Origin of the sequence: Microbacterium sp. K24 (assembly GCF_004794465.1) — a bacterium.
Taxonomy (GTDB): domain Bacteria; phylum Actinomycetota; class Actinomycetes; order Actinomycetales; family Microbacteriaceae; genus Microbacterium.
Genome location: NZ_SSDJ01000132.1, coordinates 1 through 42,085 on the forward strand (window position 1 = coordinate 1; position 42,085 = coordinate 42,085).

42 protein-coding genes and 1 tRNA gene are annotated in these 42,085 nt (G+C 69.2%); 17 read left to right on the forward strand and 26 right to left on the reverse strand.

The annotated features are described in order from the left end of the window. The 6 genes from DW306_RS13530 to DW306_RS13555 all read right to left on the reverse strand — a co-directional run. A partial coding sequence (locus DW306_RS13530) for a HutD family protein (RefSeq protein WP_136056121.1) occupies nt 1-536 on the reverse strand: 536 nt, incomplete at its 3' end. A 10-nt stretch (nt 537-546) separates the two neighbouring features. Next, nucleotides 547-888: a P-II family nitrogen regulator gene (locus DW306_RS13535; protein WP_136056122.1), complete on the reverse strand. Its 342-nt coding sequence runs from the start codon at nt 886-888 to the stop codon at nt 547-549. A gap of 28 nt (nt 889-916) precedes the next feature. Then, nucleotides 917-2,188, reverse strand: coding sequence for an ammonium transporter (locus DW306_RS13540; RefSeq protein ID WP_136056123.1), 1,272 nt, complete (start codon nt 2,186-2,188; stop codon nt 917-919). Nucleotides 2,189-2,213: 25 nt separating this feature from the next. Next, nucleotides 2,214-3,440, reverse strand: a complete 1,227-nt coding sequence (locus DW306_RS13545; protein ID WP_136056124.1) for an allantoate amidohydrolase — start codon at nt 3,438-3,440, stop codon at nt 2,214-2,216. 1 nt (nt 3,441) lies between these two features. Continuing rightward, the gene (locus tag DW306_RS13550) at nt 3,442-4,635 is read right to left on the reverse strand and encodes an FAD-dependent oxidoreductase (RefSeq protein WP_136056125.1); all 1,194 of its coding nucleotides are present in this window, start codon (nt 4,633-4,635) and stop codon (nt 3,442-3,444) included. A gap of 3 nt (nt 4,636-4,638) precedes the next feature. Beyond that, a complete protein-coding gene (locus DW306_RS13555) occupies nt 4,639-5,793 on the reverse strand; it encodes a tyramine oxidase subunit B (protein WP_136056126.1) in 1,155 nt (384 codons plus the stop codon). Between the two features lie 148 nt (nt 5,794-5,941). Between DW306_RS13555 and DW306_RS13560 the strand changes: the two genes are divergently transcribed. Beyond that, nucleotides 5,942-6,850 (forward strand): LysR substrate-binding domain-containing protein, encoded by a 909-nt coding sequence (locus tag DW306_RS13560; RefSeq protein WP_136056127.1) that lies wholly within the window; start codon nt 5,942-5,944, stop codon nt 6,848-6,850. A gap of 21 nt (nt 6,851-6,871) precedes the next feature. Here the strand turns inward: DW306_RS13560 and DW306_RS13565 are convergent, their stop codons facing one another. The 11 genes from DW306_RS13565 to DW306_RS13615 form a co-directional block, all read right to left on the reverse strand. Beyond that, nucleotides 6,872-9,043 (reverse strand): N,N-dimethylformamidase beta subunit family domain-containing protein, encoded by a 2,172-nt coding sequence (locus DW306_RS13565; protein ID WP_136056128.1) that lies wholly within the window; start codon nt 9,041-9,043, stop codon nt 6,872-6,874. 43 nt (nt 9,044-9,086) lie between these two features. Then, nucleotides 9,087-10,103: a substrate-binding domain-containing protein gene (locus DW306_RS13570; RefSeq protein ID WP_136056129.1), complete on the reverse strand. Its 1,017-nt coding sequence runs from the start codon at nt 10,101-10,103 to the stop codon at nt 9,087-9,089. Between the two features lie 80 nt (nt 10,104-10,183). Beyond that, entirely contained in the window at nt 10,184-11,227 is a 1,044-nt protein-coding gene (locus DW306_RS13575; RefSeq protein WP_136056130.1) for an ABC transporter permease, read from the reverse strand. After that, complete coding sequence (locus DW306_RS13580) at nt 11,224-12,060, reverse strand: ATP-binding cassette domain-containing protein (protein WP_136056131.1); 837 nt, start codon at nt 12,058-12,060, stop codon at nt 11,224-11,226. The genes DW306_RS13575 and DW306_RS13580 overlap by 4 nt, the downstream gene beginning before the upstream one ends. Before the next feature lie 39 nt (nt 12,061-12,099). After that, nucleotides 12,100-12,867, reverse strand: coding sequence for an SDR family oxidoreductase (locus tag DW306_RS13585; RefSeq protein WP_136056132.1), 768 nt, complete (start codon nt 12,865-12,867; stop codon nt 12,100-12,102). A 34-nt stretch (nt 12,868-12,901) separates the two neighbouring features. After that, nucleotides 12,902-13,708, reverse strand: a complete 807-nt coding sequence (locus DW306_RS13590; protein ID WP_168429332.1) for a sugar phosphate isomerase/epimerase family protein — start codon at nt 13,706-13,708, stop codon at nt 12,902-12,904. Nucleotides 13,709-13,742: 34 nt separating this feature from the next. After that, a complete protein-coding gene (locus tag DW306_RS13595) occupies nt 13,743-15,200 on the reverse strand; it encodes an FGGY family carbohydrate kinase (protein ID WP_136056134.1) in 1,458 nt (485 codons plus the stop codon). A gap of 2 nt (nt 15,201-15,202) precedes the next feature. Continuing rightward, on the reverse strand, nt 15,203-15,700 hold the full coding sequence (locus tag DW306_RS13600; protein ID WP_168429333.1) for a secondary thiamine-phosphate synthase enzyme YjbQ: 498 nt from the start codon (nt 15,698-15,700) through the stop codon (nt 15,203-15,205). 50 nt (nt 15,701-15,750) lie between these two features. Further along, nucleotides 15,751-16,656, reverse strand: coding sequence for a carbohydrate ABC transporter permease (locus tag DW306_RS13605; protein ID WP_136056136.1), 906 nt, complete (start codon nt 16,654-16,656; stop codon nt 15,751-15,753). Continuing rightward, a complete protein-coding gene (locus tag DW306_RS13610) occupies nt 16,653-17,612 on the reverse strand; it encodes a sugar ABC transporter permease (protein ID WP_136056137.1) in 960 nt (319 codons plus the stop codon). Before DW306_RS13610 ends, DW306_RS13605 begins: the two co-directional genes overlap by 4 nt. Nucleotides 17,613-17,614: 2 nt before the next feature. Continuing rightward, complete coding sequence (locus DW306_RS13615; protein ID WP_136056138.1) at nt 17,615-19,063, reverse strand: extracellular solute-binding protein; 1,449 nt, start codon at nt 19,061-19,063, stop codon at nt 17,615-17,617. Nucleotides 19,064-19,247: 184 nt separating this feature from the next. Here DW306_RS13615 and DW306_RS13620 point away from each other — a divergent pair, with 184 nt between their 5' ends. Beyond that, entirely contained in the window at nt 19,248-20,033 is a 786-nt protein-coding gene (locus tag DW306_RS13620; RefSeq protein ID WP_136056139.1) for a DeoR/GlpR family DNA-binding transcription regulator, read from the forward strand. Further along, entirely contained in the window at nt 20,030-20,773 is a 744-nt protein-coding gene (locus tag DW306_RS13625; protein ID WP_136056140.1) for a triose-phosphate isomerase, read from the forward strand. Before DW306_RS13620 ends, DW306_RS13625 begins: the two co-directional genes overlap by 4 nt. Here DW306_RS13625 and DW306_RS13630 read toward each other — a convergent pair whose 3' ends face one another. The 3 genes from DW306_RS13630 to DW306_RS13640 form a co-directional block, all read right to left on the reverse strand. Next, nucleotides 20,774-21,793 (reverse strand): aldo/keto reductase, encoded by a 1,020-nt coding sequence (locus DW306_RS13630; RefSeq protein WP_240747198.1) that lies wholly within the window; start codon nt 21,791-21,793, stop codon nt 20,774-20,776. Between the two features lie 56 nt (nt 21,794-21,849). Next, complete coding sequence (locus tag DW306_RS13635) at nt 21,850-22,650, reverse strand: siderophore-interacting protein (protein ID WP_136056141.1); 801 nt, start codon at nt 22,648-22,650, stop codon at nt 21,850-21,852. A gap of 76 nt (nt 22,651-22,726) precedes the next feature. Then, the gene (locus tag DW306_RS13640) at nt 22,727-23,434 is read right to left on the reverse strand and encodes a GntR family transcriptional regulator (RefSeq protein WP_136056142.1); all 708 of its coding nucleotides are present in this window, start codon (nt 23,432-23,434) and stop codon (nt 22,727-22,729) included. A 185-nt stretch (nt 23,435-23,619) separates the two neighbouring features. On the opposite strand from DW306_RS13640, the gene DW306_RS13645 reads away from it, so the two are divergent. From DW306_RS13645 to DW306_RS13670, 6 genes are read left to right on the forward strand one after another with little or no spacing between them, the layout of a single operon-like run. Next, on the forward strand, nt 23,620-24,963 hold the full coding sequence (locus DW306_RS13645) for a sugar ABC transporter substrate-binding protein (RefSeq protein ID WP_168429334.1): 1,344 nt from the start codon (nt 23,620-23,622) through the stop codon (nt 24,961-24,963). A gap of 32 nt (nt 24,964-24,995) precedes the next feature. Beyond that, nucleotides 24,996-25,964 (forward strand): sugar ABC transporter permease, encoded by a 969-nt coding sequence (locus tag DW306_RS13650; RefSeq protein ID WP_136056144.1) that lies wholly within the window; start codon nt 24,996-24,998, stop codon nt 25,962-25,964. Continuing rightward, on the forward strand, nt 25,961-26,794 hold the full coding sequence (locus tag DW306_RS13655) for a carbohydrate ABC transporter permease (RefSeq protein ID WP_136056145.1): 834 nt from the start codon (nt 25,961-25,963) through the stop codon (nt 26,792-26,794). The genes DW306_RS13650 and DW306_RS13655 overlap by 4 nt, the downstream gene beginning before the upstream one ends. Next, entirely contained in the window at nt 26,791-27,693 is a 903-nt protein-coding gene (locus DW306_RS13660) for a BadF/BadG/BcrA/BcrD ATPase family protein (protein WP_168429335.1), read from the forward strand. Before DW306_RS13655 ends, DW306_RS13660 begins: the two co-directional genes overlap by 4 nt. 2 nt (nt 27,694-27,695) lie before the next feature. Then, nucleotides 27,696-28,388 carry a putative N-acetylmannosamine-6-phosphate 2-epimerase gene (locus DW306_RS13665; protein ID WP_136056147.1) on the forward strand — a complete coding sequence of 231 codons (693 nt, stop codon included), beginning with the start codon at nt 27,696-27,698 and terminating at the stop codon, nt 28,386-28,388. Beyond that, nucleotides 28,385-29,404, forward strand: coding sequence for a Gfo/Idh/MocA family oxidoreductase (locus tag DW306_RS13670; protein WP_136056148.1), 1,020 nt, complete (start codon nt 28,385-28,387; stop codon nt 29,402-29,404). The genes DW306_RS13665 and DW306_RS13670 overlap by 4 nt, the downstream gene beginning before the upstream one ends. A 53-nt stretch (nt 29,405-29,457) precedes the next feature. Here DW306_RS13670 and DW306_RS13675 read toward each other — a convergent pair whose 3' ends face one another. The 3 genes from DW306_RS13675 to DW306_RS13685 all read right to left on the reverse strand — a co-directional run bounded on the left by DW306_RS13675 (nt 29,458) and on the right by DW306_RS13685 (nt 30,945). After that, nucleotides 29,458-29,925, reverse strand: coding sequence for a heme-degrading domain-containing protein (locus tag DW306_RS13675; protein WP_136056149.1), 468 nt, complete (start codon nt 29,923-29,925; stop codon nt 29,458-29,460). Nucleotides 29,926-29,965: 40 nt separating this feature from the next. Further along, entirely contained in the window at nt 29,966-30,697 is a 732-nt protein-coding gene (locus DW306_RS13680) for an alpha/beta hydrolase (protein WP_136056150.1), read from the reverse strand. A gap of 165 nt (nt 30,698-30,862) precedes the next feature. Beyond that, a tRNA-Leu gene (locus DW306_RS13685) sits at nt 30,863-30,945 on the reverse strand. A gap of 144 nt (nt 30,946-31,089) precedes the next feature. Between DW306_RS13685 and DW306_RS13690 the strand changes: the two genes are divergently transcribed. The 7 genes from DW306_RS13690 to pknB are packed head-to-tail and all read left to right on the forward strand — an operon-like array spanning nt 31,090 to nt 39,960. Then, the gene (locus DW306_RS13690; RefSeq protein WP_136056151.1) at nt 31,090-31,818 is read left to right on the forward strand and encodes a DUF3662 and FHA domain-containing protein; all 729 of its coding nucleotides are present in this window, start codon (nt 31,090-31,092) and stop codon (nt 31,816-31,818) included. Continuing rightward, nucleotides 31,815-32,339, forward strand: coding sequence for an FHA domain-containing protein (locus DW306_RS13695; protein WP_136056152.1), 525 nt, complete (start codon nt 31,815-31,817; stop codon nt 32,337-32,339). The genes DW306_RS13690 and DW306_RS13695 overlap by 4 nt, the downstream gene beginning before the upstream one ends. Nucleotides 32,340-32,346: 7 nt before the next feature. Beyond that, on the forward strand, nt 32,347-33,651 hold the full coding sequence (locus DW306_RS13700) for a PP2C family serine/threonine-protein phosphatase (RefSeq protein ID WP_136056153.1): 1,305 nt from the start codon (nt 32,347-32,349) through the stop codon (nt 33,649-33,651). Beyond that, nucleotides 33,648-35,033, forward strand: coding sequence for an FtsW/RodA/SpoVE family cell cycle protein (locus tag DW306_RS13705; protein ID WP_136056154.1), 1,386 nt, complete (start codon nt 33,648-33,650; stop codon nt 35,031-35,033). Before DW306_RS13700 ends, DW306_RS13705 begins: the two co-directional genes overlap by 4 nt. A gap of 1 nt (nt 35,034) precedes the next feature. After that, nucleotides 35,035-36,489, forward strand: coding sequence for a penicillin-binding transpeptidase domain-containing protein (locus DW306_RS13710; RefSeq protein ID WP_136056155.1), 1,455 nt, complete (start codon nt 35,035-35,037; stop codon nt 36,487-36,489). Continuing rightward, on the forward strand, nt 36,486-38,225 hold the full coding sequence (locus tag DW306_RS13715) for a serine/threonine-protein kinase (protein ID WP_240747199.1): 1,740 nt from the start codon (nt 36,486-36,488) through the stop codon (nt 38,223-38,225). The genes DW306_RS13710 and DW306_RS13715 overlap by 4 nt, the downstream gene beginning before the upstream one ends. Before the next feature lie 43 nt (nt 38,226-38,268). After that, nucleotides 38,269-39,960 (forward strand): Stk1 family PASTA domain-containing Ser/Thr kinase, encoded by a 1,692-nt coding sequence (gene pknB / locus DW306_RS13720; protein WP_136056156.1) that lies wholly within the window; start codon nt 38,269-38,271, stop codon nt 39,958-39,960. Nucleotides 39,961-39,964: 4 nt separating this feature from the next. On the opposite strand, the gene DW306_RS13725 is transcribed toward pknB, so the two are convergent. The 3 genes from DW306_RS13725 to DW306_RS13735 are packed head-to-tail and all read right to left on the reverse strand — an operon-like array spanning nt 39,965 to nt 41,572. Beyond that, on the reverse strand, nt 39,965-40,597 hold the full coding sequence (locus tag DW306_RS13725; RefSeq protein ID WP_136056157.1) for a gamma-glutamyl-gamma-aminobutyrate hydrolase family protein: 633 nt from the start codon (nt 40,595-40,597) through the stop codon (nt 39,965-39,967). Next, nucleotides 40,594-40,749: a DUF4175 domain-containing protein gene (locus DW306_RS13730; RefSeq protein ID WP_136056158.1), complete on the reverse strand. Its 156-nt coding sequence runs from the start codon at nt 40,747-40,749 to the stop codon at nt 40,594-40,596. Before DW306_RS13730 ends, DW306_RS13725 begins: the two co-directional genes overlap by 4 nt. A 28-nt stretch (nt 40,750-40,777) precedes the next feature. Further along, entirely contained in the window at nt 40,778-41,572 is a 795-nt protein-coding gene (locus tag DW306_RS13735; RefSeq protein WP_136056159.1) for a class E sortase, read from the reverse strand. A gap of 78 nt (nt 41,573-41,650) precedes the next feature. Between DW306_RS13735 and DW306_RS13740 the strand changes: the two genes are divergently transcribed. Then, nucleotides 41,651-41,890, forward strand: a complete 240-nt coding sequence (locus DW306_RS13740; protein WP_136056160.1) for a cell division protein CrgA — start codon at nt 41,651-41,653, stop codon at nt 41,888-41,890. Nucleotides 41,891-42,085 lie beyond the last annotated feature (195 nt).

Below are 42,085 nucleotides of genomic sequence, written 5' to 3' on the forward strand. Positions count from 1 at the left end.
CCGGCCACGCGCAGCAGCGCGATGGCCGCGTCCGTGGCCGCGAGGTCCACGGTCTCGAGCGAGCGCACCACGCTCCCCGGCGGCAGCGTCTCGGACCGGCGACGCACCTCGCCGCCGAGCACGACGAGGGCGTCGGCGACGACGTCGACATCGATCCGACCGTCCACGTGCCGGATCTCCCAGCGCATCCGTCCGGTCGACCGACGCGTCATGAAGTTCACGACCGTCGCCCGATCACCCGCGGTATCGGCGACGACGTGATCCTCGCCCCGGAAGGCCAGGCCCGTGTGCATCGGGACCGACCGCTCCGCTCCGTCGATCTCGAGCGTCACGCCGCCGGGGCTGAGCGGGATGAGCACCCGGTCCGCTCCGAGGAACGGCGAGAACGGCATCCGTCCCTCGATCTCGGCGAGGCTGATGCGCCAGGCCGGTCGGGCCGCGAGCACCCGCGTGACTCCGAGGCCGTTGGCCCATGGTTCGGGTTCGACATCGGCCGGTCGGACGATCTCGAGGTCGGCGCGCGTGCGGTGCAGCATGATGTTCTTCTCAGCGGATGGCGGTGGGACCGGTCTCGCCGGTGCGGACGCGGATGACCTGGAGCACGTCGGTGACCCAGATCTTGCCGTCGCCGATCGCCCCGGTGCGGGCGGCCTCCTGTATGGCGTCGAGCGCGGCCTCGAGCACCTCGTCGTTGACGACGGTCTCGATGTAGATCTTCGGAAGGAAGTCGACCTTGATCCGCTGCGAGCGATAGACCTCGACCTTGCCGGTCTGCGTACCGTGCCCCTTCGCATCGAGGATCGTCATGCCGGCGACGCCGATCTCGGCGAGCGCGGTCTTGACGGGTTCGAGGGCACTGGGCTGCACGACGGCGGTGATGAGCTTCATGATGTTGTCCTTTCTCGGTGGGCGGCGCTCAGGAGCGCACGTCGTCCAGGTCGTAGGCCGTCTCGGCGTGGAGGGTGGTGTCGAGGCCGGTGACCTCGGTGCCGTCGGCGACGCGCAGCCCGACCGTGACCTTCAGCACCCACGAGATGAGCGCGGTCACGATGAAGGTGTAGACGAACACCGCGATGATCGCGATGGCCTGCGTGCCGAGGAGCGCCCAGTCCCCGCCGAAGAAGATGCCCGTGGCTCCGGCCGGCGAGGCGGGGTCGGCGAGGAAGCCGATCGCGAGCGTGCCGAAGATGCCGGGGAACATGTGGATCGCGACGGCGTCGAGCGCGTCGTCGTAGCCGAGGCGCTCCTTGAGGCTCAGTGCCGCGAACGCGACGACGCCGGCGAGGAGGCCGATGATGATCGCGCCGACCGGCGAGACGGAGTTGGCCGCGGGCGTGATGCCGACGAGTCCGCCGAGAACACCCGAGATCGCGCCCAGCGAGGTCGCCGCCTTGCGGACGATCCGCTCGACGATCAACCAGCCGAGCAGTCCGGCGCATGCGGCGATGAGGGTGTTCGTGACGGCCACACCGGCGCTGTCGTTGATGCCGCCGGACGATCCGCCGTTGAAGCCGTACCAGCCGACGAGCAGGAGCCCGCCGCCGACGATCGCGATCGGCAGGTTGCCGGGGCGACCCACGTGCGGGAAGTCGCGGCGCTTGCCGAGGAAGAAGGCGAGCACGAGCGCCGCGACGCCCGCGTTCATGTGCACGGCCGTGCCACCGGCGAAGTCGATCGCGTGCAGCTGGTTGGCGATCCAGCCGCCGACGGTCGAGCCGTCGGCCGAGTCGAACGCGAACACCCAGTGCGCGACCGGGAAGTAGACGAGGGTCGCCCAGAGGCCGCTGAAGATCAGCCAGGTCGAGAACTTCATGCGGCCTTCGACCGCGCCGCCGATGATGCCGACCGTGAGCCCGGCGAAGATCAGCTGGAACACGGCGATGAGGATCGCGGGCACGGTGCCCTCCGGCGTCTCGGCGCCGAGGAGCGACTGGATGCCGAACAGGCCGGTCGGGTCGCCGATGATGCCGGCGCCGCCCACGGAGTTCCCGAGGGTCAGGCCGTAGCCGTACAGCACCCAGAGCACGGCCGTGACGGCGAAGCCGCCGAACACGATCATCATCGTGTTGAGGATGTTCTTCGTGCGGGACAGACCGCCGTAGTACAGGGCGAGTCCGGGCAGCATGAGGGTGACGGCGACCGTGGCGGTCAGCATCCATCCCGTGTTCACCTGCGAGGTGATGTCCATGTCGATCTCCTTTCGGGGAGGGGGTCTAGTGCGTGAGGAGGTTCTCGAGCAGGTCGGCGAGCGCGTCCACGCCGGCGGCCACGTCTTCCGCTCCTGCGGTCTCGGCGGGGGTGTGCGAGGCGCCCGTGGGGTTGCGGACGAAGAGCATCCCGGTGGGGATGACAGCGGCGAGAACGCCGGCGTCGTGCCCGGCTCCCGTGTCGAGCACGGGGGCATCGGGGAGCACTGCCTGCATGCGGTCGCGCAGGGCGGGATCGAACGAGACGGTCGGCGAGAACGACTGCTCGGTGACGGTGACGGTGCAGCCCTCGGCATCCGCCGCGCGCTCGGTGCCCGCGGTGACCTCGCTGACGATGCGCCGCACGGCCTCTTCCGAGTGGTGCCGCACGTCCATCCAGAGGTCGACCGACGAGGCGATCACGTTCGTGCCGCCGGGCGTCACGGTGATGCGGCCGACGGTCCCGCGGGCGTCGTCCACCACGAGCGTGTGCACGCGCAGACTGCGGATCGTCTCGGCCGCCACGACGACCGGGTCCTGGCGATCCGCCATCCGCGTGGCTCCGGCGTGGTCGCCTCGACCCTCGATCCGCACGTGCCAGCGGCCGTGCGCGATGATCGCCCCCGCCAGCGCGACGGGTCGGCCGAGATCGATGAGTCCTCTGCCCTGCTCGACGTGCAGCTCGACGAACGCCGCGATGCCGGTCAGGCGGTCGGCATCGGCTCCGATGGTCGACGGATCGAATCCGGCAGCGGATGCCACATCGGCGAACGACCGTCCCGTCTCGTCCGTCAGCGCACGCACGCGATCCGGCTCGACCGCCCCGGCGAGAAGGCGGGAACCCAGGCAGGCGATGCCGAACCGCGATCCCTCCTCCTCCGGGAACACGGCCACGGCCAGCGGCCGCCCCGGTGCGATGCCGCGGTCGCGCAGCACGTCGACCGCGGCGAGCGCACTCGCGACTCCGAGAGGTCCGTCGAAGTTGCCCCCGCCGGGCACCGAGTCGAGGTGCGATCCGGTCACGATTGCACCGCTCCGGTCATCGGCATCCGGCACGTCCCACCAGGCCCAGAGGATGCCGTTGCCGTCGGTCTCGACGGTCAGGCCGCGCGCCGTGGCGTGGTTCTCGAACCAGCCGCGCAGCTCGAGCTCTGCCGGCGAGAAGACCGGGCGCGAGTATCCCCCGCGGTGCTGATCGACGCCGATTCCCTCGATCTCGGCCAGCAGCGCGTTCGCGTCGGCGTGCGTCGTCATGTCACACCCCCGCGAATCGCTGGCCGGCCGCGCGGAAGCGCTCGCCCGCGTGCTGGGATCCGACGACGAGGTCGAGCACGAGCTCGCCGAGCAGCGGAGCGAACTTGGCTCCTTGCCCCGAACAGGGCGAGAGGATCGTGATCCCCTCGACCCGGTCGATGATCATGTCGTCGCGCGGCACGTTGGTGAACAGGCAGGTCGTCTCGGCGTACGGCGTCGCGAAGAGACCCGGAGAGAAGTGCTCGACGAAGCCGATGACGCGCTTCCGGTTGGCGGGATCGATCCGTCCGTCCTGGTCGCGCGCCGACGGGATCACGCGGCCGCCGTTGTACTCGGCGACCTTCTGCCCGCGGAACTGCGCATCGCGTCCGCCGGGGAGGCTGTAGGCCTGCATGTCGCGTCCCTTGTAGATGAAGGTCGGCCACGAGGTCTCCCCGCCGACCGGCGTCTCGCCGCAGTCGCGCACGTCGCGGTAGAGGAAGTGGAACGCGTTCTCCTGGCGCACCTCGAACTGCGGCAGGGCGTCGACGAAATCCGACGGCAGATCGAGTTCGCCGAGGAGCGCGGGAAGCCAGCCGCCCGCCGCGATGATCACCTGTTCGGCGTGCACCGTGTCGCCCGTCGACGAGGTGACGAGATAGCCCGCGGATGCCCGACGCACGGACGCGACCTCCCACCGCGTGCGCACCCGGGCACCCGCGACGCGGGCGAGGTCGATCATCGCCTCGACCGACGCCTCGGCGTCGATCACGCCGGCTCCCGGGTGCCAGAGCACCTCGCTGTCGAAGTTCAGCTGCGACCAGCGCGCCTTCGCATCTCCGGCCGTCAGCAGCTCGTGCTCGACGCCCTGGCTCTCGAGCACCCCCGCGAGTCGACGCGGGTCGCGCACGACACCGCAGTCGAGGGAACCGCTGGGGATCACGAGCCGCTCGCCGGTCGCGGCTTCCAGCTCGTCCCAGCCGCGCTTCGCCTGCACGACGAGGTCGACGAAGAACGGGTCGAGGTAGGCGTAGCGGAAGATGCGGGCCGACCCGTGCGAACTGCCCAGAGCGGATGCCGGTTCGTCGCGCTCGAGCACGATCACGTCTTCGCCCGACTGCGCCAGTCGCCAGGCGGCCGCCGCACCGCTCAGCCCGGCGCCGATGACCGCGAACCTCGCGGACTCGTGCACTGCCTGTCCGTCCGTCGTGCTCATGGCTCAGGCCAGGTCCGGGGCGTTCCAGAGGTTGAGCTTCGTGCCGATGCCCAGCTCGACCGCGTTCTCGTAGACGGTCTTCGCCCAGGCGACGTCTTCCACACCCATGCCGCCCACGCTGAACAGCACCGGCTGCTCGTCGAACTCGCGCCCGGGCACGGTGCCCTCGAACACGTCGCCGATGTTCACGACCCGCGACTCGTCGAGCTCGCCCGCCTCGATCAGGTCCTGCCAGTAGAGGCCGATCATGCCGAACGCGGTCTCGTGCGAGGGCGCCGGGTACTCCTCGGCCCACGCCTCGTAGATCTTCTTGGCGTCGGCGATGAGCCGCGCCTTGCCGGAGAGCGTGTACTCCTTGTCCATCCGCAGGTTCGCCGGCAGGCTCAGGAACGCACCGGGCTTGATCCAGTCGCCGTCGATGTAGGGGTAGTTCTCCGAGCCGACGAGTCCGGTCACGGCCTCCGAGACGATGTCGGAGTCGCGCACGGCGGCCTCGACGGTCTCGGCGATCTCGATCGTCGTGAACTGCGGGTAGTGCTCGCGCACGTAGTCGGCGAACGCCTCCGACGTCGAGCGGCGGCGGCCGTTGATGCGGATCGTGTCGAGCGAGGGGCGGGCGGCGGTCATGGCGTGCAGCGCGCTCTTGTTCATCGCGCCGGGGCCGATGATGCCGAGGGACTTCGCGTTCACGGGTGCGAGCTTCTTGGCGGCGGCGCCGGGCACCGCGGCCGTGCGGTACGCGCTCTCGAGGTTGCCCGACATGATCGCGAACGGAGCACCCGTCTCCTTGTCGTTCAGCACGATGAGGTGGATGGAGCGCGGCAGACCCTGCTCGCGGTTGTCGATGTTCGACCCGTACCACTTGACCCCCGCTGTGTCGAAGCGGCCGCCGAGGTAGCCGGGCATCGCCATGAAGCGGCGGTCGGCGGCATCCAGCGGCATGGTCGGGAACGGCGAGGATGCCGGGAAGCCGACCTGCGCACCGTGCGAGTTCGCCGAGTTGCCGGCCATGCGGTAGTCGCCCTTGGCGACGAGGATCAGGACCTCCTCCATGACCTCCATGCAGCGCTCCATGTCTTTCACGCCGGCGGCGATGACCTCGGGCTCGCTCAGGTAGAGCATGTCGATCCGGGTGCGGGTGGCGGTGTCTGCAGTCATGGTCGGGTCCTCCGTGTCGGGTGCGTCGAGACCAGTTGAACGGCGCAAGCAATCCCAGGTCAAATACGATTTCTGACACCGATTGATAGCGTTTCGCTCGCAATGCGCCCGTAACGGAGCGGTAATACGGAGCACGTATCGTGACCGCATGGAACTCCGTCAGCTGCGCTATTTCCTGGCGGTGGCGGACGAGCTCCACTTCGGTCGAGCGGCCCAGAAGCTGCACATGTCGCAGCCGCCGCTCAGCGTGCAGGTCGGCCGTCTCGAACGCGAGGTCGGCACACCCCTGTTCGAGCGCAGCACCCGCCGGGTCTCGTTGACGCCCGCCGGCCGGCACCTGCAGGAGCGCGCGCGGAGGATCATCGACGAGGTCGACGCCGTCCGTGCCGAGATGCGCGACTACGTCGACGGACTCGCCGGACACCTGACGGCCGGCTTCGTCAGCTCCGCGAACTACACCGTGCTCCCGGAGGTGGTGCAGCTCTTCCGCGCTCGTCGTCCGAACGTGAATCTCACCCTCGTGCCGCTGACCTCGGGCGAGCAGTTCGACCGCCTGCGGGAGGGGTCGATCGACATCGGGATCGTGCGCGACGAGATCCCGCGGCCCGGGCGCTCGTCACCCGTCCTGACCACCGAGGTCGTCTTCGAGGAGCGGCTGGTGGCCTGCCTGCCGATCGCGCACCCGCTCGCCGGACGCGACGAGGTGACGGCGGCGGAGATCATCCAGGTGCCGATGATCGCCTACCCCCGCTCGCTCATGCCCGGCTACGTCGACCGGGTCAGCGACGTGCTGGGAACCGCGGGGACGCCCCGCATCATCGAAGAGGTCGTGCACCAGGAGACCGCGCTCGGCTTCGTCGCCGCGGGCCTCGGCACGAGCATCCTTCCCGAATCCGTGCGGCAGCTGGTGCCGCCGTCGATCGCCGTCGTGCCCCTCGCCGGGTCGCCGGTCACGCGGCTGCTGGCGGCGTACCCGGTCAAAGAGGACGAGAGCGCGGTCGTGGCGGCGTTCATCGCCTGCCTGCAGGATGCCGCGGGGGCACTCGCCGTGCGGTGAGCGTCGGTCGTCGACCTCGGGTCAGCTCGCCCTTCGCGCGCGGGAGAGCATCTCGCCGATCACGTTGGTCATCACCGTCGAGACGTTGTTGCGGTACCCGTTATGCGACAGCGCGCCCGTGAAGCAGATCGAGCCGACGCTGAACACCGCCCCGCCGCCCGGCTTCTCGAGCCACGTCATATCGGACCGCACGTCCGGCGACTCGGTGCCGCCGAGACCGGCGCGCGAGGCCATGACGTCTTCGCCCGCGAGCAGGTAGAAGTCGCTGTGCCCGGTCGATGTCGCGAGCACCACGGTCTCGGGCGGGCTTCCGCGTTCGGGATCGAAACGGTCGATCTCATCCCCCGACGAGCCGTTCATGATGAGACCGAAATCGCCGATGACCTCATCGTCCACGCCCGCGAAGACGAAGCCGAGTTCGGCGGGGAGAGCGGCCGATCGCCGATAGCCTGGAGCCTTCGAATCCCAGCCCTGCGCAGTCATGCCGATGCCGGTGAGGCCGTTCGGCCATCGGCCGCGCTGACGCCACATCCCGCCCGGCTCCCCCGTCGTGCTGTGGAAGCCCTGGCCCGGCCCGCCTTCGGACGGGCGGGTGCCGACCGGTCCGCGTCGGATCTCCAGCAGATGAGGTCGCTCGGCATCCTGACTGGTCACCCAGTAGAAGCCGTTCCCACCGAGGTACATGAGGGATCCGCCGTCGTCGAGATGCGCTTCCAGGGCGTCCAGCATCCGCCCGCTGACGTACTCCGGGTGGCTGCCGGTGATGACGACGTCGTAGGCGGCGAGCAGCGCGGCTCCGTCGCGGTGGAGGTCGTGATCGGTGAGGACGTCGAAGGGCTGCCCTTTCTCCATCAGCCAGTCGACGAGGTACAGATCCGCGCTCAGATGGCGCGGGGCGTCCTGCAGCCAGGCACGGTAGTCGGGACGGAGGTTCGGGATGGGGCGCAGATGCGTCGAGTACGAGCACGTGCTGCCGTCGGAGTGCACGTCGTACATGCTCAGACCCCACTCCGGATGCTCCGCGAGCTCGAGGTCGCGGTGACCCGGGTGGATCGGATGATCGCTCATCTGATCGCCCTCGAAGTCGAGCCGGGTCACCATCCGCTCGTTCCCGTACGCGATGTAGGTGAACGTGGGCAGCAGGACGGCGATGCGGGCACGCGGACCCGACGCGGAGGGGCGTACGGCGAAGGGCACGTGATCGACCTGCGCTCCCGCGCGCAGCTCGACGGCATAGACGCCCGAGTCGAGGTCGTCCGGCACGGTGAAGCTCAGGCTCACAGGCCAGCCGGCGTCGTCGAGGTCGTCGTCGTGGAAGTGGATGGCGCCGTACTGCTCCGGCACCTTCGTGAAGTCCACCTCCTCGTGGCGCCACAGGGCTCCGGTGGCGGCGCGCAGAGGCGCGTTGATCACGACGCCGTGGTACTCGTGCCCGCCGACGTCGACGCACCGCGCGCTGCCCATCTCGCGCTCGAGCCGCCAGTCGGCGACCGCTGTCCGCGACCCGTCGGCGGCACGGCTGTGGATCTGCGGATGCTCGATCTTGCCGTTGAAGACCCGATCCGGCGCCCACTGGGTCCCGACACGTGGACAGCTCACGGCGGCGATCACCGCCGACGCGGCGGACGAGCCTGCCGAGATCGGCACCTCGTCCGTCGCTCCGCTCCACATCTCCCGACGTGCACGGAGTTCGGTGCATCGCGCCACCAGCAGATCGTCGGAGGAGACACGGAGCTCCAGCCGGTACCAGCTGCCGCGACGCCAGGGCACGGACAGCGAGGACACCTCCCCGTCGGCGCCGCGCAGGCTCAGCGCACCCCCCGCATCGATCACGGCGGAGAGCGCGACCGTGCCGTCGGCCGCGAGCAGCGAGATCACTCCCTGCTCGCGACCGGCATCCGGCGTGGTCGGCTTCAGGAGCACCGACACCTCGATCCCGCGCAGGGGCGTGCCGCCGAGGCTCGGCACCACGATGCACGACCCCAGGTGGACGTCGCGCAGACCACCGGGAACGGTGCGCGGCGCGAACCCGGGAACCGGCAGGATCCGGCGCCCCGGGCCCTGCGGGTTCTCGTCCCCATGACGCAGTCGCACCAGGCTCACCTCGACCGTGTCGGCGCTCGCGCTGACCATCAGGTCCACGACCTCGCCGGGTTCGGCCGAGAGCGTGTTCAGGTATCCGGTGAGAGTCATGCGGTTCTCCGTCCGAGGTGGGTGGGTTCTGGGTGTTCGAGGGTCAGTTGCACTCGGTCTTGTACCAGAGCTTCTGGCCTTCGGGAGTGTCGACGTCGTCGCTGGTGAGGATCTCGACCGGCGCATCGACGGTCTTCGACACCTCTTCACCGCGCAGCTGCTTCGCGATCTGCTCGATCGCCAGCTCGCCCATCGCGTACGGCTGCTGGGCGACGGTCGCCTGCAGCACACCCTCCTGCAGCAGTTCGACGTTCGCCGCACCGGCATCCCAGCTGACCATCTTCACGTCACCGACCACGTCGGCGTTGCGCAGCGCCACCGCCGCACCCGTCGAGTTGAGGTAGTTCGTCGTGTAGATGGCCTTGAGGTCGGGGTACTTCACGAGCGTGGAGGCGGCGTTGGCCTGGATCACGTCGGCCGAGATCTCCGGGTACGAGATCGACACCACCTCGATGTCGGGGTAGTCCTTCAGCGCATCCTCGAATCCGGCGATGCGCGCCTGCGTGATGGGGTTGGTGGCGAGCGAGCCGATCGCAGCGATCTGCCCTTCCCCGCCGATGAGCTCCGCGAGATACTTCGTGATCTCCTTCGCGCCCTCATAGTGGTTCGAGGCGACGAACGAGTCGTAGAGGTTGTCGTCCTCCAGCTGGGCGTCGACGTCGATGACCACCACGCCGTCCTCCCGCGCCGACTGCACCGGGATGCCGCCGGCCACCGGATCCGCGGGGGTGTAGACGAGGGCATCCGGGGAGCTCGTGAGCACATTCTGGATGATGGTCGTCAGCTGCGCCTGGTTCTGGTTCTGCGGGGCCTGCAGCTCGCCGACCTCCATCCCCAGCTTCTTGCCCGCGGCCTGTGCGCCGCAGGCGACCTGCACATAGTACGGGTCACCGGACTGGGGACCGGCGATGGCGACCTTGGCGCCGGTCACCGCGTCCTCTCCGCCGTCTCCGGCGCCCGGATCGGCGGTCGAGCAGGCGGCGAGCGGGGCGATCAGCAGCGAGGTGGCGGCCAGAGCGAGGAGGATGCGACGGCGAGAGCGTGCGGACGGTGCGTTCATGAGGACTCCTGTGTCGTGAGGGCGTGCGAAAGGAAGGGTCAGTGCATGGAGGGTGAGGCGGAGAAGGGGCGGTCGGAGGATCAGCTCGAGGCGGAGCTCGATCTGCGGAGGCTGCGCAGGCGCCGGAGGCGGTCGAGGTAGAGGGCGCCGATCAGCACGGCGCCGGTGACCACCTGCTGCCAGAAGCTCTGCAGCCCGGCGATCACGAGACCGCTCGCGAGCACGACGGGGATCGCGTTCCCGAGCGCGGTGCCGGCGATGGTGCCGACTCCGCCGAACAGGCTCGCTCCGCCGAGGATCGCCGCGGTCGCGGCGGTCAGGGCATCGAGCGAGTGGCCCGAGATGTTGGTCGTGCCGTAGACCGAGAGCGAGAGCCAGCCGGCGAGGCCCGCCAGCAGGCCGGACAGGCCGTAGATGACCGCGAGGTGGCGGCGAACAGGGATGCCGGCGCGCACGGCCGCCTCCTTGTTCGAGCCGATCGCGTAGGTGTGCCGGCCGAACGCGGTCGAGTGCAGGGCGATGGCGGCGATGATCGCGACGACCGCGGCGATGATGACCACCCACGGCACTCCCAGGAGCCGGCCGACGCCGAACTGCGACATCGCCGACGGCATCCCGCTGAGGTCCTGTCCGCCGGTGAAGACCTGCGCCAGGCCCAGAGCCGCGCCGAACATGCCGAGCGTGACGATGATCGGGTTGAGGTCGGCGTACGCGACCAGCAGACCGTTGATCCACCCGAGCAGCAGTCCGCTCGCGACGGCGACGCCGAGCCCGAGGAGGGCGGTGCCCCAGCCGTCTCCGCCGACCCGCTGCATGACGATCATGCTGACGACACCGGAGAAGACCAGCACCGATCCGACCGAGAGGTCGAAGCCGGCGGTGATGATCACGTACGTCACGCCGACGGCGAGGATCAGCATGATCGAGCCGGCGAGGAACATGTTGCGCACATTGGCGGCCCCCAGGAAGGGCTGCCCGTTGATGATCGCGAACACGACGACCAGCAGGATGAGCGCGCATGTCACGACGAAGAGCGGATGCTGCCACGCACGCTCGAGGCGCTCGCGCCAGGAGGGAGGTTCGGGTGTTGCGACGGGCGCGCCCAGGGTGTCCAGGGAAGTCATCGGTCTCCTCGATTCTCGGTGTCGGTCGGCGCGGACGACGCGCTGCCCCCGGTCATGGTGGACACGAGCAGCTCGAGGCTCGCCTCCTGCCGCGAGTAGCTCGCGACGCGCTGGCCGAGACGCAGCACCTCGATCCGGTCGGCGACGCTGAGCACGTCGGACATGTTGTGGCTGATCAGCACGACGGCGAGACCGCGATCGGCGACGCGCCTGACCATGTCGAGCACACCCTTCGTCTGCACGACGCCGAGTGCGGCGGTCGGCTCGTCGAGGAGCACGACCGTGCGCGCCCAACTCACGGCCCGCGCGACGGCGACTCCCTGACGCTGGCCGCCGGACATGTCGCTGACGGAGCCGCGACGCGGATCCGCCGTGACGCCGAGCTGCGCGAACTCGCGCTGCGCGGCGGCGGCCATCGACTTGTTGTCGAGGAAGCCGAACGCGCCGAGCAGTCCCTTGCGCCGCGTCTCGCGACCGAGGAACATGTTCGCGACCGGTCCCATGTCGGGTGCGAGAGCGAGATCCTGCCACACGGTCTCGATCCCGGCGGCCTGAGCATCGGTCGGTCCGTTCGCCCGGAAAGGCTCACCGCCGACGTACACCTGCCCGTCGTCGGGCGCGAGTGCTCCGGAGAGCACCTTGACGAGTGTGGACTTGCCGGCGCCGTTGTCGCCGATCAGTGCGGTCACCTCGCCCGCCCGGCAGTCGAAGTCGGCGCCGCGCAGGGCGTGGACGTGGCCGTACGAGACGCGGATGCCGCGGGTGCTGAGCGCGGTGTCGTGCGGAGGCGACGCGGTCGTCGTGCCCCCGCTGCTGCGGAGATCGGAGTTCATCAGACCTGCTTCCTTCCTGGCTGCCGGAGCGGCCGGGGGTCAGACGGCGGTGTAGCCGCCGTCGATGGTCACCTGCTGAGCGGTCATGTAGCTCGACACGTCGGAGGCCAGGAACACCACGAGACCGGCCACATCCTCGGGGGTCGCCATGCGGCCCTGCGGGATGAGGGAGACCCATTCGGCCTCGAGCGACGGCTCGCGCTCGATGATCTGCCGCGTGAGGTCGGTCAGCACGTATCCGGGGGCGACGGCGTTGACGCGGATGCCGGAGGCCGCCCACTCCACGGCCAGCGACTTCGCCAGGTGCGCGACAGCCGCCTTGGACGAGTTGTACGACGCCGCCCACTGCGGCACGTTCACGATCGACCCGGACATCGACGAGATGAGCACGGCGCTGCCGGTCTCTCCCGCCTCCAGCAGCGTGCGTCCGAACGCCTGGGCCGAGAAGAAGGTGCCGGTGAGGTTCACGTCGATGACCTTGCGCCACTGGTCGGCGGTCACGTCGATGGAGTCGCCGTTGATCTCGATGCCCGCGGCGGTCAGCAGCACGCGCGGCACGCCGAGCTGCTCCTTCACGTGGGCGAAGGCGGCTGCCGTGGCATCCTGATCCGTCACGTCGAGGCGGTGTCCGAGGGCGCGGACCCCGAAGTCCGAGGCGATCTGCGCGGCGGTCTCCTCGACCGTCTCGAGAAGGTCGAACAGGGCGATGTCGGCGCCCTCCGCGGCGAGCGCGCGGGCGACGGCGAGGCCGATGCCGCGTCCGCCTCCGGTGACGACGGCGATGCGTCCGGCGAGGTCGATGTTCATGTTTTCTCCTTGGGGTGGAAAGGGAAGGGGATGGTCAGGCGCCGATGAGCTCGCGCAGCAGCGCCGCGGTCTGCGGCAGGGTGCGGGCCGGGTCGCCGCTCGTCGAGCACTCGAGGTTGACGGCGCCGCGGTAGTCGATCTCGTGCAGTGCCTGGAAGATGGCCGGCCAGTCGAGGGCGCCACCGCCGGGGAGCAGACGGTTGCTGTCGCCGAGGTGCACGTGGCGCACCTGGTCGCCGGCCGCACGCAGGGCGTCGGGGATGTTCGCCTCCTCGATCGACATGTGGAACGTGTCGGGCAGCAGGCCGGCATTCGGATGCTGCACCTGGGCGAGCACCGCGAGATTGTCGGCGACGGAGTTCAGGTACCGGCTCTCGTAGCGGTTGAGCGGCTCGAGGAGCACCGCGCCGTCGGAACCGGCGACCCGGTCGAGGAGCTCGCGGTAGAACGCCGTGAACTCGTCGTTCTGAGCCGCAGTGAGCTGCTGGTAGGGGTCGAAGAGCGGCATCGGGTCCTGCGGGCCGTACTGGTACTCGATCTCGGTGACCAGGCCCAGCTCGGCGCAGACGTCGGCCGTCTCCCGGTACATGTCGCGGCAGCGCCTGCGCAGGTCGGCGTCGTCCGACATCGCGTGGCCGTAGATGTCTCCCACGAGCACGAACTCGACGGGCCGCACTCCGGTGCGCGTCTCGAGTTCCGCGAGTTCGCTGCGAACGCTCGCGTTCCAGAGCTCGACGGGCTGGAACACGGCGATCGCGTCGTATCCCCAGTCGCGCAGCAGTTCGGCCTGGGCGGTCAGGGTGTCGCCGGGGATCATCGGTGTGGAGCAGCAGAGGATCATTGCATCCTTCTCTCGGGTGGGTGTCGGACGCCGCTCACTGCGGATACAGACGCGTGAGGGCGGTGTCGAAGCGGTCATATCGGGCGGCCAGGGCAGCGTCGATCCGGGGACGGTAGACCCGTTCCGACGGTGCGTGGAGTGCTGCGGTGTCATCGATCGAGGTGAGAGCACCGGCGGCGACGAGGGCGAGGACGGCCGCGCCTCGGCAGGCGGCCTCCTGTTCGTCGGGAACACGCAGCGCGACGCCGCACACGTCGGCCTTGAGCTGATTCCAGAACGACGAGGCGGTGCCGCCCCCGGCGCTGACGATCTCCTCGACCGCCTGTCCGCTCCCGCGAAGGGCGTCGATGTTGCGGCGCAGCAGGTGGGCCACACCCTCCATCACGGCATACGCGAGGTCGATCCGGTCGTGCCGCAGCTGCAGCTCCAGGAACGCGCCGCGGGCGTCGGGCTGGAAATCGGGGGGATTCACTCCCGTCAGGTACGGGAGGAACAGCGGTGCGCCGCGGTGGTCGCGATCGCGCAGCTCCCTCTCGAGCGCGTCGTACGGGATGCCGCCGGCGATGCTCTCGCGGAACCATTCCAGGGCCACCCCGCCGCTGTCGGCGCAGGTGAACAGCACAGTCTCGTCGGCGCGCAGGCCCGGGTGGAACGAGACGCGGTCCGCCGGGTCGAAGCTCCAGTCGGGCGCGATGAGCGAGAGCGCGAGGACCGTGCCGGCGGATGCGCTGACAGCGCCTGCGGCGTAGGACGACAGCCCGAGCATCGCGCAGAAGTGGTCGAGCGCGCCGACGTTCACCGAGTACGAGGTCGCCGGAGGCAGCTGGTCGAGGATCTCGTCGCGAACCGAGCCGATCGTCGTCCCCGCCGGCACCACCTCGGGGAGCATTTCCGGGCGGATGCCGCAGAACTCGACCATCTCGTCCCAGTACCGTCGGCGGGGCACGTCGTAGAGGTAGGTGAACCCGCGGGTGGTCTCCTCCCCGACCGCACGCCCCGTGAGGCGGAACAGGACGAAGTCCTTGATCATCAGCACATGACGCGCGGCGACGAGCAGCTCGGGGCGGTGGGCCGCGAACCAGCGCAGCTTCGTGGCCGGCCAGGTCGCGACCGACTCCGGCTGCCCCGTGACCGCGAAGGCGTCGTCGGTGCCGAAGCGGTCGGCGATCTCGTCGGCCTCGATCGTCGAGCGCTCGTCCATCCAGGAGATGCCGGGGGCGAGAGGTCGTCCGTCCGCATCGGCGAGTACGAGCGCCTCCGCCTGACCGGTCAGCACGATGTGTGCGTCCTGATCGGTGCCCGGCGCCTGGCGCGCGCACTCGGCGATGAGCTGGAGGACGCTCGCCAGAACGGCTTCGGGATCGAACTCCACGTACACGCCGTCGCGCCGGTACCGCATGGCGTCGCGGGCGACGGCGAGCTGCTGGGCGCGCTCGTCGAACAGGACGACCTTGATATTGGTCGTCCCCAGATCGACGGCGTAGATCAGCATCCTCAGTTGCCCAGTATGGTCAGCACGACGGTGCGCTCGCGAGCCCTCACCGCGTCGAGATCGCCGAAGTACACGCGACCGAACTCGCCGAGCACGGGAGCGCCGTCCTTGACGGGCACCGCTTCGGAGCGGCCGATGATCGACGACACGATGTGTCCGTCGGTGTTGAGCCCCCACGAGGGGTGCTCGCCGCGGAGCTCGGCTGCGTTCTTGATGTGGATGGGTCCCGGGTGGAGGTACTGACCCTCGTGGCGGGCCGGCGGCACGATCTTCGCGAAGACGTTGAGGGTGTCCTGCAGCAGCAGCTGGGTGCCGTAGTACGTCACGTCCTCCGACTCCTCTTGAATGAGCACGCAGCAGCTCGTGTGCGGAGTGAAGGCGTGCACGATGCCCTCCACGACGCCGGATTCCTGCACGAACCGGACGACCTCGTCGGTGACGTCGAAGAAGTCCTGCCGGGCGGGGGTGGAGAGGGTGAAGGAGTGAGTCTGGACGACCATCGTGGTGTTCCTTGCTGGTGTGATGGGACGAGAGGGCAGAGCGGGCGAGGTCATTCGGCGGACACCGCCCCGCCGGTCATCCCGGCGACGATGTGCTTCTGGACGATGAAGGCGATGATGAGCACCGGGAGGATCGTCACCGTGCCGACGGCGGCGACCTGCCCCCAGGAGGTGCCGATCGGTGTGATCAGACCGGGGATCGCGACCGGAAGCGTCTCGGTGTTGCGCCCGGTCAGCACGAGGGCGAACAGGAACTCGTTCCACGAGTTGATCAGGCAGAAGATCCCCGTGGACGCGAGGCCGGGCTTGACGATCGGGAGGATGACGCGGAGGAAGGTCCCCCATTCGCCGCAGCCGTCCAGGCGCGCCGCCTCGTCGAGCGAGATCGGCACGGCGAGGAAGAAGCCGCGCATCATCCAGACGGTGAACGGCAGGGCGAAGGTGAGGTGGGCGGCGACGAGGGCGAAGTACGAGTCGCGTACGCCCAGCGTCGAGGCGAGCACGAAGAGCGGGACGGCGAGCACCATGGCCGGAAGCAGGCGTGCCGCGAGCAGCGCCATCATGAACGTCTCGCCCTTCTTCACGCGACTGAGGCTGTACGCCGCCGGGACGCCCACGACCAGAGCGATCACCGTCGAGACCAGACCGACGACGGCCGAGTTGATCAGGTTGTCGGTGAAACCCTTCTGGAGGAACGCCTCACGGTAGTTCTCGAGTGTCGGGACGAAGAAGAGGCTCGGCGCGGACGAGAAGATGTCGACGCGGTCCTTGAACGAGGTCAGCACGAGCCAGATGATCGGCGAGAGGTAGACGAGGATCAGCGCCGCGGCCACGATCCCCAGGATGATCTGGACCGCCTTGATCCGCGTCGGACCCGTCGGCAGGGGCGCCTCGAGGCGCGAGGTGTCCCGCCGGGTCACGATGGCCCGGGTGTTGACGACCGTCGTGGTGCTCATGCGTCGGCTCCCTTGCGGTTGAGGAAACGGAAGAGGATGGCGGCGAGCGTCGCGACGACCGCGAAGGTGGCGACACCGAGGGCGGCGCCGTAGCTCATGTCGAAGGCCGCGAAGCTGACCCGGTACTGGAAGATGTCGTTGACCGTGGTGGCCGACCCGGGACCGCCGCCGGTCAGGATGTACACCTGGTCGAACTGCCGGATCGCCTCGGTCGCGCGGAACAGGACGGCCACGATGAGCACCGGCCGCACCATCGGCAGCATCACGTGCCAATAGAGCTGGAAGGTGTTGCATCCGTCCAGCTGCGCAGCCTGGATCTGCGCCTGCGGTGCGGCCGCGAGCCCGGCGAGGACCATCAGGGCGATGAAGGGCGTCCACTCCCACACGTCCATCACGACCAGGGCCGCGAACGCCCCGCCGGCCGAGTCGAGAACGCCGCCGTCTCCCACCAGGCCGAAGAACCGGAGGAAGTCGCTCATGTACCCGAACTGCGGGTTGAGGCCGAAGCTGAACATGAGGCCGACCACCAGCGGGGTCGCGATCATCGGCAGCAGCAGAGCCGAGGTCACGATGCGCCGGGTGCGGATCAGCCGCGACAGCACGACTCCGATCACCGTGCCGATGAGCGTCTCGATGCCGACCGCCAGCACCACGTAGCCGATCGTCACGAGGATCGCGCGGCCGAACTGCGCGTCGCCGAACATGCGCACGTAGTTGTCGAACCCGATCCAGTGGCCGTCGGCCGCGGCGTCGACCGGGCTGTACGACTGGAAGCTGAGGATGACGCTGTAGGCGAGGGGGAAGGCGAGCACCACGGCCAGGATGATCAGGCTCGGCGCCTGCATCCCGAAGCGCGTCCAGAAGGCCCGCCGTCGGGCGTTCCGACGGTACCCGTCCCGATCCGTCGGCGCCGGGGCGGGCGGCGACGACGAGGGCGTGTCGATGACAGCGGTCATGATCAGAAGTCCTTCAGCGGCAGCTTGTCGCCGAGGATGCCCTCGATCTCGGTCTGCGCGTCGGTGAGGGCGTTCTGCGGACTCTCATCGCCGACGAGCGCGGTCGACACCTGCAGGGCGAGCTGATCGAGCATCTGCGGCCACTCGGCGTTGCGGGGACGCGCGACGGCGTTCTCGAGGCTGCTCAGCTGCTGCGGCCACGAGGGCAGTGCGGCCACCAGGTCGGCGTCCTCGAAGGCGGCGCGCGTGGCGGGGACTCCGCCCATCTCGCCGATCTGCTTCTGCACGGATGCCGAGAGCGCCCAGGCGACGAAGAGGTATGCGGCATCCTTGTCGACGGCCTGCTTGCTGATCGTGTACGTCCATGCGCCGTGCAGAGCGTGGTGCTCGTCGCCCTCGGCAGCGACGGGGATGTCGCCGTAGCCGATCTTGCCCACGACGGCGGACTGGGACTCGTCGTCCATCGCGCCGGCGGTGTCGCCCCACGAGATCGCCTGTGCGGCGATCCCCTGCTGGAGGTTGGCGGTCACCTCATCCCAGGTGGCCGAGGTGAATCCGGGAGGTGCGAACTCGCCGAGCGATTTCATGTAGTCGAGGCTCTCGACCGAGGCGTCGCTGTCGACGACGAGCTCGCCGTCGGCGTCGACGACGCCGCCGCCGAATCCGCCGGCGTAGTTCATCCACTCGAAGACCGCGGCCTCGTGGCGCTTGCCCGCCATCGTGACGCCGTACATCGGCTCGGTCAGCACCTCGCCTGCGAGCGTCTCCCCGGCGTCCCGCGTGAAGAACTCGGCGATGTCGTGGTACTGCTGCCAGGTCTGCGCGGGCGCGAGATCGTACCCGTATGCGGCGGCGAAGGCAGCCTGCTCTTCGGGGTTCTCGAGGAGGTCGGTGCGGTACATCATCATCGTCACCGCGCTGTTCGAGGGCATGCCGTAGGACTTCCCGCCCCACTCGGCGGCGGTCTCCCAGAGACCGGGGATGATGTCGTCCGGGTCGTAGTCGTCCCCGACGCGGTCGGCGTTCGCCTCGATCAGCGGGGTGATCTCCTCGACGTAGTCGCTCCCGGCGTAGGCGCCGAGGTAGTCGTAGGGGATCGAGACGACGTCGAAGTCGCCCTGTGCGGTCGAGAAGTCGAGGGTGACGCTCTGCACGAGCTGCGCGAACGGAGCCGTCTCGATGTTCACCTCGATACCGGTCTTGGCGGTGAAGTCCGGGGCGAGTTCGGCGAGGATCTCCGAGTTCAGGGTGGCTTCGGCGAGCACGTTGAGCTCGGTACCGGCGAACTCCTGCGACCAGCCGTCTGCGGCTTCCGGGTCGACATCGGCACTGCCGCCGCTGCAGCCGGCGAGGGCCAGCGCGGCGGTGACGGCGAGGCCGGTCGCGGCGAGGGCGCGGCCTGCCGGGAGGTGGCGGCCGCGCGAGGAGCGGGTGCGGGTGTTGAGGTACATCAGTGTCCTTCCGATCGGCCAGCGGGTGTGATCGTCTTTCAACGCAATGTAATTGGTTCACACTTCGGTTGCAATAGACCGGGGCATATTTGTGAATCTGTTACATTCGCGAAACATGATGTGATAGATTCTCGTCGCGGACGGCCCCCTGGCCGCCCGCGAACGGAAGGCCGGAGGGTGGGACATGAGCGCGACGACTCCTCAGCGCAGGCGCGCCGAGATCGAAGTCCTGATGGGCGACCGCGCCGAGGTCGATATTCAGAGCCTGGCGAAGCACTTCGGCGTGTCCGAGATGACCATCCGTCGAGACCTGGGAGTGCTCGAGGAAGACGGTGTGGTCCGGCGCCTGGTGGGGGGCCGTGCGCTGCTGCTCGACGCCAAGAGCCGGGAACCCGCTCTCTCCACGCGGGCGAACGCCGCGTACGACACGAAGTCGCACATCGGCCGGGCCGTCGCCGACCTGCTCTCCGACGACGAGGTGGTGTACATCGACGGCGGCAGCACCGCCCTCGCCGCCGCACATGCCCTGCGCGGAAGCGGGCGCGCCCTGACCGTGCTGACCCGGAGCCTGCTCGTCGCCGCCGAGCTGGCGGAGGAGCCGAACATCGAGATCTTCATGCTCGGCGGCCGGGTCAAGTCCTCCGAGATGCTCACGACCAGCTCGACGATGTCCGACGATCTTCGCCACTACAACGTCGACACCTACGTCATGGGCATCAGCGGGGTGCATCCGACCCGTGGTCTCACCGACTACGACCCCGACGAGAGCGCGGGGAAGCGCCTGGCTCTCGAACGCGCCGACCGCGTCGTCCTCGTCGCCGACCACTCGAAGCTGGGCCGGGTGCTGATGTCGCGGGTCGCGGGCGTCGAGGACATCAGCGTGCTCGTGACGGATGCCGACGCCGACGACGAGGTGCTCCGGTCCATGCCGCCGTCCGTGTCGATCGTGCTCGTGGAGCCACAGCCGTGAGCCGAGCGGCAGCGGCGAAGCCGACCGTTCCCGCCTCGACGACGATCGCCGCGCCGTTCTTCGAGATCGGCCCCAAGAATCTGCTCCGGCTGCCGCAGGTCGTCGAGCTCGCGATCGCCGCCGGCGACGCCGGCGTGCGGCACGGGGTGTCGGTCATCCTCACCGTGCCCACCGCGATGATCGCTCCGGTGCAGAGCGCCGCCCCGCACGTCTTCGTGTTCGCACAGGGCATGGACCTCGATCGCCCCGGTGCGAGCGTCGGGCGCACGATCCCCGAGGCTCTGGCCGACGCCGGCGCGCGCGGGGTCATGCTCAATCACGACAGCAATCCCCTCGCGCCCGAGGACCTGGCTCCCGCGATCGGCCGCGCCCAGGAGAACGGGCTGATGACGATGGTGTGCGCCGGCAGTGACGATGAGGTCCGCAGCCTGCTCCCGCTCGGACCCACGATCGTCCTTTACGAGCCCCCGGCCCTGATCGGCGTCGCGGGAGGCGGCGACCGACCGTGGATCGGAGCCATCGACCGCGAGGCGGCGGCGACGGCTCCCGATGTGCTGATGATGCATGCCGGCGGGGTCTCGCAGCCGGACGACGCCTACCGGATCATGGGCGCAGGTGCGCACGGCACGGGTTCCACCTCGGGGGTCGTCCGCCACGATCGCCCGCTCGAAGCCGCCGAACGGTTCATCGAGGCGACGCGACGGGGCTACGAGAGCGCTCGCTCCCAGAAGACCGCCTGATCAGAACCCTTCCGGCTCCCGCGGCGTGTACGCGCTCTCGAGCTGCGCGAGCTCGGTCGGCTCCAGACGGATGCCGGCCGAGGCGACGGCATCCTCGATGTGCTGCGCGCGGGTGGCCCCGACGATCGGCGCGGTGACGGCGGACTGCTGCGCGACCCAGGCGAGGGCGATCTGTGCGCGGGAGACTCCGCGCTCCGAGGCCACGCGGGCGACGGCCTCGACGATCGCGCGGTTCGACTCCTCCTCGCGGCGGTACAGGGTCGCGCCGAACTCGTCGGTCGCGGTGCGCGCCGTCGTCTCGTCCCAGTCACGGGTGACGCGGCCGCGCGCGAGCGGCGACCACGGAAGCACGCCGACGCCCGAGTCGAGGCAGTACGGGTGCATCTCGCGCTCCTCCTCACGCTGCAGCAGGTTGTACTGGTCCTGCATCGAGACGAACGGCGTCCATCCGTGCTGAACGGCGACGCCCTGCGCCTTCGCGAACTGCCACGCCCACATCGACGACGCGCCGATGTACCGCGCCTTGCCGGAGCGCACGACGTCGTGGAGCGCCTCCATGGTCTCCTCGATCGGCGTCTCGGGGTCCCAGCGGTGGATCTGGTAAAGGTCGACGAAGTCGGTGCCGAGGCGGCGCAGGCTGGCGTCGATGCCGGAGAGGATGTGCCCGCGGCTGAGTCCGCCCTGGTTCGCGCCCGGCCCCATGCGGCCGTGCACCTTGGTGGCGATGACGACCTGGTCGCGCTGCGCGAAGTCGGCGAGCGCGCGGCCCACGAACTCCTCGCTCGTGCCGTCGGAGTAGACGTCGGCCGTGTCGAACGTGGTGATGCCGGCTTCGAGTGCCTGGCGGATGAGGGGCCGGCTGGTCTCCTCGTCGAGGGACCAGCGGTGAGTGCCTCTGTCGGGGGCGCCGAAGCTCATGCAACCGAGGACCACCGGCGAGATCTTGAGGCCGCTGTTCCCCAGTCGTACGTTGTCGGTCGTCTCCAGCATCCGTCTGCTCCCTCGATCGTCGTGGCTCATCGTGCGTCTCGACCCAGCCTTGCACGTTTCGCGGCCCCGCCGACCCGGCCCCTCGACTACTCGATCTGGCCGATCGGCTCGCGCTTCTCCGCCTGGAACTGATCCTCGGCCCGGCCCCGCGCCCAGTAGGCCGAGATCGACAGCGACTCCCGCGGGACCTCGCGCTGCTTCAGCACAGCACGCACGGCCTTGATCGTGCCGCGCTCCCCGTGGGCGAAGACGTGCGGGTTCCCCTCGGCCCAGGGCAGGTCGCCGAGCGCCGCGAGAAGCTCGTCGTCGGTCTTCGTCCACGTCACGGTCAGCCCGGACGGCGGCTCCGGCAGGATGCGATCGGCGGCATCGGCCACGGAGAGCAGCACGTGGCCCTGCGTCGCGGCATCCATGCTCTCGATCGCCGACGAGATGGCGGGGAGCGCGGTGTGGTCGCCGACCAGCAGGTGCCAGGGCGCCGCGGGGTCGGGGCGGTAGCCGCCGCCGGCGCCGCTGACGACGAGGGTGTCGCCCGGCCGCGCAGCACGCGCCCAGGGCCCGGCGACACCCTCGTCGCCGTGCACGACGAAGTCGATGACGAGACGTCGCTGGGCAGGGTCGGCCGAACGCACCGTGTACGTGCGCCGCGTCGGCAGCTTCTCCGGACTCTCCTCGCGCAACCGCGCCAGGTCGTACGGCGGCGTCAGCCCGTGAGCAGGGTCGGCGAACAGGATCTTCACGTACCTGTCGGTCGAGTCGTTGTCGCGGAACGCGTCGTAGCCGTCGCCGCCCGCCGTGATGCGGATCAGATCCGGACTCACCTGCTCGACCTGCTGCACCATGAGGACGGCCTGTTCGGGTGCTCTGCGGGGCTGATCTTGTGTCATCGGGTCTCCGGATTCGGGGCGGGCGGTCCGGTTCCAGTCTGCCCGGCTCTGCAGGGGGCAGGGCCCACTCTGCGGTTCAGACCGCGCCGTGCTCTTCAGGCTCGATCAGGAGTTCGTAGAGATCCCCGCGATAGATGGATCGCGTGATCTCGGCCACACGTCCGTCGGCGAGGCTGCCGCGGGCGACGACCCGCAGGCAGGGCTGATCCACGGTGATCCCGAGGAGCTCGGCCTCGCGCGCAGTGGGCAGCACGGCGGCCACGCGCGACGACGCACGCGTCAGGTGCACGTCGTACCGGCGGCGCAGGATCTCGTACAGCGAACCGGTCAGGTCGTTGCCGAGCAGATTGGGGAAGAGCTCGGCGGGCAGCTGCGAGCTGTCGATGCTGAGCGGGGTGTCATCGCCGAACCGCAGTCGTTCGACGGAGTAGACGGATGCCGATGACGCGATGCCGAAGTCCGTGACCACCTCGGGCGCCGCCGGGGCGATACCGGCGGAGAGCACCTCCGCGCGGGCGGTGCGACCGGCCGCGCGCATCGAATCCGTGAACGAGGCGAGGGTCATCCGCTTGGTCAGCGACGGCTCGGCGACGAACGTGCCCTTGCCTCTGATGCCGACGATGCGCTTGGCGTTGATGAGCGCTTCCAGCGCCCGTCGGACGGTCATCGACGACACGTTGAAGCGCGCCGCGAGCTGCTGTTCGGTGGGCAGCTGATCGCCCGCGCGCATCTCGGCAATCTCGGCCGACAGCTCCTTCAGCACCACCTCGTACTTCGCGGCCACGTTCCCCTCCTTCCGCGTGAATCGTCAGGTTCATGACTATCACGCCTCCACCCTCCGGCCGTCCGAAACGATGATTGCGGTTCTCCGGCGGACGGTGTAACTTCCTTGTAACCCTAGGGTGCTACACATACCCTATGGTAATCAAGACCCATCCCGAATGCACCTTGTTCCAACGGAGGATTCTCATGAGCGCTGCAACACCCGCCCGCTCGCGTGCACCACGGCTCGCCGTCCGCGTCGGCGCCGGACTCACCGGACTCACCATCGCCGCCGCGGGCATGACCGCATGCGCCCCGTCCGGTTCGACCGGCGACGGAGGCAGCGGCACGACCATCAACGTCCTCGCCGAGGACATCTCGTACACCGACAACTGGAAAGAGCTCCTGCCCGAGTTCGAAGAGCAGACCGGCATCAAGGTCAACATCGAGACCGTGCCGTACAGCGACCAGGCGGCGAAGATCCTGCTCAACTTCAGCCAGAAGTCGAGCGACTACGACGTCGTCTTCACCGACAACACCTACGGCACCGGCTACTTCGAGTCCGGCTACGTCGACGACCTCGCGAAGTACGAGAAGGACGGATCCGACTTCGTCGCATTCGACGACTTCTACCAGCCGTACATCGCGCCCATGCAGAAGGACGGCGCGACCTTCGGCCTCCCGGTCTACGGCGAGAGCACCTGGCTGATGTACCGCACCGACCTGTTCGAGCAGTACGGCATCGACGGCCCGCCGACCACGATGGACGAGCTCGAGGCCGCGGCGAAGACCATCAGCGAGGGCTCGGGCGGCGAGGTCGCCGGCATCACGCTGCGCGGCGCCCCCGGCATCCAGAGCGTCTACCCCTGGGCCGGTTTCCTCCGGGCCTTCGGCGGCGACTTCTACGACGGCGACGAGCTGGCCGTCGACTCCGAAGAGGCCGTCGAGGCCACGCAGTTCTGGGCCGACCTGCTCAGCGAGTACGGACCCTCGGGCGTCGGCAACTTCGACTGGGAGCAGAACCGCATCGCGTTCACGCAGGGCACCGCCGCGATGACGATCGACGCCACGGCGAACGGCCCGTTCAACGAAGACACCGCCGCCAGCGTCATCGCCGGCAAGGTCGGCTATGCGCCGATCCCCTACGCGATCTCCGACCCGCCCGAGAGCGGGAACACCGACAACTCGCTCAACGTGCACGCGCTGTACCTCAGCTCCTTCTCGAAGAAGAAGGAGGCGGCTTACAAGTTCATGGCGTGGGCGACCGGCCAGGACGTGCAGAGCAACGCGGTCGAGAACACCGAGGCGGTCGGCGTCACGCTCGATGCGGTCCTCGAGAGCCCGGAGTACAACGAGAAGTACGGTCCCTTCAAGGAGGCGCTGCTCGCACAGCTCGCCACCGGCAACGTCGACTACCTGCCCGCAGGCACCGATGCGAATGCGATCATCACGGAAGTCGGACAGGCGCTCTCGCGCACGCTTGCCGGTGAGGCGAGTGCGAAGGACGCATTGACCGCAGCCCAGGAAGCTCTCAAGACCCAACTGGGCTGACCCACCGAACGCCGGAACGGAAGAACAAGACGATGACCCAGCTCACGACGCCACCACGTCCCGATGCCGAAGGCGCCGTCAAGGACCCTCCGTTCCGGCGTTCCCCCCGCCGCCGCCCGCTGCGACCGGGCCTCGCGAGAGCCAGCCTGGCCCTCCCCGCCGTGATCGTGATCGTGCCCCTGCTCGTGATCATCATCATGCAGGGCGCGAACCTCGTCACCCACGCCGAGAACCTGCTCCGTCCCGGCAGCGAGGACATCTTCGTCGGCTGGGACAACTTCACCCGCGCACTGGGCGACCCGACGCTGCTCGGCTCCATCCGCGTGACCCTCGTCTACGTCGTCGCGGGCGTCGGCATCGAGCTCGTGCTGGGCGTGTCCATCGCCCTCGCGCTGCGGGGACGCATCCCGGGCAAGGGCGTGCTGCGTGCGCTGATCCTCATCCCCATGGTGCTGACCCCGGTGGTCGCCGGCCTCATGTGGCGGCTGCTGATGGATCCGACATCCGGGTTCATCAACTGGTTCCTCGACACGGTGGGGATCGGCGGGCACGCCTTCCTCGCGGATCCGGCGACGGCGCTCGGCGCCGTGATCCTCGTGGAGGTCTGGCAGAACACCCCGTTCGTCGTGATCATCGTGCTCGCCGGGCTCGAGTCGCTCGACCCCTCCCCCTTCGAGGCCGCCCAGCTCGACGGCGCCGGCGGATTCCGGATGCTGTGGAACGTCACACTCCCGATGCTCGCGCCGGTGCTGTCGATCGTGGTGCTGCTGCGGGTGATCGACGCGGTCAAGACCTTCGCGATCGTCAACACCATGACGAAGGGCGGTCCGGGAACGTCGACGCTCGCCATCAGCAACTACGTGTACCGGCTCGGCTTCGAGACGTTCGACATCGGCTACGCGACCACGGTCGGCGCGCTCGTCTCGCTCGTGGTCCTCGTCATCCTGTTCCCCACCGCCACGCGGCTCATGGGCCTGCGCATCTGGAAGGCCCGCCGATGAGAACCCGACGCAGCATCCTGCACTCCCTCCGCGTCATCGCGGTCTACGTCTTCGTCCTGTGGTGCATCCTGCCCGTCGCCTGGCTGGTGAGCACCTCGCTCAAGAGCGACGTCGACGCGTTCAGCCGCGAGCCGGTGTGGTTCTTCGTGCCCCAGTTCGGCAGCTACGTCAGCGCCTGGGTCGACGGCGGCATGGGCCAGGCGATGCTCGTGAGCGCGGCCGTCGCGATCATCAGCAGCGTGATCGGCATCGTCGTCGGACTCCCGCTCGCCTACCTCACCACCCAGGTCTGGCCGCCGGAGTCCGCGTGGTCCGCCCGCGTGACGCTCGCCATCCTCCTGCTCACGACCGTGCCGCCGGTGCTCACCCTGACGCCGTTCTACCGCGCGTTCTTCGGAGTCGGGCTGACCGGCAACCCCGTCGGACTCACGGTCGTGCACACCTTCTACGCCATCCTGCTCGCGGTGCTCATCTTCCGCTCCTTCCTCGTCGCCTTCCCGCGCGAGATCCGCGAGGCGGCGATGATCGACGGCCTCGGCGAATGGCGCACGCTCTTCCAGTGCGTGCTGCCCAACGTCTGGGGCGCGGCGTTCGCGACGTTCGTGCTCGCGCTGATCCAGTCGTGGAACGAGTTCCTCTACGCCCTGGTGCTCACCAGCGGCGACAGCCAGACGGTCCCCGTGACCATCGCCGGCTTCCTCAGCTTCTTCGGCACGAACTGGGCGCGCCTCACCGCGGCCGGCGTGATCGGCGCGCTGCCGATCGTGATCTTCGCGATCCTCGTTCGCAAGCACATGGCGCGCGGCCTGTCCTTCGGAGGTGTCAAGTGACCGCCGCACTCGCCGTCGACGTCGGGCAGAGCGGATGCCGTCTGCGCCTCGACGACGGAGACGTCATCGAGGCCCCGCTGGGGGTCATCGCCCTCACCGGCGACGAGCACGTGACCGCACTCGCGCAGACGATCATCGACCTGGTTCCGCCCGGCACGCGCCCCGAGCTCGTCGGCGTGGGCCTCTCCGGATTCGTGGAGGACTCCCCCGCACCGGCGCGGCTGGCCGAGATCCTGCGCGTGCATCTCGGTGCGCGCACGACCGTGGTCGCTGCGGATGCCGTCACGGCCTTCCTCGGCACCGTCGGCGCACGGGCCGGAACCGTGGTGATCTGCGGCACCGGTGTCGCGGCGCTCGGCGTGAGCGACGAGGGAGGGCTTCGGCGTATCGATGCCCGCGGGTACCTGCTGGGCGACTTCGGCGGGGGCGCGTGGATCGGCCAACGCGGACTGCAGGCGGCGCTCGACGCCCTCGAGGGTCGAGGTCCTTCGACCGCGCTCGCCGACGCATCGCTGCGGCTCGGCTCGCCCGCCGACATCTATCACGGGGCGATGGGCTCGATCCCGGCCCCGCAGTACATCGCGGCATTCGCGCCCGACGTCCTCCGCGCCGCCGACGAGGGCGACGCCTCGGCCCTCGGCATCCTCGCCGACGCGGCGGATCAGCTCGCACGGACGATCGGCGCCGCGCGTCTCGGACCCGGCCCCATCGGTCTCACGGGCGGTCTGACCCGCTCGTCATCGTTCGTGTCGGCGGTCCGCACCGCCCTCGATCGACGGGATGTCGCGGTGGACGAGTTCGTGGTCCAGCCCGACGCCGGTCTCGACGGCGCCCGCATCGTCGCGGAAGACACCAGCATCCGCTCGGCATTCGCCGGTCTCATCGCAGTGAAGGAGTAAGAATGCTCGACCTCGAGACGCTTCGGGGACGCCTGATCGTGTCCTGTCAGGCGCCGGACGGATCGCCGCTGCGCGATCCCGGCATCATCGCGGCCATCGCCGAAGCCGCCGTGCTGGCGGGCGCCGCGGCCGTGCGCATCAACAGCGCCGAGCACGTCGCGGCCGTGCGCAGGCGCGTCGACGTGCCCATCATCGGGCTGGAGAAGGTCGTCACCGACGGGGAGCAGTGGATCACCCCCACCGCCGACCTCGCCAAGGCGCTGGTCGACGCCGGTGCCGATATCGTCGCCCTCGACGCCACGCTGCGAGCGCGGTCGGGAACTCCCGCGGTCGACGAGCTGCTCCCGGCCGTGCGTGACCTCGGTGTTCCCGTCATGGCCGACATCGACGCCTTCGAGGCCGGGCGGCATGCGGGAGAACTCGGCGCCGAGCTCGTCGGCACGACGCTGTCGGGCTACACGAGCGTGCCGCAGAACCGCAGCGGCGATCCCGACATCGCGCTGGTGGGGCGGCTCGCGGCCCTGCCGACCCCGGTGATCGCCGAGGGACGCATCAAGTCGCCCGATGAGCTGCGCGCCGCGTTCGAAGCGGGCGCGTTCGCGGTCGTCGTCGGAACGTCCATCACCGAGCCGATGGCGCTGACCAGGCGCTATCTCGCAGCAGTACCGACGCTCACGAAGGGAGCATCAGCATGAGTGGCACGTCCACCCGCATCGCCGTCGTCGGCGCAGGTCGAATGGGACAGGTGCACTGTCGCATCGTCGCGGAGAACCCGCGCGCCGAGCTCGCCGCCGTCGTCGACCCGTTCGAGGAGAGCGGCCGCCGCGTCGCCGAGCAGTTCGGCGCCCCGTGGTTCCCGACCCTCGCCGCGGCTCGCGAAGCGGTCGACCTCGACGGCGTCATCATCGCGGTTCCCGACCGGCTGCACGTCGGCGTGACCGTCGAGGCTCTGGAGGCGGGTCTGCACGTACTCGTCGAGAAGCCGCTCGCCGACACTCTCGAAGGCGCACGGACCATCGCGGATGCCGCGGCGAGCGCGACCGGTTCGAAGGTGCTCGTCGGGCATGTGCTGCGACACGATCCCCGCTTCCGCTCCGCCGCGAAGATCGTCGCCGCCGGGCAGGTCGGAGACCCCGTGCATTTCCGCGCGTCGAGGATCGTGCCGCGGAGCGTCGGCTTCGCGAACAACGGCGCCTCGCCGATCTACATGTACCAGGGCATCCACGACATCGACCTGGTGCAGTGGATCTCGGGCAGCCCGATCGTGCGGGTCTCCGCCACCACAGCCGCCAAGGTGCTCCCCGCCGCCGGCAAGGAGGGCGTCGACGTGGCGCTGATCCTCGCCGAGCTGGAGGACGGATCGGTCGGAACGATCGAGATCTCGTGGGTCCTCCCGGGAACGACTCCGAGTGGTCTCGCGTCGCAGTTCGAGCTGTACGGCACCGAGGGCAACATCAAGGTCGATGTCACGGCCGAGGGCGTCTCGCTCGACACACTCGACGAGTTCCGTCTGCCGAACACGATGCTCGACCCCGAGCTCGACGGCCGGCTCGAGGGCGTCGTGCCGCAGCAGTTCGACTGGTTCCTGCAGATGATCGAGTTCGACCAGCCGAGCCGCATCGGCATCGACGAGGCCGTGTCGGCCGCGCGGGTGCTCGACGCGATCGACGAGTCGCTCCGCACGCGCACCTGGGCCGACGTGCAGCGCTGACGTTCCTTACGAAGGGAGGAAGGCCGGGCCCGTCGGGCTCGGCCTTCCTCGTTTCAGCTCCCGCGCAGATCTCGGATCGCCTGCACGACCAGGTCGTGGTCGTCTTCAGAGGCGAGGCCCGAGACGGTCGCGACCGCCACGACGCCGACGCCCGTGACGCGCACCGGTACCGCTCCCCCGGCGACGGCGTACTCCGCAGGATCGAGCCAGCCCGGTTCGAACATGTCGCGCCCGCCGGCGACGAAGCGCGCCTCGAGCAGGGCCGTGCTCGTCTCGAAGCGGAACGCGGTCGCCGCCTTCCGCCGCACCCACTCGTCGTTGTCGGCCGTCGCGCCCGGCAACGACGCGTGGAACAGGACGCCGGATGCCGTGCGCACGTCGATCGCGACCGGATGGGATGCCGCCAGCGCGCGTTCCGCGATCGAGCTGCCGAGTCGCCAGGCGTCAGCGCGATCGAAACCGGGCAGTTCCAGTTCGAGGTGCTCGGCTTCGAGCCGGGCCAGCCATGCGTCACCATTCATCGATCTGTGTCCTGTCGTCGAGTTCTTCAGATGCAGAGGTCTACAAGACGTCCGCGATGATCGCGAATGTGCGATCGGGATCTTCGATCTGCATGTCGTGATGGATACCGTCGATACGGCGGATGTCCCATCCCTCGCGCTCGAGCGCCGCGGCCGTCGCGTCGGACAGCACGGCGGGCGACTCATCGGAGAGGACGATGGTCGACGGCACGTCGGGCGGGGTGATCGCGATCGGGTGGAACGCCACCTCGCGGAAGACGCCGATCGCCATCTTGGCGTCGAACTGCGCTTGCGCCTGCGTCAGCGCTTCGCGGACGCGGGGGTCGTACGCGGCGCGCGTCGCCCTGCTGCGTCGAGCCTGCAGCAGACCCATGACGCCGAGCGAGAGCGGCGGGACCGCCCAGAAGGCTCGACCCTTGAACCCGGTTGTCGGGAGCGAGAGTTCGAAGCCCGGATCGAGGTAGATCGCGCGTTCGGGCTGCAGGCGCGCGACGGCGCGGACCAGCACCGCTCCCCCGAGCGAGTGGCCGACGACGCTGTGGAGTCCGGTCGGGAGGGCTTCGACGACATCGTCCGCGAGTTCGTTCAGTGTGTACGAAGGCGCTCGGTCGCTCTCGCCGTGGCCGCGCAGATCGATCGTCGTGACCGTGTAGCGGCCTGTCGCCAGCATCCGTTCGATGAGCGGCTGCCAGATGGCGCCCGCGCCGCCGAGCCCGTGGATCAGCCCGACAAGGAGATCGCCGGAGCCGGAGGTGGTGGAGTGGAGGCGCATCAGGTCATTCTCGTCGACAAATCTGTCGTTACTGTGCGCGAGGGGGGACTCGAGTCCCTCCGGCGCACTCCACGCCGGTGGGGCCCTGATTATCGAGGGGCCTCACTCGCGCCCAGATACGAAAAGAGAGCCAGACCCTCCGGGCCCGGCTCTCTTGTCGTACTGTGCGCGAGGGGGGACTCGAACCCCCACATCCTTGCGAATACTGGCACCTGAAGCCAGCGCGTCTACCATTCCGCCACTCGCGCGAGCGTCTCGCTCCGAAGAACTCAACTTCCCGAGGATATCACGCGATTTTCGCCGCGCGGCACACGCAAAACCACCGCTCGGCGGCGTTCCCCCAGGTCACCTGGCTACGATGTCCCTACCGGTCGGCATGCCAGAGGAGCCCAGTGGGACTACTTGACAGCTTTGAGAAGGGTCTCGAGCGCGCAGTGAACAGCGCGTTCGCGAAGACCTTCCGCAGCGGCATCCAACCCGTGGAGATCGCTTCGGCGGTCCGTCGTGAAGCCGACACGAAAGCGGCGGTCGTCAGCCGCGACCGCATCATCGCGCCCAACAGCTTCGTCGTGCGTCTCAGCACCGACGACGCGGACCGCATGCGAGGACTCGGCAGCGCCCTCACCGACGAGCTCCACTCGCTGCTGACGAAGCACGCCAAGTCACAGGGGTACAGCTTCTCCGGCCCGCTCTCGATCAGCCTCGAGGCCGACGAGAAGGTCGCCACCGGCACCGTGCGCGTCGATTCGGGCACGGTCGAGGGTCGCGTCAGCTGGCAGGCCGTCGTCGACGTCGACGGACGCCGTCACACCCTCTCCCGCGCCCGCACCGTCGTCGGCCGCGGATCGGATGCCGACATCACCATCGCGGATGCCGGTTCGAGCCGCAAGCACATCGAGATCCTGTGGGACGGCGAGCGCGCCATGATGCGCGACCTCGGCTCCACCAATGGCACGAAGGTCAACGGGCAGAAGCTGCGGGAAGCGGCGCTCCCCTCCGACACCACGATCTCGATCGGCCGCACCGACCTGGTGTTCCGCATCGTGCCGGTGTCGGCTCCCCCGGCACGCCCTCCGCGCCCCTCCGACGACTCCACCCGCGCGTTCGGGGGCTTCGGATGAGTGAACTGATCCTCCTCCTGCTGCGCATCGGGTTCCTGATCGTCCTGTGGTTCTTCGTGTTCGGGGTCGTCTACTCCCTCCGTGCCGACCTGTTCGGCGTGAAGGTGCGCAAGCTCCCGGCCGAGGCCGCGGCCGGCGCAGCGGCCGCCCCCGTCACTCCGGCGAAGCCCGTGGCAGCGTCGCGCCCGGCATCCGCGAAGCCGTCGACGGGACCCGCGACGATCGCGACGGCGAAGCGCCTCGTGATCACGTCCGGCCCCAAGACGGGGCTCGAGCTCCCCCTCGGCGCGGACTCGATGACGATCGGGCGCTCCAGCGAGTCGGCTCTCGTCATCCGCGACGACTACACCTCGAGCCATCACGCCCGCCTGATGCTGCGCGGCGACGCCTGGGCCATCCAGGATCTCGACTCCACGAACGGCACGTTCGTCGCCGGCCAGCGCGTCACCGGCGGCCCCGTCAACCTCTCGCTCGGCACTCCGATCAAGGTGGGCGCCACGACCTTCGAGCTGCGAGCCTGACCCCGGCATGGTCTTCGAAGGCTCGAGCGTCGCGATCTCCCACACCGGGAAGGTCCGCTCCAACAACCAGGACTCCGGGTACTCCGGAGCGAACCTGTTCGTCGTCGCCGACGGAATGGGCGGCCACGCCGGCGGCGACGTCGCCTCGAGCATCGCGATCCACCGCCTCGAGCCCCTCGACCAGGCCTACGCCTCGACCGAAGACGCACAGGCGTCGCTGCAGGCCGCGGCGACCACGGCGGCCGGCGACCTCATCCGCGCCGCGAAGGACCGCCCGGAGCTCGCCGGGCTCGGCACCACGGTCAGCGCGATCATCATGGTCGACGAGTACGCGGTCATCGGCCACATCGGCGACTCGCGCATCTACCTGTACCGCGACGACGCGCTGACGCAGATCACCGCCGACCACACGTTCGTGCAGCGCCTCGTGGACTCCGGCCGCATCACCCCCGAAGAGGCCCGCTACCACCCGCGCCGCTCGGTGCTCATGCGCGTGCTCAGCGACATGGACTCCGATCCCGAGCTCGACATGTTCGTCATGCACACGCAGCCCGGCGACCGCTGGCTGCTCTGCTCCGACGGACTCTCGGGCGTCGTCGACGAGCCGCACATCCTCAAGGCGATGCAGCTCGGCCTGGCGCCGGGCCGCACGGCCGACAACCTGCTCAAGCAGGCCCTCGACGGCGGCGCGCCCGACAACGTCACGATCGTGCTGGTCGACGTGGGCGGACAGCATCCGATCCACTCCGGCACCGCGACGGTCGTCGGCTCCGCGGCCAACCCGTCCGGTGTCTACGTGCCGCCCGCACGCCCGACGCGCGGCAACTGGCTGCACCCGGTGCGTCAGGCGGCCAACGAGCCCAGCCACTTCGAACCCGCCCCCGAATACCTCGAGGAGCTCATCGAAGAGGATCGCCGCCGCGCCAAGCGCCGCCGCCTCGGCTGGATCGCCGGTGTGCTCGTCGTCCTCATCATGCTGGGCGTCGCCGCGTTCGCGGCCTACAGCTGGACCCAGACGCGGTACTTCATCGGCGCCGACGACGACAGCGTCGTGATCTTCCAGGGCGTGCAGCAGAACATCGGCCCGATCACGCTGTCGACGCCGCTCGAAGACACCGACATCCTGCTGGCCGAGCTGCCGCCCTACCAGCGTGCGTCTGTCGAGCGCACGATCACCGCGCGCTCCCTCGCCGACGCGATGGCCATCGTCGACCGCCTGCGCGCGGGTGCCGAGGCGAACGCCATCGAGCAGACGCCTCTCCCCACCCCGCTGCCCACGCCGACCGAGACCCCGGCCGGAGGTGAGGGATGAGCACCGACGTCGCCGCCGACACCAGCGTCATCAAGGCGCTGAAGAAGCTCCGCATGCCGCAGACGCAGCGCAACCGCGAGTTCTGGCTGCTGCTCTTCGCCTTGGCGATCAGCGGCGCCTCGCTCACCCTCGTGCAGCTCGGCGCGCTCGGCGTCATCGACCCGGTGGTGCTCGCGATCGGCGGCGGACTCGCCGTGCTGGCCTTCGCCCTGCATTTCGTGCTGCGGGTCGTGGCCGCCGACGCCGACCCGTTCGTGGTTCCGATCGCGACGCTGCTCACCGGCCTCGGCATCGCGATGATCTACCGGATCGACATCGCCAAGGCGAACACCGGCTGGGACGCGTATTCGACGAAGCAGCTCGCCTGGACGGCCATCTCGCTCGCCGGCGCGATCGCCGTGGTGATCCTGCTGCGCAACTACCGGGTCCTGTTCCGGTACACGTACATCTTCGGGCTCGTCGGCATCCTGCTCCTTCTCCTTCCGTTCGTCCCGGGGCTCCGCATCGACGACGCCAACGCGGCCGTCTGGGTCTCGCTCGGCGGGGTCTTCGCGTTCCAGCCCGGCGAGCTCGCCAAGATCAGCCTCGCGATCTTCTTCGCCGGCTACCTGGTGCGCACCCGCGAGAGCCTCACCTCCGTCGGCAAGCGCGTACTCGGCATCACCTGGCCGCGGATGCGCGAACTCGGACCCGTGCTCGTCGTGTGGGTCATCTCGCTCGGCATCATCGTCTTCCAGCGCGACCTCGGCACCGGAACCCTGATCTTCGGCATGTTCGTCGCCATGCTGTACGTCGCGACCGGCAAGACGAGCTGGGTGCTCATCGGCTTGACGCTCGTGGTCGCCGGCGTCGCCCTGGCCACACAGATCCTCAGCTACGTGCAGGGACGCTTCATCAACTGGCTGTTCCTGTTCGACTCGTCGCAGGTCGATCCCGACGGCGCCGGCTATCAGCCCATGCAGGGTCTGTTCGGGCTCGCCCGCGGCGGTCTCATCGGCACCGGCTGGGGTCAGGGCCGCCCCGACATCACGCCGCTCGCGCACAGCGACTACATCATCACGAGCCTCGGAGAAGAGCTCGGCCTGATCGGACTGTTCGCGATCCTGTGCCTGTACATGGTGTTCGTCAGCCGCGGCATGCGCATCGGACTCGCCGGTCAGGACGACTTCGGCAAGCTCCTCGCGACCGGGCTGTCGTTCACGATCGCGCTGCAGGTGTTCATCATGGTCGGCGGCGTCACGCGCATCATCCCGCTGACAGGTCTGACCACGCCGTTCCTCGCCGCGGGCGGCTCCTCGCTCGTGGCCAACTGGCTCATCGTGGCGCTGCTGCTGCGCATCTCCGACGGCGTGCGCCGCCAACCGAGGGTGGTGATCGGCTGACATGACCAAGGAACTCCGCCGCCTCAGCATCGTGATGCTGTTCATGTTCATCGCCCTGTTCGCCGCGAGCAGCTGGATCCAGGTCGTCGAGGCCGACAGTCTCGCCCAGAACAGCCACAACCAGCGAACGCGCCTCGACAGCTACGAGATCCAGCGCGGCTCGATCATCGTCGACGGCGCGGCGATCGCGACGTCGATCCCGAGCGACGATCAGTACCAGTTCCAGCGCGTGTATGCGGATGCTCCGATCTGGGAGCCGGTGACGGGCTACTTCAACCCGGCCCTCGGTTCCGCCACCGGCATCGAGAAGGCCATGAACGCCGACCTGTCCGGTACCGGATCCAACGCCTTCCTCGCCGAGATCGAACGCATCCTCTCCGGCCAGCCGCAGCGCGGGTTCAGCGTGGAGCTGTCGTTGAACACCGCCGCGCAGACGGCGGCCTACGACGCCCTCCAGGGCCTCAAGGGCGCCGTGGTCGCGATCGATCCGAAGACGGGACGCATCCTCGCGATGGTCTCGACCCCCGGCTTCGACACCAACCTGCTCGCCTCGCATGATGCGGATGCCGCGAACGCGACCTACGACCAGCTCGTGGACGATCCCACCAAGCCGCTCTCCAACCGCGCGATCGCGGGCGACCTGAACCCTCCGGGGTCGACGTTCAAGCTCGTCGTCGCCGCGGCCGCGTTCGCGAGCGGCGAGTGGACTCCCGACTCGACCCTTCCGAACCCGGCCAGGTACACGCTCCCCGGCTCGTCCAACCAGGTCTCCAACGCCTGGGGTGGCGCCTGCGGCGGGGGCGACACGGTGACGATCGCCGAGGCGATCCGCCTGAGCTGCAACATCCCGATGGCCGAGCTCGCCGTCGAGGTCGGCGACGACGCGATCCGCGAGATGGCCGAGAAGTTCGGCTTCAACAAGACGTTCGCGACTCCCCTCGAGTCGACGGCGTCGAGCTACCCGCGGGCACTCGACGACGCCCAGACGGCCCTCTCCGGATTCGGTCAGGGACAGGTCACGGCGACGCCGCTGCAGATCGCCATGGTGGCCGCCGGCATCGCCAACGACGGGGTCGTCATGAACCCGCAGATGGTCGATGCCGTGATCGGCAACGACCTGTCGGTCATCCGCTCGTTCGAGCAGAGCGAATTCGGCCGCGCGATGGAAGCGGAGACGGCCGATCAGATCACCGCAGCCATGGTCGCGAGCGTCTCAACGGGCGCTGCGCAGGGTGCAAGAATAGACGGGGTCGACGTGGCGGGTAAGACCGGGACGGCAGAGAACGGAAACAGGCCGCACACGTTGTGGTTCACCGGCTTCGCACCGGCGGACGACCCCGCGGTCGCAGTAGCAGTCGTCGTCGAAGACGGCGGCGGTCAGGGACAATCAGGATCCGGCGATTCCATCGCCGCTCCGATTGCAAAGAAGGTCATTGAGGCGGTGCTGGGCAGATGAGACCGACGCAGGGTGTGTCGTTCGGTGGTCGCTACGAGCTGCAGTCGCGAATCGCGATCGGCGGCATGGGCGAGGTGTGGGAGGCGACGGATCACGTCATCGGACGTACCGTCGCGATCAAGATCCTCAAGGACGAGTACATGGGGGACCCCGGGTTCCTCGAGCGATTCCGTGCTGAGGCGCGGCACGCTGCGCTCGTCAACCATGAGGGCATCGCCAGTGTCTTCGATTACGGCGAGGAGAACGGCAGCGCCTACCTCGTCATGGAACTCGTGCCCGGCGAGGCGCTCTCGACCGTGCTCGAGCGCGACGGCGCGCTGAGCGCCGACAAGACGCTCGACATCGTCGCGCAGACGGCATCCGCTCTCCAGGCCGCGCACGCGGCCGGTCTCGTGCACCGCGACATCAAGCCGGGCAACCTGCTGATCACGCCCGACGGCCGCGTCAAGATCACCGACTTCGGCATCGCGCGCATCGCCGACCAGGTGCCGCTGACGGCGACCGGCCAGGTGATGGGCACGGTGCAGTACCTGTCGCCCGAGCAGGCGTCAGGACACCCGGCATCCCCCGCGACCGACACCTACTCGCTCGGCATCGTCGCCTACGAGTGCCTGGCGGGCAAGCGTCCGTTCACCGGTGAGTCGCAGGTCGCGATCGCGATGGCCCAGATCAACGAGCAGCCTCCGCCGCTGCCGCCGACCGTGCCGATCCCGGTGCAGAACCTCGTCATGGCGATGATCGCCAAGAAGCCGTCGGATCGGCCGTCGTCCTCGGCGTCGGTCGCGCGCGCGGCTCAGGCCCTGCGCCGCGGCGACCTGAACTCGGCCGCCATCGCCGTGCCTGCGATCGCCACCGGAGGGGTCGCCGGCAACGACGACGCGACCCGGATGCTGTCGGCAGCCGGCGACGAAGGCGCCACCCGCATCCTCCCCACCACCGCGCAGCTCCCCACGGAGGAAGCGGTGGAGGAGAAGGAGAAGAAGAAGCGCAGCCCGTGGACGTGGCCGCTCATCGCGCTGATCGCGCTGCTCGTGATCGTGCTCGGCGGCACCATCTGGGCGCTGTCGCAGCAGGGCGGCGGCGATGACGACCCCTCGGCCTCGCCGAGCACATCCTCCACGCCGACCAAGACCCCGACGCCGACACCGACGCCCACGGAGACGCGCGTCGACGTGACGGCGCTGAACCTCAACGGCATGGACTGCGGTACAGCGACGTCGACCCTCACGAATGCCGGCTTCTCGAGCGACATCACGTGCGCCGACGGCGACCCCGCCCCGACCGACGCCGAGGTCGGCACGGTCTACAACGTCGCGCCTTCCGGCAACGTCCTCACGACGACGCCGATCGCGCTCACGGTCTACGCCGCGCGCACCGCCCTGCCCACGCCGACCGACGCCCCGACCATCACGGGCGACCCGGTCGCCGGCGGCACCGTGACCATCGCCTGGGGCACCGGTTTCACGTGCCCGAGCGGTTCCACGCTCTCGGGCTACGTCGTTTCACTGCAGAACGGCACCTTCGTGTCGGGCGGACCCAACTTCCAGCCGACGCAGCGCAACGCGCAGGTGAAGGTGGCGGATGCCGCGGGCCAGCAGCTCATCGTGACCTACCAGGGCATGTGCTCGGGTGGCGACCAGCGCACCTCCAACCCCTCACCCCCGCTCTCGGTCACGATCACCGCTCCCGGTGGCGACGACGGCGAGGGTGACGGCGAGGGTGGAACCGCCGGGTAGCCTAGATCCAGCTCAGTCAACGTCGTTCCAAGGGGGGTCATCCGTGTCCACAGAGCCGCGCGTTCTCGCGGGTAGGTACCGCGTCGACGAGCTCATCGGGCACGGCGGCATGGCGAAGGTCTACCGCGGATTCGACCTGACGCTCGGACGCGCGGTCGCGATCAAGATCCTCGACCCCGAGCTCGCCCGCGACACGGCGTTCCGCACCCGATTCCGCCTCGAGGCCCAGGCGGCGTCCCGCATGGCGCACCCGTCGATCGTGCGGGTGTTCGACGCCGGAGACCCCTCGTCGAACGACCCGTCGTCCGACGACCCGCCCTACATCGTGATGGAGCTCATCAGCGGCACTCTGCTGAAAGACATCATCGCGAAGGGTCCGGTGCCCGTCGACGACGCTGTCCGCTACGTCGACGGCATCCTCGAAGCCCTGGACTACTCGCATCGCGCGGGCGTGGTGCACCGCGACATCAAGCCCGGCAACGTGATGGTCACCGAAAAGGGCCAGGTCAAGGTGATGGACTTCGGCATCGCCCGAGCCGTCTCCGACTCGTCGTCCACGGTCGCCGAGACGACGCAGATCATCGGCACCGCCGCATACTTCTCCCCCGAGCAGGCCAAGGGCGAGCCCGTCGACGCCCGCGCCGACCTGTACTCCACCGGCGTCGTCCTGTACGAGCTGCTCACCGGACGCCAGCCGTTCCGGGGCGAGTCGCCCGTGGCCGTCGCCTACCAGCACGTCAGCGAGACCCCCGTCCCCCCGACCGAGGTGAACGAAGACGCCCCGGGCGCCCTCGACCCGATCGTGCTGCGGGCTCTCGCGAAGGATCCGTACCAGCGGTATCCGGATGCCGCGCACTTCCGAGCCGCCCTCGACTCCGCCCTCACCGGCGCCGCTCCCACACGCAAGCAGGTCGGTGCGCTGACGAGCGAGCTGTACGGCCCGAGCCCGCGCCAGGCGCAGGAGACGGCGCGTTCCCTGCGCCAGCTCAGCACCGACACGACGATGACCCGCACGCAGTCCGGCCCGCCGGTGGCGTGGATCTGGGCCGGAGTCGCGCTGCTGGCCGTGCTGCTGGCATCCGTCCTCTTCTGGGTCGTCACGATCAGCATGCGTCCTCCCGAGGTGCCGAGCACCTCGCGCGTCGTTCCCGACCTCGTGAACGTCTCCTCCGAGCGCGCGCAGGACGATCTCGCGAAACTGGATCTCACCTCGACGATCGTGATCGAGGCGAGCTCCGACATCGCCGAGGGCAACGTCATCCGCACCGATCCGGCGGCGGGCGTCGCCATCGAGGAGGGCGCCGCGGTCACGCTGTACGTCTCGTCCGGTGAGGACGTCGTGGTCGTGCCGCCGCTGGAGGGCATGGCCCTCGCCGATGCGAAGAAGGCCCTGTTGGATGCGGGTCTCGAGCTCGGCACCGTGATCCAACGGAACGACAAGGCGATCAAGGCCGACACGGTGATGACCGCGAGCGAGAAGTCCGACGCCGAGGTTCCCCCCGGCACCGTGATCGATCTGGTCGTGGCCAGCGGCAAGGTGACGCTCACCGATCTGACCGGCTGGACCGTCGATGCGGCCACCGCCAATCTCACCGAGCTCGGCCTCGTCGCCACGCCCGTCCAGGCGGCGGACTGCCCGGCGACCGAGCCGGCGACCGTGCACTCGATGTCGGTGGCGCCGGGCGATGTGCCGATCGGCTCCGCCGTCGAGCTCCGGTTCTGCACCGGCCCGTGACGCGTCAGCGCGAGAGCGGGTGCAGGCGCTCGGAGAGCGCCACGGCATCGGCATCCCCGCACAGTTCGAGCCAGTTCGCGAGCAGTCGGTAACCGCCTTCGGTGAGCACGCTCTCGGGGTGGAACTGCACCCCGAGGATCGGCAGATCCCGATGTGCGAGACCCATCACGGTTCCGGTCTCCGTCCACGCGGTCACGATCACGTCGGCCGGAAGGGCGGATGCCGCGAGCGCCAGCGAATGATACCGACCCGCCTCGAACGGCGAGGGGATGCCGGCGAAGAGTGCGGATCCGTCGTGAGCGACCGACGACACCATCCCGTGCATGAGCTCGGGCGCCTCGGTCACCGGTGCGCCGAACGCCTCCCCGATGGCCTGGTGGCCGAGGCACACGCCGAGGAGCGGCATCCGCATCCGCGTGGCGATCCGGACCGCATCCAGCGACGCACCGGCGTCGGAGGGCGTGCCGGGTCCGGGGGAGAGCAGCACGGCATCGAACCCGGGGAGGAGCTGTTCGAGGGCCGCGGCATCCGTCGCATCCGACTCGATCATGGTGGTCTCGGCACCCAGCTCGTGGAGGTAGCCGACCAGTGTCTGCACGAAGCTGTCGTGGTTGTCGACCACGAGGACGCGCGTCATTCGACGTCGACCTCGCCCGGCGTGATGAGGGGACTGACCCAGGGGAACACGTACCAGAAGAGCCCGTAGAGCACGGCGGCGATCACGGCGACCAGGATGATCACGCGCACCCACCACGGACCGGGCAGCAGACGCCAGAGTGCGGAGTACATCAGTCTTCTCCCTCGGAGACGGCCATGGTCAGATCGACGGCGCGGCCGGAGGCGGCGGCGGATCGGTGAGGGCGGTCGGAGGGCCTTCGGCCCGGGGCTGGAAGCTCTCGAACACGCCGTACGCGACGATGCGCTCGGCGAGCGAGTAGAGCGGGGAGCAGGCGGTGAGGGTGATGTACTGCTCACCGGTCTGCTGGTCGGGCATCTGCGGAACGTCGGCCAGCACGTCGGTCTGGGTGGGCTTCACGTACTCGAGCGTGCGGAAGCGGTAGGTGTACCACCCGTCGACGGTCTCGACGACGATCGCGTCGCCGATCTGGAGCTTGTCGAGCTGGTTGAACGGCTTGCCCCAGGTCGTGCGGTGCCCGGCCATGGAGAAGTTGCCGACCTCGCCGGGCATCTTGGAGTCCTTGTAGACCCCGATGCCCTTCTGGTCGAGGGTGCGAGCCCGGCTCGTGCCGCCGTAGATGCCGAAGTTGTACTCGCTGCCGAACCGGGGGATGTGCATCTGCGCGAACCACTCCCCGTCGGCGGGTGCGGCCGGGATCGGCGCCTGGTAGACGGTCGTGCCTTCCTCGGTCTCGATCAACGGCGGCAGCTCGGGCGCTTCAGCCTGCGCGAGCTGCTCGGATCTGGCCGCCCCTTCGTCGTTCTTCTGCGCGCTGATGATGATGTCACCGATCCACATCTGCCACGCGACGAACAGGAGCACGATGACGCCCGCCGTGAGGAGCAGCTCCCCGAGGACGCTCGCGACGGTCGCGCGGGAGCGCGGACGCTCGCGTCGCGGGCGTCGCCCCCCAGGCACGACGGATGCACTCATGGCGTGATCTTATCGCTCGGTGCTGTACGGAAGACGAAGGTCTGGGTGCGGGATAGGCGTCATGGGTAGAATGTCCGCATGGCACGTGAGCGTAAGACCGAAGAACCCGTCGTCGAGCGCGCCGAGGGCGACGCCGCTCCCAACGCCGTGTGGTTCAAGCCGGTGATGATCGGCTTCATGCTGCTCGGCCTCGCGTGGATCCTCGTGTTCTACATCTCCGGCATGCAGTTCCCGATCCCGGGTCTCAGCAACTGGAACCTGGCGATCGGCCTCGGCATCGCCCTGATCGGCTTTCTGATGACCACCCGCTGGCGCTGACCCCGCCTCACACGCTTCACGAAGGGCCCCTCGCACCGCGAGGGGCCCTTCGTCGTCCTGCCCTCGCCTGCTTGCCCGACTCGGCTTGACCCGAGGTCCGTGCAGCACGACGTCGGATGCAGAGGTCGCGGGCGGACTCCCGGAGTGAGCATCGGGAGGGGCCCGCGCAGCGGGAGGGAACCCGCTCTGCGAACG

Excerpts from the sequence above, each read along its gene's own strand:
- DW306_RS13535 (WP_136056122.1), bottom strand. The coding sequence starts at position 888 with ATGAAGCTCATCACCGCCGTCGTGCAGCCCAGTGCCCTCGAACCCGTC.
- DW306_RS13540 (WP_136056123.1), bottom strand. The coding sequence starts at position 2,188 with ATGGACATCACCTCGCAGGTGAACACGGGATGGATGCTGACCGCCACG.
- DW306_RS13545 (WP_136056124.1), bottom strand. The coding sequence starts at position 3,440 with ATGACGACGCACGCCGACGCGAACGCGCTGCTGGCCGAGATCGAGGGA.
- DW306_RS13550 (WP_136056125.1), bottom strand. The coding sequence starts at position 4,635 with ATGAGCACGACGGACGGACAGGCAGTGCACGAGTCCGCGAGGTTCGCG.
- DW306_RS13555 (WP_136056126.1), bottom strand. The coding sequence starts at position 5,793 with ATGACTGCAGACACCGCCACCCGCACCCGGATCGACATGCTCTACCTG.
- DW306_RS13560 (WP_136056127.1), top strand. The coding sequence starts at position 5,942 with ATGGAACTCCGTCAGCTGCGCTATTTCCTGGCGGTGGCGGACGAGCTC.
- DW306_RS13565 (WP_136056128.1), bottom strand. The coding sequence starts at position 9,043 with ATGACTCTCACCGGATACCTGAACACGCTCTCGGCCGAACCCGGCGAG.
- DW306_RS13570 (WP_136056129.1), bottom strand. The coding sequence starts at position 10,103 with ATGAACGCACCGTCCGCACGCTCTCGCCGTCGCATCCTCCTCGCTCTG.
- DW306_RS13575 (WP_136056130.1), bottom strand. The coding sequence starts at position 11,227 with ATGACTTCCCTGGACACCCTGGGCGCGCCCGTCGCAACACCCGAACCT.
- DW306_RS13580 (WP_136056131.1), bottom strand. The coding sequence starts at position 12,060 with ATGAACTCCGATCTCCGCAGCAGCGGGGGCACGACGACCGCGTCGCCT.
- DW306_RS13585 (WP_136056132.1), bottom strand. The coding sequence starts at position 12,867 with ATGAACATCGACCTCGCCGGACGCATCGCCGTCGTCACCGGAGGCGGA.
- DW306_RS13590 (WP_168429332.1), bottom strand. The coding sequence starts at position 13,708 with ATGATCCTCTGCTGCTCCACACCGATGATCCCCGGCGACACCCTGACC.
- DW306_RS13595 (WP_136056134.1), bottom strand. The coding sequence starts at position 15,200 with ATGCTGATCTACGCCGTCGATCTGGGGACGACCAATATCAAGGTCGTC.
- DW306_RS13600 (WP_168429333.1), bottom strand. The coding sequence starts at position 15,700 with ATGGTCGTCCAGACTCACTCCTTCACCCTCTCCACCCCCGCCCGGCAG.
- DW306_RS13605 (WP_136056136.1), bottom strand. The coding sequence starts at position 16,656 with ATGAGCACCACGACGGTCGTCAACACCCGGGCCATCGTGACCCGGCGG.
- DW306_RS13610 (WP_136056137.1), bottom strand. The coding sequence starts at position 17,612 with ATGACCGCTGTCATCGACACGCCCTCGTCGTCGCCGCCCGCCCCGGCG.
- DW306_RS13615 (WP_136056138.1), bottom strand. The coding sequence starts at position 19,063 with ATGTACCTCAACACCCGCACCCGCTCCTCGCGCGGCCGCCACCTCCCG.
- DW306_RS13620 (WP_136056139.1), top strand. The coding sequence starts at position 19,248 with ATGAGCGCGACGACTCCTCAGCGCAGGCGCGCCGAGATCGAAGTCCTG.
- DW306_RS13630 (WP_240747198.1), bottom strand. The coding sequence starts at position 21,793 with ATGAGCCACGACGATCGAGGGAGCAGACGGATGCTGGAGACGACCGAC.
- DW306_RS13635 (WP_136056141.1), bottom strand. The coding sequence starts at position 22,650 with ATGACACAAGATCAGCCCCGCAGAGCACCCGAACAGGCCGTCCTCATG.
- DW306_RS13645 (WP_168429334.1), top strand. The coding sequence starts at position 23,620 with ATGAGCGCTGCAACACCCGCCCGCTCGCGTGCACCACGGCTCGCCGTC.
- DW306_RS13650 (WP_136056144.1), top strand. The coding sequence starts at position 24,996 with ATGACCCAGCTCACGACGCCACCACGTCCCGATGCCGAAGGCGCCGTC.
- DW306_RS13655 (WP_136056145.1), top strand. The coding sequence starts at position 25,961 with ATGAGAACCCGACGCAGCATCCTGCACTCCCTCCGCGTCATCGCGGTC.
- DW306_RS13665 (WP_136056147.1), top strand. The coding sequence starts at position 27,696 with ATGCTCGACCTCGAGACGCTTCGGGGACGCCTGATCGTGTCCTGTCAG.
- DW306_RS13670 (WP_136056148.1), top strand. The coding sequence starts at position 28,385 with ATGAGTGGCACGTCCACCCGCATCGCCGTCGTCGGCGCAGGTCGAATG.
- DW306_RS13675 (WP_136056149.1), bottom strand. The coding sequence starts at position 29,925 with ATGAATGGTGACGCATGGCTGGCCCGGCTCGAAGCCGAGCACCTCGAA.
- DW306_RS13680 (WP_136056150.1), bottom strand. The coding sequence starts at position 30,697 with ATGCGCCTCCACTCCACCACCTCCGGCTCCGGCGATCTCCTTGTCGGG.
- DW306_RS13695 (WP_136056152.1), top strand. The coding sequence starts at position 31,815 with ATGAGTGAACTGATCCTCCTCCTGCTGCGCATCGGGTTCCTGATCGTC.
- DW306_RS13700 (WP_136056153.1), top strand. The coding sequence starts at position 32,347 with ATGGTCTTCGAAGGCTCGAGCGTCGCGATCTCCCACACCGGGAAGGTC.
- DW306_RS13705 (WP_136056154.1), top strand. The coding sequence starts at position 33,648 with ATGAGCACCGACGTCGCCGCCGACACCAGCGTCATCAAGGCGCTGAAG.
- DW306_RS13710 (WP_136056155.1), top strand. The coding sequence starts at position 35,035 with ATGACCAAGGAACTCCGCCGCCTCAGCATCGTGATGCTGTTCATGTTC.
- DW306_RS13715 (WP_240747199.1), top strand. The coding sequence starts at position 36,486 with ATGAGACCGACGCAGGGTGTGTCGTTCGGTGGTCGCTACGAGCTGCAG.
- DW306_RS13725 (WP_136056157.1), bottom strand. The coding sequence starts at position 40,597 with ATGACGCGCGTCCTCGTGGTCGACAACCACGACAGCTTCGTGCAGACA.
- DW306_RS13730 (WP_136056158.1), bottom strand. The coding sequence starts at position 40,749 with ATGTACTCCGCACTCTGGCGTCTGCTGCCCGGTCCGTGGTGGGTGCGC.
- DW306_RS13735 (WP_136056159.1), bottom strand. The coding sequence starts at position 41,572 with ATGAGTGCATCCGTCGTGCCTGGGGGGCGACGCCCGCGACGCGAGCGT.
- DW306_RS13740 (WP_136056160.1), top strand. The coding sequence starts at position 41,651 with ATGGCACGTGAGCGTAAGACCGAAGAACCCGTCGTCGAGCGCGCCGAG.